Source organism: Streptomyces cinnamoneus, assembly GCF_014650495.1.
Lineage (GTDB): Bacteria > Actinomycetota > Actinomycetes > Streptomycetales > Streptomycetaceae > Streptomyces > Streptomyces cinnamoneus.
Genome location: NZ_BMVB01000002.1, coordinates 55437 through 110883, shown reverse-complemented (window position 1 = coordinate 110883; position 55447 = coordinate 55437). Strand labels below are relative to the sequence as shown.

Below are 55447 nucleotides of genomic sequence, written 5' to 3'. Positions count from 1 at the left end.
CGTAGAAGTCCGCGTCCAGCTCCTGGACGTCCACGGGGAAGTGCGCCACCGCCTGCGCCCCGTCGACCAGCACCCTCGCGCCGTACCGGTGGGCCAGCGCCGTCATCTCCCGCACCGGCGGGACGGTGCCCAGCACGTTCGACGCCTGGCTGACGGCGACGAGTTGGGTGCGGAAGGAGAGCAGATGGGCGAACGCCTCCTGGTCGATGCTCCCGTCGGCCAGCAGCGGGACGGGGACGAGCCGGGCGCGCTTCTCCTTGGCGAGCATCTGCCAGGGCACGATGTTCGAGTGGTGCTCCAGCATCGGGACCAGGATCTCGTCCCCCGGGCCGAGGTTGGCGCGTCCCCAGGTCTGGGCCACGAGGTTGATGGCCTCGGTCGTGCCGCGGGTGAAGACGATGCTGTCGGGGGAGGCGGCGCCCAGCAGCCGGGCGACCGCCGCGCGTCCCCCTTCGTAGGTCTCGGTGGCCTCGCGGGCCATCGTGTGCGCACCGCGGTGGATGTTGGAGTTGGCGGCGCCGTAGTAGGCGGTGAGGGCCTCGATGACCTGGCGCGGCTTCTGGGTCGTGGCGCCGTTGTCGAGCCAGACCAGCGGGTGGCCGTTGACCGTGCGGTGCAGGACCGGGATGTCGCGGCGGGCGGTCTCGGGGTCGAAGCCGCTGCCGTCGCGCGGCGGTGTCGTCGCGGGCCGGGCCGGCTGCGCCGGCGCGTACGCCACGCCCTCGTGCGCCCGGACGTCAGGAATAGTCATGGTAGGTGGACACCTCGACGTTCTGGAGGACGGCGACGGCGTCCTCCACGAGCACGGCGGCGTTGAAGTAGGCCGTCAGCAGGTACGAGGTGATGGCCTTGTGGTCCGTGCCCATGTTGCGCATGGACAGGCCCGGCTCCACCTCGTCGGGCACGCCCGCCGGGCGCAGCCCGATGACGCCCTGCTCGGCCTCGCCCACCCGCATCAGCAGGATCTCGGTGAGCCCGCCGCCCGCCCCGGTGCACCGCACCTTGTCGGAGGGCAGGATCGGCACCCCGCGCCAGGTGATCAGGGGGCTGCCGAACCGGGTGTCCACCACCGGCGGCACGCCCCGGCGCGTGCACTCGCGCCCGAACGCGGCGATGGCCCTGGGGTGCGCGACGAAGAAGCCGGGCTGCTTCCAGACCCGGGAGAGCATCTCGTCGAGGTCGTCCGGCGTGGGCGCGCCCGTGCGCGCCTGGACGCGCTGGCCGGGGGCGACGTTGTGGAAGAGCCCGAACTCCGGGTGGTTGAGCATCAGGGCCTCCTGGCGCTCGCGCAGCGCCTGGATGGTGAGGTCCGCCTGCACCCGGGTCTGGTCCATCGGCGCGTTGTAGAGGTCGGAGACGCGCGTGTGCACGCGCAGCACGGTCTGCGCCAGGCTCATGTGGTACTCGCGCGGCGTGTCCTCGTACTCGACGTACGTCCCGGGCAGGTCCGGTTCGCCGACGTGCCCGCCGGCCAGCTCCACCGGCACCTCGGCGCCCGGGACGGGTCCGTCGCCGGCGGCGTACGCGTCGAGCACGGCGCGCAGGCCCTCGTCGCGGCAGGCCAGGGCGGTCAGCGCCTCGCGCGGGGCGGTCAGGGCGAGACCGGAGGTGAGCGCCTTGACCCGGAACGGCAGGGGCTGACATCGGGCCCAGGAGTCCGCGCAGAAGAACTGCCCGTCCCCGATGACGTCCAGCAGCGCGTCCTCGCCGTACCGCCCGGTCACCCGCTTCTCGGCGCGCCCGACGACGATCACCCAGAGCCTGTCGCAGGCGCCGCCCTCGTCGGCGATGACCTGCCCGGCCTCGAACGGCACCTCGGTGAAGGCCCCTGCGAGCTCGGCGAGCAGGGCTTCGTCGGCCTCGCGCAGGAACGGTAATTCGCGCAGGTCCTCCGGCACGACGCGGTGGGTGCCGTTGTCGCCGTAGCAGCTGATCCGGTCGTCGCCGAGGACGAACGTCCGGCGTCGGTTGACCCGGTAGACGCCGGACTCGACGTCCACCCAGGGCAGCGCGCGCAGCAGGTACCGCGGTGTGATGCCGCGCATCTGCGGGGTGGTCTTGGTCGTGGTGGCCAACTGCCGTGCGGCATCGGGACCGAGGCTGAGCCGGTCGTTCATGGGGTCCTCCTCGAAAGGCCCTGCACGGAGGGCCCGTGCGGGGGAACGAGGACCGATCGTCCGTTCGGTCGGAGGTGGCGGCAAGGTGCCCGCTGCGGCCGTGCGTCCAGAAATGATCCACATGGTGACCGGCGGATTCCGTACGGGAATCAAGCAACGTGCCGCGGGTGCCCCTGACATGTGGGCCTGGTGTGCGGCGCCGGCGGGTCCCGTCGTCGCCGTCCGGGCGGCGGCCGCTTGGTCCGGACCGCGACTCGGCCGGATTCGGTCCCTGCCGTGCCCCGGAAACGCACGGAACCGCCCTTGATCCGGAGATCGAGGGCGGTTCCTTTGAAGCGGTAGCGGTGGGATTTGAACCCACGGTGGAGTTGCCCCCACACACGCTTTCGAGGCGTGCTCCTTAGGCCGCTCGGACACGCTACCGAGAGAGAGCTTAGCGGACGGTGGGCCGTGGTCCGAAATCGGTTCCGGCCCGCAGCGGTGTGACGCTGCTCATGGGGCGCGGAAGAAGCGGGTGAGGAGCCCGGCGCACTCCTCGGCCAGGACGCCGGCGACGACCTCGGGGCGGTGGTTGAGCCGGCGGTCGCGGATGACGTCCCAGAGCGAGCCGGCCGCGCCGGCCTTCTCGTCGACGGCGCCGTAGACGACCCGCTCCAGGCGGGAGAGGACGATCGCGCCCGCGCACATCGTGCACGGCTCCAGCGTGACGACCAGCGTGCAGCCCGACAGGCGCCATTCGCCGACGGCCCGCGCCGCCTCGCGGATGGCGAGGACCTCCGCGTGGCCGGTGGGGTCGCCGGTGGCCTCCCGCTCGTTGCGGCCCCGGCCTATGACGGAGCCGTCCGGGGCCAGCACGACGGCCCCCACCGGCACGTCGCCGGTGCCGGGGGCCTGTACGGCCTCCTCCAAAGCAGCCCGCATGGCGGGGCGCCAGGGATCCCGTACGGGGTCGTTCTCCCCCGCGGCCCGGACGGCGTGGGCGGCACCCCCATGGGCGTGGACGGCTTCGTTCATGGCACCAGTGTGGGCGAACCCGGCCGGGAGCACGTCAGCGGACGGCCTCCAGGACGTCCGTGCAGCCGAGGACGTCGGCGATGGTGCTGAGTGCGTCCCCGTCCAGGGCCTGCAGCTCCTTGCCGCTCACCCCGAGGTCGGCGAGGAGCGCGTCGTCCCCCAGCGGCCCGTGCCGGACCGGTCCGTCGGCATCCCCGTCCGAGTCGTCCCCGTCGTCCTCGGGCTCGCCGTCCTCGGTGCCGTCGAGGTCGAGGCTGTCCAGCTCGCCGTCGTCCTCGTCGCGGCCGGTCAGCTCGTCGACGAGCATCGCCCCGTAGGAGCTGCGGCTCGCGGCGGCGGCGTCCGAGACGTAGACGCGGGGGTCGTCCTCGCCGTCCACCCGGACGATGGCGAACCAGCTGTCCTCCTGCTCGATGAGGGCCAGGACCGTGTCGTCGTCCACCGAGCGGTCACGGGCGAGGTCGGCGAGATCGGTCAGGGTTTCCACGTTGTCGAGTTCTGTGTCGCTCGCTTCCCACCCGTCGTCGGTGCGCGCGAGCAATGCGGCGAAGTACACCGTGACTCTCCCACTGGTCATAGGCGGTGCCGGGTCGGACGGGGACCACCCCGCCCACTCGGAATCGTGGCAGAAACCTGGGCGTTGCGAGAGGTCTTCCGCGCTGCGTCGTGCAGCAGTCCGAAGAGATGTCGCTCACGCGGGGTGCGGACGGCCTTGCCACCGGGCGTGGCGCGGGGGCGCCGCTCACCAACGGAACGTCCGCATCCGCATCTGCTGGCGCATTCGGGCCGCCCGGGCCCTCCGCGGCTGCACACGCTCCCGTAGTTCCTTGGCCTCGTTCAGCTCACGGAGGAACTGCGCCCGCCTGCGCCGGCGCTCCTCGGCGCTCTCCGGCTCCGCTTCCGCCCGGGCGGGCTCACGCGGTTGCTGGGGCCGCTCGGAGCGGCGCGGCTCCTGCCGTCTGCCGGGCTCCGCCCGTCTGCGGCGCTCGTCGGATTCCGTGGTTTTCCAGGTGTCCGCGCCCTCGCGGGGCGTCCGGGCAGCCGTTTTGGGCGCCCGCCTGTCATGGCCGGCCATGGGCAGCACCACCTCGTGCCGAGGTCCTCGCCCGGCGACAGACCGGGCGTACGTGCCCACTTTCCCCCTACGTGGTGGTTTGATGCCAGGGCGGCGACAGACTCTCTGTGAACCCTTGGGGGAGACCGGGCGGGAGCTCGGGGCGTGAAGCTCGGTTAATGTCGATGTCATGCGGATCCACGTCGTCGACCACCCCCTGGTGGCGCACAAGCTCACCACCCTGCGCGACAAGCGCACCGACTCCCCCACCTTCCGGCGCCTGTGCGACGAGCTGGTCACCCTGCTCGCCTACGAGGCCACGCGCGATGTGCGCACCGAGCAGGTGGACATCGAGTCCCCGGTCACGGCGACCACCGGCGTCAAGCTGTCCCACCCCCGCCCCCTGGTGGTGCCGATCCTGCGCGCCGGCCTCGGCATGCTCGACGGCATGGTCCGGCTGCTGCCCACGGCCGAGGTCGGCTTCCTGGGCATGATCCGCAACGAGGAGACCCTCAAGGCGGAGACGTACGCGACGCGCATGCCCGACGACCTCTCGGGCCGCCAGGTGTACGTCCTGGACCCGATGCTCGCCACGGGCGGCACGCTCGTCGCCGCGATCAACGAGCTCATCGCCCGCGGCGCGGACGACGTCACCGCGATCTGCCTGCTGGCGGCGCCCGAGGGCGTCGAGGTCATGCAGCGCGAGCTGGAGGGCGCGCCGGTGACGGTCGTGACCGCCTCCGTGGACGAGCGGCTCAACGAGCACGGCTACATCGTCCCGGGCCTCGGCGACGCGGGCGACCGCATGTACGGCACCGCCGGCTGACCGACCCCTTGCCTCCTCGGGCCCGTACGCCGCTGCGTGCGGGCCCGACGGCTGTCAGCAGGCCGTCGCGGACGCGGACGGCGAGGGCTGCTGCCGGGGCGGGTCCGTGAGCGCGGCCAGGGCCTTGTCGGCCTGCTCCTTCGGCGTCAGCGCCGCGTACGCCGTGCCGAGGACGAGGTCGATGTCCTGACCCTCCCGGTCGTCGGTCTTGGCCTCGGTGCCCGCCAGCTGGGTGCCCAGCACCTTCATGGCCCCGTCGAGGGCCTCGCGCGGGCCCAGCAGCACGCCCGTGCCGTCGACCTTCTTGTCGAAGTCCTCCTCGGCGTTGCCCACCCTGCCGATGCGGAAGCCGCGGCGTTCCAGCTCGTCCGCCGTGATCTTGGCGAGCCCGCCGCGCGGGGTGGCGTTGTAGACGTTGACGGTGATGTCGCCGGGCTTGGGCACGGGCGCGGCACGCCGGGCGGCGCGCGCGTCGCCGGCGCCCTTGCAGTTGCCGTCCTTCTTCTGCGCCGCCGACGGGTGGTGCTCGCCCGTGCCGCCGGTGAACACCTCGACGAGCTGGACCGTCCCCCACCCGGCCAGCCCGAACACGGCAACCGTGGCGACGGCGCCGAGCACGATCCTGCGGCGGTTCGGAGGGCGACGCATGTGCGGGATCCGTTTGCCCGTGATGCGGTACTTACCACCCATGCCGGGAGGGGTGAGCATGCTCATGGGCGCAGCGTAGTGCTGGGGGGAGCCGCTGCCTACTAGATGATCAATGGGTTGCGCAGACCCCAACCCAAAAGGGTCAACAGGGGTCAGTCCAGTTCGAGGACGCGGGCGTGCAGCACCTGGCGCTGCTGGAGCGCGGCGCGCACCGCGCGGTGCAGGCCGTCCTCCAGGTAGAGGTCGCCGCGCCACTTCACGACGTGGGCGAAGAGGTCGCCGTAGAACGTCGAGTCCTCCGCGAGCAGCGTCTCCAGGTCGAGCTGCTGCTTCGTGGTCACCAACTGGTCCAGGCGTACCGGGCGAGGGGCAACGTCCGCCCACTGGCGGGTGCTTTCCCTGCCGTGGTCGGGGTACGGCCGCCCGTTTCCGATGCGCTTGAAGATCACACGGAAAGCCTACCGGGCCCGCGGCTCCGAGCGCAGCCATGGCGCGGTGGTGCGAAGGTGACAATCAGCCGCATACCGGGAGTGAAGCATGGGACCCACGCGCCACAATCCTTCCCCCGTGGACCCGGGACAACTGTCCGCCCAGGGCGTTCCCGTCTTCCTGGCCGACGTCAAGGGCGACGTCTCGGGCATCTGTGCGCCGGGCGTCGGGCTCCACGAACGTTACGCACAGGCTGTGGACAGAGAATCGGCATACGAGAAGCCGACCCGGACCGGGGCGCGGCGGCCCCCGCCCCCGGACAGGAACCGGCGCCCGAACGGCCCTCGGCCGGCCGGGAGAAGCCCGAGCCCTCACTCGTCGAGCAGGTGGTGGGCAGCGGCCTGGTCACGTCACTGGCCCGCTCGGTCGGCACCCGGATCGGCCGCGAGATCGCCCGCTCGCTCTTCGGCACGACGCGCCGGCGCCGCCGCTGAGCGCGCGGGCCCGCCGCTACTCCGCGATCTCGGTGTGCTCCCACCACTCGTAGACGGGCAGCCTGCCCTCCGCCGTGTCCTGATGCCGCGGGGTGGCCTTGAAGTGCTCGTACCCGCTGCGGAACCGGATCTTCAGCTCGACCCCGGGCGGCGTGATCGGGACGACGCGCTCGGGCAGCTCGTCCGGACCGCCCTCCAGGAAGGCTTTGGCTGGTCTGGTCATGGAGCCCAGTCTTCCGGGCCCCGGCGGCCACGGCCCGGCGACGCGCCGCGCGACGGCGTCATGCCTTGCCGGGCTTCGCGCCGGCCTTCTTGGCCTCTTGTTTCATCTTCTGCTTGTACGCGCGGACCTGCTCCAGGGACTCGGGCCCGGTGATGTCGGCCACCGACCGGTGCGAGCCCTCCTCCCCGTACGGGCCGGCCGCCTCGCGCCAGCCCGGGGGCCGCACCCCGAACTGCTTGCCCAGCAGCGCCAGGAAGATCTGCGCCTTCTGCCGGCCGAACCCGGGCAGCGCGTTGAGCCGTTCCAGCAGTTCCCTGCCGTCCGCGGCATCGCTCCACACCGCGCTCGCGTCGCCGTCGTAGTGCTCCACCAGGTACTGGCACAACTGCTGCACCCGCTTGGCCATGGAGCCCGGGTAGCGGTGCACGGCCGGCTTCTCCGAGAACAGCGTCACGAACGCCTCGGGGTCGTACGCCGCGATCTCGTGCGCGTCGAGGTCGTCGCGGCCCAGGCGCGTGGCGACCGTGTACGGGCCGGTGAAGGCCCACTCCATCGGGACCTGCTGGTCCAGCAGCATCCCGGTCAGGGCGGCCAGGGGGCTGCGCGACAGCAGGGCGTCGGCGTCGGGCTGCTGGGCGAGCCGGAGAGAGCGGTCCATGGACCGATGATCTCCCCGGCCGCCCGCCGGCGCACGCGCCCGGCCGCGGGCCGGGCGGGGCGGTCCGGACGGGCCGGGCGGTCAGGGCATGGTGCCGATGACGACCGTGGCGTCCAGTTCGTCGCAGGCGGCCACCCGCGCGGTCAGCCCGTTGCGGGTGAACGCCGCGGCGGTCTCCGGCGCCTGCCGCTCGCTCGTCTCGATCAGCAGGTGGCCGCCGGGCGCCAGCCAGTGGCGGGCCGCATCCGTCACGCGCCGCTGGACGGCGAGCCCGTCGGTGCCACCGTCGAGCGCCACCTGCGGCTCGTGGTCGCGCGCTTCCGGGGGCAGCAGCCCGATGGCGTCGGTGGGCACGTACGGCGCATTGGCGACGAGCACGTCGACGCGGCCCCGCAGGGCGGCGGGCAGCGGTGCGTACAGGTCGCCCTCGTGGACGTGTGTGCCGGGGCCGGTGATGTTGCGGCGGGCGCAGCGCACCGCGGCGGGGTCGATGTCGGCGGCGTGCAGCTCCACGCCCCGCACGGCCGCCGCGAGCGCGGCGCCCACCGCGCCGGAGCCGCAGCACAGGTCGACGACCACCGCACCCCGCCCGGCGGGCACCCGGCGGGCCAGGTCGGTGGCCTGACGGGCCAGGAACTCGGTGCGGCGCCGGGGGACGAAGACGCCGGGGCCGACGGCTATGCGCAGGCCGCAGAACTCGGCCCAGCCGACGACGTGTTCCAGGGGGAGCCCGGCCACCCGCCGCCCGACCATGACGGCGAGTTCGGCCGGGGTGCGGGCCGCGGAGAGGAGCAGGCGCGCCTCGTCCTCGGCGAAGACGCAGCCGGAGGCGCGCAGCCGGGTGACGAGGGCGGAGCGGAGACGGGAAGAAGAGAAGACCGGCACGGAAAGGACCTTTCGGGAAGCCGATGTGGGGCTCCCGCGGCCACCTACGCCGGGTCGGCGTTGCGGACGTAGGAGGGGAGCACCCGACCTGCTGCAGCGGTAATGGGTCCCACCTCCTTGAGTCGTCGAACTGCCGAGGGCGTCACCCTACCCGAAGCCGCCCAGTGTCGATCAAGGCGTACGGGGGCTGCCGGAGGCCAGGTCGTGAGCGGTGCGGGCACGATGCCGGTGATCCGCCGGTGATCCTCGCCCACGGGTGCGACTTCGTCGTCCCGGGCGAGGGGCGCGGCGTCGCGCCAACCGGCGGACGGTGACGCGGACATGAGTGGCCGCACGAGTGGCCGCACGAGTGGCCGACGGCCGCGCGAATGTCACGCAGGCGCTCTGGCGTCACTTCTCCCCCCGGCTTACCTTGAGCGCGGTGGGCACCTCCCGTCCCACTGAACGGCTTGCCATGTCCTCGTGCAGAGTTTCGACAAGAGGTGAGTCTTGTTCCCCAGCCTTTTCCGCCCCGGCGGCTCCGCCTGCGGCAGTCGCGCCCGTAGGGGCGGCCGGTTGCGCCGGGCCCGGCGGCGCGGCGCCCTCGTCGCCGCGTTCCTCGGCGTCCTGGCCGCCCTCGCCGCCGCCGGCACCGCAGGGGCCGCACCCGACGCCGGCCGCCGCCCGCGGCCGCCCCTCGTGCAGCCCATCGACCCGCAGCACTGGCGCAACCCCGACGACATGACCTGGGCCGAGTACCGTCCGGTCCCCGGGACCCACTGGGCCGATCCCGACGTCAAGCCCACGCAGCGCACGTTCAAGGGCGCGCTGGTGCTGCTGGACTACCCCGACGAGGAGTTCTCCGTCAGCAAGCCGCCCGGCTCCGGCCGCTTCGGCAACCCCCTGCCCGCCGCCTCCAACGTCCCGCGCGACCAACTGCCCCGCTTCTACCGCGACTTCCTCAACAAGCCGGGCGCCCTCAACCACGGCCACACGATCAACGAGTACTGGATGGAGGACTCCGGCGGCCGCATGGGCGTCGACCTGACGGCGTTCGGCGTGTACCGCATGCCGTGGAAGTCGTACCAGTACGGCATCGAGCCGGGCATGAACCCCGGCGCCTGCCCGGTCGGCGACAGCTGCGGCAAGGACATCCGCGCCGACGGCAAGCGGGCCTGGGTCGCCGACGTGGGGGCCGGCCAGGCCGGGAAGTTCGACTTCGTCTTCTACCTCACCGCAGGGGTCGACGAGTCGTCCGCCTGGCAGGAGTTCGGGCAGATGAAGTTCACGAGCGCCCAGGACGTGCCGGCCGCCTGGGGCCCGCCGTCCCCCCTTGCGGGCGGCGGCAACGCGGCCCGCACCCGCTACGTGCCGTGGACGTCCTGGCAGGCGGCCGCCCGCATCTGGCCCAACGCGGTGAACGGCTCGTCCACCCAGGCCGAGAGCTCCGGCATGGCGACGTTCGCCCATGAACTCAGCCACATCCTGGGCATAGGCGACAACTACAACAACCCCTACGGCACCCCGGTGAGCCGCGCCTACACCGGCATCTGGGGCATGCTCTCCCGCGGTTCGTTCAACGGGCCCGGCGGCCCGCACACCCGCTGGCAGATCCCCGCCGCGGCCGGCGGCTCCATGGGCGCCCAGCACGTCCTGCGGGACAAGCTCAAGCTCGGCCTCGTCGACGAGAAGAACGTCCTGCGGCTCGACCGCGACGCGCTCAAGGACTCCGGCCTCGTCGTCGCCCGCATCACCGCCCGCTCCGCGCCACCGGGCGAGAAGGGCCTCGCCGGCGTCAACATCACCATGGGCCGCGACCTGTCCCCGGACTGCGACCGCACCACCGACCCCCTGTGCGACGGCGGCGGCTACGAGAACTACACCGTCGAGGTCGTCGACCGCATGGGCATGGACTCCTTCACCCCCGACAACGGCGTCCTGCTCACCAAGACGAAGAACGCGGACCGCGCCCCGTTCGCCTGGGTGGTCGACGCCCACCCCGAGGACATCGGCCTGGTCGACTTCGTCCGCCCCGACGGCACCCCCCAGAAGATCACCATCGGCGACTACCGGCAGCTCAGCGACGCCCTCTTCCACGCCGGCGCCGACTCCGGCAGCTCGTACGAGTACGAGGACAAGGCCAACCGGCTCCACTTCTACGTCCTGAACGTGCGCCGCGACGCCTCCGGGGTCCTCTCCTACGACGTGGGCGTCAAGTCCCTGGACGGCGCGGGCCCGCAGCCCCGCGGGCTCGCCCTCGGCCGCGGCAAGGCCAGGGGCGCACCGGCCACCGGCCGGGCCCTGTGCACCTTCGCCCTGACCAACACCGGCCGCCCCGCCCCCGGCGGTGCCCCCTCCGCCTCCTCCGACGTCTACCGCCTCTCGGCCACGGCCGACACCCCGGGCTGGTCCGCCTGGCTCCCCAACCGCCTCACGACGGCAACGGCCGGCGGCACCGTCTCTGTGGACGTGGCGGTCACCGCCGGACGGGATGCCGCCCGCACCGGCAAGGTCACCCTGACGGCCCGCTCGGAGAGCGACCCGGCCAGGACGGCGAAGGCGACGTGCACGGTGAAGAAGTAGCGCGCACGGCAGCCGGACAACCCGCGCCGGCTGCTCGTGTGGCCGGCCGCCGGCCCCGGCCCGCGGGCCCGGCCGGGGTCAGCGGCGCGCGTCGTCGGGGAGCGGCTCCCAGACGCGGAGGTCGTGCCGGTACATGTACTGCGGGCGGTTCTTGACGGCACTGGTGCGGAACGGCCGGCCCCCGTCGTCGATGGGCAGCGTCCCGTGCCGGTCGCCGCTGCTCCACTCCAGCTCCAGGTACCAGCTGACGTCGTGCCCGTCGGTACGGGCGAGGACGTCCAGCACCTGCGGGTCCGTCGACGACGTCCGGTAGGGGAAGTCGGTGGCCGGGACCGTGATGTCGCCCTGCTGCCCGGCCGTGGGCCGGGCGGTGGGGCGGTCGCGGTCCAGGTCGACGTCGAAGAAGGACGGGGTGAGCCCGCCGCCGCAGCCCTCGCCCATGACGTACGCCGGCCAGTCCAGCGGCGCGGACCGCCCCACCACGCGTACGTGCAGCGCGCGCAGGACGACGGCCTGACTGCCCTTGCCCTGCACGGTCACCTCGATCCGCATCCGCCCGCCGGGCACGGCCCGCACCGCGGTCGCCCAGCTGCGCGCGTCCTGCCCCGGCGGCGGCTCCGGGACTTCGGCGGGCCGGCGGCCCGTCACGTAGAGCTGGTCGCAGCGGTCGGTGAGGACGTAGGGGCGTACGTCGACGCTGAAGGGCAATCCGGAGGGGGCGGCGTCAGGGGTGCCGGCGGGGTGCTCGCCCCCGTCGGGGACGGGCCGGTCGGGCGCGCCGGCTTCCGGGGCAGGAGAGCCGGAGGAGGCGGGGGAGCCGGGAGAGTCGGGAGAGCCGGTGGCGGCGGACGGGGACGTGGACCCGGTCATGTGGTTCGGGAGCAGGGGGTTGCCCGGACGCAGGGAGGGAGGGCGGTGGGCGGTACCGGTGTCCCGTCCGGACGGGGAGGGGTCCGCGCCGGCGTGGGACGGGCGCGGGGCGGTGGCCGCGTACCCCGCGACGACGGCCGTGGGCACGACGACGGCCACGACGGTGGCGGCGATGAGGGCGAGCCGGAACCGGCGGCGGGATGCGGTGCGGGGGCGGGCCGGCACCCCGGCCACGGCGGCCGCGGGCCGGGCACGCGCGACGGTCTCTTCCGCGTCTTCCGCGGCGCCGGCTTCGTTCTCTGCTGCGGCCTCCGTGGCCTCCGTGGCCTCCGTGGCCTCCGTGGCTTCCTCGGCTGCGGGCGCGGCCACGGGCGCGGCGTCCGGCACTGCCGCCGCCACCGCCGCTGCCCCCGCCTCTGCCGGGGAAGCGGTGCCCGGCGCCGCCTTACGGCGTCGCGCGTCGTCGGCGAGGATCCACCGGCGGTGCAGTTCGACGAGCTCGTCCGGCGAGGCTCCGCAGAGCCGGGCGAAGCGCTCGACGGGGGCGTACTCGCCGGGCACGGCGGCGCCGTTGCAGTACCGGTGGAGCGTGGAGGTACTCATGTGCAGCCGCTTGGCCAGAGCGCCGTAGCTCTGCCCCGAGCGGTCCTTCAGCTCGCCGAGCAGCGCGGCGAACGCGTCGATCCCCCCGGCCATGTGACAACCCCCGTCCCGGCACCGCGTTCCAGGGCGCGGCATTCCCCCAGGTCGGACTATATGCAGCCGTTCCAGCGTCCCCAAAGGTCGGGCGTCCCTTGCTGCGGAAACGCGCCACCTCACAGGCTGTGGGCATTGCAGACGACAGGAGTTGCCGTGCGGAGCAGGTTCGGCCTTCGCCTCGAAACCATCGATGTCGTGGCCCTGGGAGTGCTCGCCATGTCCACCGGAACGTTCGTGGCGCTTCTCTGCCACATCTGACGTCCACCCCGGCGTCCAAGCCACCCGTAGCACCAACCCGTAGCACCGAGAGGAGACACCATGCGTATCGCCGGCCTCACCGCCTCCGCGGTCCTCACGGCCGACGCCCTGATGTGGTGACCACCGGGGCCACGGGTGGGTGCGCTCAGGCGGGCCGGTCCTCCCGGACGCCGGGCGGCTCCGAGGGTTCGCACCAGCGCACGGCGAGGGCGGCGATGTCGTCGTTCAGACCTTCCCGGTTGTAGTGGAGGAGGTCGCGGTGCAAGGCGTCCAGCAGCTCGCGGGGCGCCGCCGCGGGCTGCTGCCGCATCCAGGCCGCGAGGGGGAAGAACTCGCCGTTGCGGTTGCGGGCCTCGCTGACGCCGTCCGTGTAGAGGAGCAGCTGGTCGCCGGGGGCGAAGCCGAAGGTGTCGATGCTGTAGCGGTCGCCGATCAGGTCCGCGAGGTTGAGGAGCGGCGAGGGGGAGGTGGGCTCCAGGACGCGGAGCTGCCCGTGGTTGAGGAGCAGCGGCGGGGGGTGCCCGCAGTTGAGGACCTCGATGCGGCCGCCTTCGTGCGGGATCTCGACGAGGAGGGCGGTGGCGAAGGTCTCCATCAAATCCTCGGGGGGAAACGAGGCGCTGTAGCGGGAGCTGCTGGCCTCCAGGCGCCGCGCGATGCTCCCCAGATCGGGCTCGTCGTAGGCCGCTTCCCGGAACGAGTTGACCATCGCTGCGGCCGAACCGACCGCCGGCAGCCCCTTGCCCCGTACGTCACCGATGAGCAGCCGGACCCCGTCCGGCGTCTCGACCACCTCGTAGAAGTCGCCGCCGATGCGCGCCTCCGCCGCGGCCGCGAGGTACAGCGCCTCGATCTCCACGTCCCGGAAGCGGCGCGGCATCCGGCTCAGCACCACCTGCTGCGCCGCGTCGGCGACGAGCCGGACCTGGAAGAGCGTCCGTTCCCGCTGGAGCCGGGCATGGCTGCCGTACGCGGCCGCGACGGTGACCGCGACGATGCCCGCCGCCGTCCACCACGTCCCCAGGCCCGGGAACACGATGCCGAGACCGATCATGAGGAAGAGGCAGACCGTGCCCAGGAGGACCGTGGGGAGCACGGGCCACATGGCGGCGGCCAGGGCGGGCGCCGCGGGCAGGAGGCGGCTGAAGGCCATCTCCTTGGGTGTGGTGTACGCCAGGCTGGCGATGACGACCGTCAGGATCACCGGGGACATCAGCGTGAGCGGCCCCCGGCCGTAGCGACGACGGAGCCGCAGCCGTCCGAGCTTGATCACATCGTATAGCATATCTATATAAAGTGGACATAGCTCCCTGATGGGCCGGAGCCGGCCGCCGCCGTGCGGCGGGAAGGCCACCGGAGCCGCGATCACGGAAACGCCGAAGGGCCCCACCGCGAACGGTGGGGCCCTTCGGTTCGTGCCCGGTGAGGCACTGGCGGAGGATACGAGATTCGAACTCGTGAGGGGTTGCCCCCAACACGCTTTCCAAGCGTGCGCCCTAGGCCTCTAGGCGAATCCTCCGCCGCAAACAATACAAGACTCCGAGGGGTGCTCGCGAACACGTGCGCTCGGGGAGGGCGGGGAGGGGCGAGGGGTGGCCGAGCACCCCCGGCGATCCGCTAGGCTGGGGGGCAAGCCCCTCACGTGGCGCTATCTCACCCAACTCCCCCAGGGCCGGAAGGCAGCAAGGGTAAGTGGGCTCTGGCGGGTGCGTGGGGGGCCCTTGTGTTTCCGGGGCCGCTTCAGGGCCGCTTCCAGGGTCGTTTCCCGGGCCGCTTCCCGGGGCCCCGGGGCCGGGAGATCTGTGAGCGAGACCACTTGTCAGCGGGGCCCGATATCGTCGTAGGTGTGTCGTCCCTCGCGCTCTACCGCCGCTACCGTCCCGAGTCCTTCGCCGAGGTCATCGGGCAGGAGCATGTCACCGACCCGCTGCAGCAGGCGCTGCGGAACAACCGGGTCAACCACGCGTACCTGTTCAGCGGGCCGCGCGGCTGTGGAAAGACGACCAGCGCGCGCATCCTCGCGCGCTGTCTGAACTGCGAGCAGGGCCCCACCCCGACGCCGTGCGGACAGTGCCAGTCCTGCGTCGACCTCGCGCGCAACGGACGCGGGTCCATCGACGTCATCGAGATCGACGCCGCCTCCCACGGTGGCGTGGACGACGCCCGTGAGCTGCGGGAGAAGGCGTTCTTCGGGCCCGCCTCCAGCCGCTACAAGATCTACATCATCGACGAGGCCCACATGGTCACCTCGGCGGGCTTCAACGCCCTGCTGAAGGTGGTCGAGGAGCCGCCGGAGCACCTCAAGTTCATCTTCGCGACGACCGAGCCCGAGAAGGTCATCGGCACCATCCGGTCGCGCACGCACCACTACCCGTTCCGCCTCGTCCCGCCGGGCACCCTGCGTGACTACCTGGGCGAGGTGTGCGAGCGCGAGGCCATCCCCGTCGAGGACGGCGTCCTGCCGCTCGTCGTGCGGGCCGGCGCCGGGTCCGTCCGTGACTCCATGTCCGTCATGGACCAGCTCCTCGCCGGCGCCACCGAAGCCGGTGTGACATACGCCATGGCGACCTCCCTCCTCGGCTACACCGAGGGCTCGCTGCTCGACGCCGTCGTCGACGCCTTCGCCGCGGGCGACGGCGCGGCCGCCTTCGAGGTCGTCGACCGCGTCATCGAGGGCGGCAACGACCCGCGCCGGTTCGTCGCCGACCTGCTGGAGCGGCTGCGCGACCTGGTGATCCTGGCCGCCGTCCCCGACGCCGCCGAGAAGGGCCTCATCGACGCCCCCGTCGACGTCGTCGAGCGCATGCAGGCCCAGGCGTCCGTCTTCGGCGCCGGCGAGCTCAGCCGCGCCGCCGACCTCGTCAACGAGGGCCTCACCGAGATGCGCGGCGCCACCTCCCCGCGCCTGCAGCTGGAGCTCATCTGCGCCCGCGTCCTGCTGCCCGCCGCCTTCGACGACGAACGTTCCGTACGGGCCCGCCTCGACCGGCTGGAGCGCGGCGGCGCCGTCATGGCCGCCGCCCCGGCCGCCGCCCCGGCCGTGGGGTACGTCCCTGGGCCCGACGCCCACGCCCAGGCCCCCGCGACCGTTCCGGCCGGCGCCGGGCTCTCCGGGCCCGCGGCCGCCCGTGCGGCCGTGACGGGCGCGCCCGAGGCCGCCCCGGCTCCTGCCACCCCGGCCGCGCCGCCTGCGCCGCCGCCCGCTGCCGGGCCCCAGGCGGCTCCCGGTGGCCCCCGGCCCGGGGCCTGGCCCGCCGCGGCCGCCCCCGCCGCTGCTCCCGCAGCCCCGGCTGCTTCCGCGCCTGCCGTTCCTGCCGCGCCGCAGGCCGGGGCCTGGCCGACCGCCGCCCAGCCCGCGGCCCCCGCCCCGGCCTCCGCGGCCGGAGCCTGGCCCTCCGCGGCCGCCGCCCCGGCTGCCCCCGCCCCGGCCGCCGCCGGAGGCGCGTACGCCCCGCCCCAGGCCCAGGCCCAGCCCATGGCCCAGGGCGACGTCGGGCAGGCCCGCCAGATGTGGCCCAACATCCTGGAGGCGGTCAAGAACCGCCGCCGTTTCACGTGGATCCTCCTGAGCCAGAACGCCCAGGTCGCCGGCTTCGACGGCACCACCCTGCAGGTCGGCTTCTCCAACGCCGGAGCCCGCGACAGCTTCACCAACAGCGGCAGTGAGGACGTGCTGCGGCAGGCCCTCGGCGACCTCGGCGTGCCGTGGAAGACCGAAATGGTGGTCGACCCCTCCGGGGGCGGCGGTCAGCCCGCCGGAGGCTTCGGCGGCAGTGCTGGTGGCGGTTTCGGTGGCGGTGCCGGTGGTGGTTTCGGTGGCGGTGCCCCCGCCCCCTCCGTCGCGTACAGCCCGCCCCCGCCGCACGCCCCCGCCGCGGTCTCCCAGCCGGCGCCGCAGGCCGCCCCGGCGCCGGGCCCCTCGTCGCGCCCCGCACCGTCCGCCCCCTCGGCCGGGCCCGCGCAGCAGTACCGCGAGCCCGAGCCGCCGCCGGTCGCACCCGAGGACGACGTGCCCGCCGAGGACGACCCCGACCTCGACGACACCGCCCTCACCGGCCACGACCTGATCGTCCGCGAGCTGGGCGCAACGGTCATCGAAGAGATCGCCAACGAATAGCCGGGTGCCGCTGCCGATCGGCCGCTGATCTGCCCCTGATCTGCCCCTGATCAGCGGCAGCGTGGCTGCGGAGGGTGGTCGCCCGGTGCCCGGACGGTGAGCGTCCGGGAAGGCGCCCCCTACGCTTCCGGGCGCTCCCGGTCTCGTTCCTGCGGCGTAGGGCGCGCGGCCCGGGGAGCACGTAGGCTCGGGCTACCGAAGCAATTAGTTGTCGACAGCCAGGAGCGAACCAGTGATCCCCGGTGGCCAGCCCAACATGCAGCAGCTGCTTCAGCAGGCCCAGAAGATGCAGCAGGACCTCGCCGCGGCCCAGGAAGAGCTGGCGCGCACCCTCGTCGAGGGCACGGCGGGCGGCGGCCTCGTGAAGGCCACCGTCAACGGTGCCTGTGAGCTCCAGGGCCTGGTCATCGACCCCAAGGCCGTGGACCCGGAGGACACCGAGACCCTCGCCGATCTCGTCCTCGCCGCCGTGCGCGACGCCAACGCGACCGCCCAGCAGCTGCAGCAGCAGAAGCTCGGCCCCCTCGCCCAGGGCCTCGGCGGCGGCATCCCCGGCCTGCCGTTCTGACCCGCGGCTGAGCCCCCGACCATCGCAGAAGGAGAACCCGATCCGTGTATGAAGGCGTAGTCCAGGACCTCATCGACGAACTGGGCAGGCTGCCCGGCGTCGGTCCCAAGAGCGCCCAGCGGATCGCGTTCCACATCCTCCAGGCGGAGCCGGCCGACGTCCGCCGGCTCGCCCACGCGCTGACCGAGGTCAAGGCGAAGGTCCGGTTCTGCGCGGTCTGCGGCAACGTGGCGCAGGAGGAGCGGTGCCGGGTCTGTCAGGACCCGCGCCGCGACCTCGCCGTCATCTGCGTCGTGGAAGAGCCCAAGGACGTCGTCGCCATCGAGCGGACGCGCGAGTTCCGCGGCCGCTACCACGTGCTCGGCGGGGCCATCAGCCCCATCGAGGGCGTGGGACCGGACGACCTGCGCATCCGTGAGCTGCTCGCCCGGCTCGCGGACGGCACGGTCACCGAGCTGATCCTGGCCACCGACCCCAACCTTGAGGGAGAAGCCACCGCCACGTACCTCGCCCGCATGGTGAAGCCGATGGGGATGAAGGTCACACGGCTGGCCAGTGGCCTGCCCGTCGGCGGCGACCTTGAATATGCCGACGAGGTCACGCTCGGGCGTGCCTTCGAAGGGAGACGACTTCTCGATGTCTGACGCAACGCTGCACGACGCGAAGCGCGACCCGGACGACTTCGTCGTCTCCGTCGCGGATTCGATCGAGAGCTTCATCGTGGCCGTCGCCGAGGTGTCCCGCGGCGACGAACCCGACAGTGCCGTGCCCTTCCTGCTGCTGGAGGTCTCCCAGCTGCTCCTCACGGGCGGCCGGCTGGGCGCGCACGAGGACTTCCTCCCGGACGAGCCGTACGAGCCGGACGTCGGCCCCGAGCCGGACGTCGACGAGCTGCGCGAGCGGTTCGCGGCCATGCTCGACCCGGTGGACGTCTACTCCGAGGTCTTCGACCCCTACGTGCCGCGCAGCGCGCCTGTCGCGTCCCGGATCTCCGACGACCTCGCCGACATCATCACCGACCTGCGGCACGGCATGGCGCACTACCGCGACGGCCGCGTCAGCGAGGCCCTGTGGTGGTGGCAGTTCTCCTACCTCTCCAACTGGGGCCCCACCGCCTCCGCCTGCCTGCGCGCCCTGCAGTCGCTGGTCGCGCACGTCCGGCTCGACCAGCCGCTGGCCGAGCTCGACGGGCTCGACACGGACGCGGTGGTCGACGAGCAGCTGGCCGAGGAGGCCGGGCGGGTCATGGCGGCGGAGATCGGCGGCCCGCTGGGGATCAGGTCCCTGGGGAGCTGATCCCCCGGCCGCGGGCCGATTCCGTTTCGCTGTCGTCGAGCTCGGGGTCGGCTTCGGCCCCCGTCTCCTCAGCGGCTTCGGCATCGGCCCGGGACCGTGCCGCTTCGGCTTCGGCCTCGCGGCGCTTCTGTGCCAGCTCGGCCGCCTTCTTCTCCGAATACAGCCGCATGTCTGCCTCGGCCTTGCGGTCGTACATCATCGCTGCCTCCCAGAGCCGCGCCTCCCTTCCACTGTCGGTGTCCGGCGCCGAACGCGCGACGGCGTGCGGACGCTCGCGCCCGGCTCGCGGGGTGATTTGTGCTCTTACCGCAAACACGATGCGTGATCGTGTCTAACCTGCGTGTGAGACGCGGCCGGCGGGGAATGGCCGGAGGGGAGAAACATGTCGGGCGACAGGCAAGCGCAGACCAGGTCGGCGACCATGCGGATGTTCGGCAGCCAGTTGATGGGCTGGCGCAAGCGGGCGGGGGTGAGCCGGGAGCAACTGGCCCAGGAGGCCGGGTACTCGGTGGAGTTGGTGAAGTCGGTGGAGCAGGGGCGGCGGAAGCCGCAGCTCCAACTCGTCGATGCCGCTGAGTTGTTGTGCAACGCGGGTGGGCTGTTGCGGGATGCGGCTGAGCATATTGTGCAGAGCAAATTCCCGGACTGGTTCGAGGAGTACGCGCGATACGAGGCGGAGTGCGCGTCGCTGGGGATCTACCAGAACCATGTGATTCCGGGTCTTCTCCAGACTGAGGAGTACGCACAGGCGGTGTTCCGGAGCAATCGGCCAGTCCTCGATGACGACGAGATCGAGGAGGGCGTAGCGGCTCGTACGGAGCGCCAGCAATTGCTGCACCGGACTCCGCGTGCGGTGATCAATGCCGTGGTCGAGCAGGTCACGCTGGAGCGGTGGATCGGTGGCAGGGAAGTCATGCGGGGCCAGTTGCGTCATCTGCTCGAACTCGCCGGCTGCGGAATGTGGACATTCAGATCATGCCGACGCGTCGCGAGACGCATGCAGGCCTGTCTGGCCCGTTGTATGTGCTGGAGACCCAGGATCACCAGCGACTGGTCTACTTCGAGGGCCAGAAGGCCAGCGTGCTGCTCGCGGACCCGAAGTGCGTCTCGGAGCTGAACATGCGCTATGCCATCCTGCGGTCGCAGGCCCTCACCCCGGAAGACACGGTGAGTCTGCTGGAGAAGACGCTAGGGGAGCTATGAACCGCGAGTGTGCGATAGGTAGTTACGAGGCGCTGGAATGGTTCAAGTCCAGCTACAGCGGCGATGGCGGTGAGGCCTGCGTTGAAGTCGCCTTTGCCTGGCGGAAGTCCAGCTACAGCGATGAGGGCGGCGAGGCCTGCGTCGAAGTCGCCACCGGCCCCCACGCCGTCCTCGTCCGGGACTCGAAGCTCGACCCCCGAGCTCCGAGACTCGATGTAACCCCCGTCGCCTGGGCGGCATTTCTGCGGTACGCCCCGAGCTCCGAGACCCGAGCCCTGCTTTCAAGGAATGGTCGGTAGGAGCTATCTCCCACCCACCCACCACCAAGTCGCCTTTACCACAAGCGGGATGACTTTGGGTGATCGGGTTGCGACGCGGCGTGCCGACGCCCTAGCGTGCGAGCAACAAACAACCCCGGCCGGTGCTGACAACACCAACCGGGGTCTGACCTCCGAGATCGAATGAGAGTCGATCCGTGGCTGTTGCCCACCTTAGTGCTGCCCTGCCCGCCCCCGCACACCCCATGGCCAATCCCGGCTTCGGCAAGCGCAACGCGCCCGACCAGGAGCCGCCCACCGGCGACGACTTCGCACATCTGCCCAGGCGTGAGGCGGCCATCGCCGCGTTCATCGACCGGCTGCCCGAAGGGGCGGCGATGGACGCGAAGACGCTGGCCAAAGTCCTGCCGGACTATGGCCAACTGGCGTGCCGGACGGCGCTGGGGCGCCTGAAGGATGCCGGGCACGTGTTCTATCGCCAGGTGGCTGCCACCACAGAGCGCGGCGTGCGCTGGGTGACGCGGACGTTCTTCTCCCGGACCGCCCGCTCGGGGGAGTGGTGGAAGCGGTTCGAGCGCGGCGAGGTGCCCACGGAGGGCGCCCCCGAGCCGGAAACCGAGCCGGAAGCCGAGTCCGTACCCGGTCCGGTCCGTGAGGCCCCCGCACCGCGGCGCTCCCGCGCGTACGGGGCCCTGGTCGCCCTCCGCCACGCCGACCCCCGGCTGACGCTCTCGGCCGCCGAGTGCGCCCATCTCGAACCCCTCGCAGCGGAATGGCTGAGCCGTCACATCACCACGGAACAACTGGTGGCGGCGGTCACGGCCGGGCTGCCGCCGCAGATCCACAGCCCGGCCGGCTTCGTACGCAAACGACTGGAGACCAAAATGCCGCCTCTGCCCCCGAGGCCCGTACCGGCCTACAACGACCGCTCCGCGCCGCCCTCGTATGTGAGTACGAGCATGCAGGCGTGCATCTGCTGCAGCAATGTGGATATCGCCACTGCCATGGGGGACGGAGAGTGCGCGAAGTGTGCGCAGGTCCCCCCGGACATCCCGGAGACCTTTCTGTCCGAGGACCCCTGGGGCGACGGGCAGGACGACTGGTCGGCCCTGCCGCCCGAGGAGGTCACGCGGCGCGTCGACGTCCTCCGCGCTGCGGCCGGTATCGCCCGTAAGGCGCGTACATGACCGCGCCGCCCTTGGCGAGGGCACCATGGAGTGGAGGAGGCGACGCCATGACCCCGAGGATGACCGCCCAGCCACTGCTGTCCATCGAAGAGTTCGAGGAGCTTGCCCACAGGGCGCCGGAGACCGTCCGGCTTGAGTTCATCAACGGAAAGGTAGAGGTCAAGCCGGTGCCGGACGGTAACCACGGCGAGATCGCCATGTGGCTGCTGGAGCAGTGCATGCAGCAGCGACCGGATCTTCGTCTCTACCTTGAGCAGGGGCTGAAGGTAGAGACGTACCGCAGGGGCCGGGCCCGCCCGGACGGCTCCCTCACACCCCGGAAGCACTTCGCGGGCCAGGGAGAGTGGGCCGATCCCAAGGGTGTGCTGATGACGGTCGAGATCACCTCGCGCGATTCCGACACCGATCGTCGGGACCGGTGGGAGAAGCGCGACGGGTACGCGGCTGTGGGCATCCCCGTGTATCTCCTCGTCGACCGCGAGCGGTGCGTGATCACCGTGCACACGGAGCCGAAGAAGGGCGAGTACCGCAGCATCATCATTCGGTCCTTCGGCGAGCGCATCGAGCTCCCCGACCCCGTCGGCATCGTCCTGGAGACCGAGGAGCTGAAGGAATTCGCCGACTGACGGCCTACGACCGGAAATCTCACCATGTGACACCGGCGCGGCCCGTTCCGGCCGCTCGTTAGACTCGGACCCGACCGCATTACGCATATGTATAGCTGCGAGGAGCGCACGTGGGCCTTGTCGTGCAGAAGTACGGAGGCTCCTCCGTTGCCGATGCCGAAGGCATCAAGCGGGTCGCCAAGCGAGTCGTGGAAGCCAAGAAGAACGGCCACCAGGTGGTCGTCGTGGTTTCCGCGATGGGCGACACGACGGACGAGTTGATCGATCTCGCCGGGCAGGTTTCCCCGATCCCTGCCGGACGTGAGTTCGACATGCTGCTGACCGCCGGAGAGCGGATCTCCATGGCGCTGCTGGCGATGGCGATCAAAAACCTCGGTCACGAGGCGCAGTCGTTCACCGGCAGCCAGGCTGGAGTCATCACCGACTCGGTCCACAACAAAGCGCGCATCATCGACGTCACGCCGGGCCGCATCCAGCAGTCCGTGGACGCGGGCAACATCGCGATCGTGGCGGGCTTCCAGGGTGTGTCCCAGGACAAGAAGGACATCACGACCCTGGGCCGGGGCGGCAGCGACACCACCGCCGTCGCGCTGGCGGCCGCGCTGGACGCCGAGGTGTGCGAGATCTACACGGACGTCGACGGTGTCTTCACCGCCGACCCGCGGGTCGTGAAGAAGGCCCGCAAGATCGAGTGGATCTCGTTCGAGGACATGCTGGAGCTGGCCGCGTCCGGTTCCAAGGTGCTGCTGCACCGTTGCGTCGAGTACGCACGCCGTTACAACATCCCGATCCACGTCCGCTCGTCCTTCTCCGGGCTGCGCGGCACCTGGGTCAGCAACGAACCGCAAGGGGACCAGCCGATGGAGCAGGCGATCATCTCGGGTGTCGCGCACGACACCTCCGAGGCGAAGGTCACGGTCGTCGGGGTACCGGACAAGCCGGGCGAGGCGGCGACGATCTTCCGTGCGATCTCCGACGCCGAGATCAACATCGACATGATCGTCCAGAACGTCTCGGCCGCTTCCACGGGCCTGACGGACATCTCCTTCACCCTGCCGAAGACCGAGGGCCGCAAGGCCATCGAGGCGCTGGAGAAGACGAAGTCCCGCGTGGGCTTCGACTCGCTGCGGTACGACGACCAGATCGCCAAGATCTCGCTGGTCGGCGCCGGGATGAAGACGAACCCGGGCGTCACGGCGACGTTCTTCGAGGCGCTGTCCAACGCCGGCGTGAACATCGAGCTGATCTCGACCTCCGAGATCCGCATCTCGGTCGTCACGCGCGCGGACGACGTCAACGAGGCCGTGCGGGCCGTGCACACGGCCTTCGGCCTGGACACCGACAGCGACGAGGCCGTCGTCTACGGAGGCACCGGCCGATGACGTCCGTGGGCCCGGGCGGGGCGGGCGTCGTGCGTACGACTGCGGACGGCGCCCGCTCCACCCGGCCCACGCTGGCCGTCGTCGGTGCCACCGGCGCGGTCGGTTCGGTGATGCTGGAGATCCTCTCCCGGCACGCCGACATATGGGGCGAGATCCGGCTCGTCGCCTCCGCGCGCTCGGCAGGACGGAAGCTGACCGTCCGGGGCGAGGAGGTCGAGGTCGTCGCGCTGAGCGAGGAGGCGTTCGAGGGCGTCGCCGTCGCGATGTTCGACGTGCCGGACGACGTCGCCGCGCGCTGGGCGCCGATCGCGGTGGCCAAGGGCGCGGTGGTCGTGGACAACTCGGCGGCGTTCCGGATGGACCCGGACGTTCCGCTGGTGGTGCCCGAGGTGAACGCGCACGCGGCCCGGGTGCGGCCGCGCGGCATCATCGCCAACCCGAACTGCACGACGCTGTCGATGATCGTCGCGGTGGGCGCGCTGCACGCCGCGTTCGGGCTGACCGAGCTCGTCGTCGCCTCGTACCAGGCGGTGTCGGGCGCCGGCCGGGCGGGCGTGGACGCACTGCGCGCGCAGATGGAGGCCGTGGCCGGCACGGAGCTGGGCACGCGGCCCGGGGACGTGCGGCGGGCGGTCGGCGACGCGGGCCCGTTCCCGGCGCCGGTGGCGCTGAACGTGGTGCCGTGGGCCGGGTCGCTGATGGCCGACGGCTGGTCCTCGGAGGAGCTCAAGGTGCGCGCCGAGTCGCGCAAGATCCTGGGGCTGCCGGAACTGCGGGTGAGCGCGACGTGCGTGCGCGTACCGGTGATCACGACGCACTCGCTGAGCGTGCACGCGCGGTTCGAGAACGAGGTGACCGTCGAGCGGGCGCACGAGATCCTGGCCAACGCTCCGGGGGTCGTGCTGTGCGACAGCCCTGCCGACGGGGAGTTCCCGACGCCGGCGGACGCGGTGGGCACCGACCCGACGTGGGTGGGCCGGGTGCGGCGCTCGCTGGACGACCCGACGGCGCTGGAGCTGTTCGTCTGCGGTGACAACCTGCGCAAGGGCGCCGCTCTGAACACCGCACAGATCGCGGAAGTCGTGGCGACGGAGCTGACTGCTCAGTAATACTTGGGACGCCCGGGGGGACGGCGGGGAGGAGCCCGGTAGGAATACGGGCGGCCGGGTGAAGGTTGTGTGATCAACTCGTTGGTCCAGACCGCTTGAATCCGAGCTCGGGCTGGGCGGACGATCGACTAGAAATGGACGGACGATCGGTCTGTCCGACCGTGCGCTCCCCGTCCCGCCGCAACCGCAGCCGGGGTGGGGAGCGTCTTTGTTGCCGTCTCTCATGACGGCTTCAAAACCGGGGCATTCGGGGCATCAAGGAAGAGCTGGTACGCATGAGGGCAAAGGGCGCATCGCTTGACGAAGCGTCATCAATCGCTACCGCGGTGCCTTGCGCGTACAACCCTGACGGGGGGAAGCGTGTCCAACAGGCGTGGCAGAGGTCATCAGCATCGCAACCGTCCCGCGGCGCATGGGCGCCCCGGGGCGCCCGCGTACCGCAGCACCGGGCGGTATGCCGGTGATCGCTCCCTGGCCGGCCGCCCGCCCGGCGCAGCTGCCCCCGCAGACGTCCGCCGTGGGGGGCGTGCCGACGGCCGCCGCCCCGTCCCCGACAGCGCAGTTGTCCGCCGCCGGGATGCCCACGGCGGCGCCCGCGCCGTGGGGGGACGCTGACGAGGCGATGGCAGCGGGCACCACAGTCGACCACCTCACCGAGACCTACCGGGCCCACTACCGGTCGCTGCTCGGTCTCGCCGCCCTGCTCCTGGACGACACCGCCTCCTGCGAGGACGTGGTGCAGGAGGCGTTCATCCGTGTGCACTCCGCGCGCAACCGCGTCCGCGAGCCGGAGAAGACGCTCGCCTACCTGCGGCAGACCGTCGTCAACCTGTCCCGCTCCGCGCTGCGCCGCCGCATCCTCGGGCTGAAGCTGCTGTCCAAGCCGATGCCCGACATGGCGAGCGCCGAGGAAGGGGCGTACGAACAGCTGGAGCGCGACCAATTGATCAAAGCCATGCGTGGACTGCAGCGCCGCCAGCGCGAGGTCCTCGTCCTGCGCTACTTCGCCGACATGACCGAGGCCCAGGTCGCCGAGACCCTGGGCCTCTCGCTCGGCTCGGTCAAGGCGTACGGCTCGCGCGGCATCGCGGCGCTCCGGATCGCCATGGAGGCGCCGGTATGAGCCACCAGCACCGTGACGGTGGGGGCGAGCTGGACGAGCAGGCGCTGCGGCGGCTGTTGCACGGCGCGGTCGACGACATCGAGCCCTCCGCCGACGCGCTGGAGCACCTGCAGCGTGCGGTGCCGGTGCGGCGTACCCGCCGCAGGCAGGCGGCGGTGGGCGTCGCCGCCGCAGTGATCTTCGGAGTGGCGGCCATGCCGGCGCTGATCCACGTCGCGACGACGGTGGGCACCGCCGACGACCGTCCGGCCAATGCGGCCAGCAGCCGCCAGCGCACCCACGAGCTGTCCGAGGGCCGGCGCGGCACCGGCGGCGCGGACGGCAGGGCGGGGGAGACCACCGCCGGGCCGGACGAGCGCAAGGGCGAGGACGGGCAGAAGGGCGAGGAGGGCCGCAACGACGGCAGCGCCGCCGGCCCCGCAGGCTCCACGGGCGGCGCGCCCCCGGCGGCCGGCCCGACGCTCGCCGCGTCCTCCCCCACCTGTGACCGCAACCAGCTCGGCAAGGGCGTCGGCAGCGTCGGTGCCGCCGACAAGGACGGCCGCGTCTACGGCGCCTTCCGCGTCGTCAACGTCTCGCACTCCGTCTGCTCCGTCGCCGGGGCGGGGGTGGTGGCGGCCCACGCCCAGGGCAGCGCCGAGAGCTCGCGGGTCTCCGTCGTGGACCACACCGTCGGCGACGCGGCGTCCGGACTGCCGGACCCGTCCACCGAGCCCACCCAGGTGATCCTGCAGCCGGGCCAGGCGTACGAGGTCAAGTTCGCGTGGGTCCCCTCGGCCGACGGGGGCCGCAGCGGCTGCAGCCGGCCCGGCCCCACCCCGGCCCCGCAGCCCAGCCCGTCCGCCGCTCCGGGCGCTTCGGCCGCCGCCGAGGAGCAGCCGCCGGCCGCACAGGACGCCGCGCCGGCCCGCCCCCCGGCGAGCGTCGTTCTCAGCCACACCCCCGAGGCCGGTGAGCCGAAGGCCGCCGACACGACCATCCCGGACGCCTGCGCCGGCACGATCTACCGCACCGGCGCCCTGGCGGCACCCCCGGCGGCGTAGGGCCTGCGGCCCGGGCGCACCCGCCGGACGGCGGTGACGACGCTGCCCGTACCGTGGTGGTGTGTATCGGTTCCTGCTGACTCCCCGCTGGTGGGGAATCAACGTCTTCGTGGCGCTGGCCATCCCCTTTTGCCTGTTCATGGGCAGCTGGCAGCTCAGCCGCTTCGAAACGCGCGTGGACACGCACCGCGACCGGCAGACCCAGGCCGACGAGGCCCGGGCGGCCGACGCCGTGCCCCTGAGCCGGCTGCTGCCGGTGAGCACCGAGACCTCCGGCCGCCGGGCGAGTGCGACCGGGCGCTACGACACCGAGCACCAGCTGCTCGTCCCCGACCGCGACCTGGACTCCCGCAAGGGCTTCTACGTCCTCACGATGCTGCGCACCGAGGGCGGCAAGGCCCTGCCGGTCGTACGGGGCTGGCTGCCCGGCGACGCGGGCTCCGGGGACGACACCGCGAAGGTCCCGGCCCCGCCGGCCGGCGAGGTCACCGTGACGGGAGCGCTCCAGGCGTCGGAGAGCCCGTCGTCCAAGGGCGTACGGACCTCCGGCGGCCTGCCGCAGGGCCGGCTCGGCGTGATCAGCGCCGCCTCGCTGGTCAACCTCGTGCCGTACGAGGTGTACGACGCGTGGATCACCGTGTCCGAGGCGGCCGCCCCGCTGACCGCCGTGCCTCCGGCCGCCGCTCCGAACAGCGGCCTGGACCTCAAGGCGTTCCAGAACCTCGGCTACACCGGCGAGTGGTTCGTCTTCGCGGGCTTCGTGGTCTTCATGTGGTTCCGGCTGTACCGCCGTGAGGTGGAGGCGGCGCAGGACGTGGCCCTGGGCATCACCTCCGGCCCCTCGGACGAGGACCGGGGCGGGCCGGCGGGACCGGGCGGTCCCGCCGGCCCGGACGGGCCTAGCGGTGCGGGCGGCTCAGATGGCGCTCGACGAAATCGATCTCAAGCCGAAGCTGTTTGATCCGCTCCTCCATCACCAGCGAGCCGTGCCCCGCGTCGTAGCGGTACACCTCGTGCGGATGGCCGCGCCCGGCCAGGCGCTCCACGTAGTTCTCGACCTGGCGTATCGGGCAGCGCGGGTCGTTCATCCCGGCGGAGATGTGGACCGGGGCCCGCACCTGGTCGACGTACGTCAGCGGTGACGACGCCGCGAAACGCTCCGGCACCTCCTCCGGCGTGCCGCCGAGCAGGGTCCGGTCCAGCGCCTTCAGCGCCTCCATCTCGTCGTGGTAGGCCGTGACGTAGTCCGCGACCGGCACCGCGGCCAGCCCCAGCGCCCACGCCTCGGGCTGTGTGCCCAGGCCGAGCAGCGTCAGGTAGCCGCCCCACGAGCCGCCGGCCAGCACGAGCCGCTCCGGGTCGGCGAGCCCCGAGGCCACGACGTGCTCGCGCACCGCCGCGATGTCCTCCAGCTCGATGAGCCCGACGCGGTGCTTGAGCGCGTCGGTCCAGGCGCGCCCGTATCCCGTGGAGCCGCGGTAGTTGACGCGGACGACCGCGAAGCCGTGGTCCACCCAGGCCGCCGGCTCGGCGGCGAAGGCGTCGCTGTCGTGCCAGGTCGGGCCGCCGTGGATGTCGAAGACCGTCGGGAAGGGACCCTCACCCGCAGGCTTCTGCACCAGTGCGTGGATCCTGCCGCCGGGCCCGTCGACCCAGAGGTCGGAGACGGGAACGGAGTCGGGGGCCCGCTCGATGCCGTGGGGGACGGCGGGGGCCGTCAGGACGACGTGCCCGGCCGTCGAGCGCACGACGGGCGGCTTGGCGGCGGAGGACCACAGGAACTCGACCGTCCCGTCCGGCCGGGGCAGCGCCCCCGAGACCGTGCCGGGCGGCGTCTCCAGGCGGCTCAGCCCGCCGTCGGCCAGCTCGTACCGCCACAGCTCGCTGCGCGCGTGGTGGCTGTGGTCGATCAGCAGCGCGGTGCCGTCGGGGAACCAGGCCGCGTCGAGGTCGCCCGGCAGGTCGACGGCCAGCGCCGTCTCCTCCCCGGTGACCGCGTCCCAGAGCATCGGCTCCCAGCGGCCGCGCCGCTGGTGCCCGACGAGCAGCCGGGAGTCCCCCTCGACGGGCGCGAACCCCATCACGGCCAGGCCCAGCTCCTCGGTGCCGCCCCGGGTGTCGTCCAGCTCGCCGACGACCGAGCCGTCCGTCCGTACGACCCGGATCGCGTAGTGCATGGCGTCGCCGTGCTCGGTGTGCTCGATCGCGATCAGCGAGCAGTCGTGGGAGAGGCCGCCCACGCCGGCCGACTGCTGATGCCGGTAGACCTCGGCGATCTCACCGCCGGGGCGCACGACGTGCACCGACGAGCCGCCCTCGTCCGTGGACCGCCCGATGACCGCCGTGCCGTCCCGGCCCAGCGCCAGCCCGTCCGGATACGAGGGCTCCAGCCCCGGCGCCGCCGGCTCGTCCGCCCCACCGTGGAACGGCTGCCGCACCCACACGCCGAACTCGTCGCCGTCGGTGTCGGAGAACCACCAGATCCACTCCCCGTCCGGCGACAGCACCCCGCCCGTCGTCCCGTTGGGCCGGTCCGTGACCTGCCGCTGCCCGCCCGTGGCCCGGTCCCAGGCGTACAGCTCGTAGGTCCCCGTCGCGTTGGACGTGAACAACGCCCGGTCCGGGGCCCCCTTGGCCCACCGCGGCAACCCGACCCGAGGCGCCCGGAACCGCTGCTCCCACTCCGGCACACAGCCCACCCCGACCGCCTCCCCCTGCAGGAACCCGTTGCTCTCAGCCATGCCCCCATTCTGCGCTGCGGCACTGACATCGCGGTGGGCGGCACCAGAGCTCAGGGTGCAGCAGACTTGGGCTGCTGATCATCGCCGCCGCCACGGCGGTCACTGATCGGCGGCGACCGACGATCAGGAGGGGGACGAGATGGACCCGAAGGGCATCCGTAAGGCGATCGAGGAGTTCTGGTTCACGCGCGGAAACCAGAAGGGCAAGCTGGCGGACGGCGGGGCCGCAGGGGGAGAGGCCCGCGCCAATGGCCACATGAAGACCCTTGAGAACCTGGTGAAGCAGGCATTCCTCGACTGCGGCATCCCCGAGCACTGCATCCACACCGGGCGGCCCTACCTGCCCGGGTACTACCGGGTGCGGAAGCAGTGGGACCTTGTCGTGATCTACAAGGGCGCTCTCGTCGCGGCCTTCGAGTTCAAGTCCCAGGTCGGCAGCGTGGGGAAGAACTTCGGCAACCGCTTCGAGGAGGCGCTGGGCAGCGCGACCGATCTGGACGCCGCTCAGAAGAAGAACGGCTCCTTCGGCGACGTCCCGCCGTGGCTGGGCTACGTCTTCGTCCTCCAGGAGACGGACGAGACCGAGACGGAAGGGCGCGCCACGAGCGCCCTGTTCCCGACGGACTCCGCCTTCGAAGGGCTCTCCTACAACCAGCGCTACCAGGAGATGCTGCGCCGCTTCATCGGCGAAGGCGTCTACCACGGCGGCTGGTTCGTCACCACGCAGCGGAACGACGACGGGAGCGTCACCTACGGCGAGCCCCTGGCGACGGCCACGGGGCGGACGCTTCAGGTGGCGATCGAAGGACGGGTGAAGCTGGTGAAGGCCATGCTGGGCGACTAGTCCGGCAACGCGGTGAGTCCGTACACGCGCAAGGCGGCGTCGGTGGCGGCCTTCACGTCACGGCGCTCGAAGGCCTGCGCCAGGGCTTCCCTGTCGCTTTCGCCGATCGATCCCGGATCCGGGACGCGGATCTTGCGGAGGTACTGCGCCTGAAAGCGAAGGGTGCCCCCGCGCATCTTGACCGCGTACGCGTCCACGAACGCCTCCGCGACCTTGGACAGCAGCAGGCCGCCGAGCACGCGCATGTCCCAGGTGTCGGAGACGAGGAAGTACAGGTTGTGGTGGGGGTACAGGCCGCCTTCGTCGAGCACGGGGTGGATCCGGAGCTTCATGTCCGGGAACAGCAGCTTCTGCCTGCGCGTGAGCCGGTGGTCGACCTTGTCGATGGTCTTGTACCAGCGCTGGGGCTGCTTGACCGCGACGTAGCGCCTTCGCAGGACCTCGCTGTGCTTCTCGAAGTGGCGGGCGAGCCGGGGGTAGGCGGTGAGGTCGACCAGATCGCCGTCGGCCGTCCAGGGGTTGACGAGATACGTGCCGGTCCAGTCCAGCTTGCCGCTGGTGGTGTCACGGACCATGGCCATGGGGAGGAGACGGTCGTCCTCCACCAGGCCCTTGTCCTGGGTGAGGAAGACCTTGTCGGCGCCGGTGGCGATGCCGATCCCGACGCGCGTCCCCGTCCCGGCATCCTCCAGCGGCCGGAAGCGCTCCGTCAGCTCTTCCAGAACTGCCAGTCGCGCGGGCGAAGCGGCCGGCCAGGAGTCCTCTTCGGGGAACCAGTGGGGCATGCGAGCGGCCTGGTATGCGGCTGTCGCGACCGACGCCGGGCCGTCGGCCGCGTACCAAGCGGCGAAGTCGCGGGCCTGCTCGGCACCGAACGAGCGAGTGGTGTCCGCGGCGACGGCCACACCCTGCCGCCGGTTCGAGATCACCGTGATCGCCGGATAGGCCGAGACCTGCTCGTCGAACGCGTCGACCTCGTGCATCACGAGGGCGAGATCCATGCTGAAGTCGCTCGTCACCATGCGGCGCAGTCGGCGGCCGTACTGATTCCGCATCCAGCGGTCCGCGCAGATGAAGCCCAGCTTCCCGCCGGGGGTGAGGCTCCTCAGAGCGACTTCGTAGAAGCCGACGTAGATGTCCGCCCGGCCGCCCATGGTGGCGCAGCTGTCACGGTATGCGGCCATCCGGGCGTCAGGAACGTCTTCGAGGCGGATATAGGGAGGATTGCCGACCACGTAGTCGGCGCGGTGCTCCTCGTCCGCTTGGAGGAGGTAATCACCCTGCCTCACCCATGCGGCGGCCACGCGCTTGACGTCCTTCTGCTTCCATCCCTCGTCCTGCAGCGTCTGCCGGACCAGCCCCCGGCTCAGCTCCACGTTGTGATCCAGGAGGTCGAAGGCCCGCACGGCGTCGATCGCGTCCGTGACGGGACGGCCGTGCAACCGGCACGACGCGCTGATCCGGGAGGCAACCACACCGAGAAACGCTCCGCCGCCGCAAGCCGGCTCCGTAAGCCTCAGATCGCAGAGGTCCTTGTCCGGGGTGTAGCCGAGGAGATCAAGGATGAGCTCCACCACCCAGGCCCGGGTGAACACCTCGCCGTGCTCCACTGCCTCCTGCAGAGACGCGGGAAGAGGGAGGTCGTCGGTGCCGAACAGCGCGATAGTTGCCACCTCAGGACAGTACCGCCCCGGTCTCCGCGCCCTTCTCGTTCATCCACAGCGCGTAATCGGATCATCACAGGGATCGAGGAACGCTGCACGGCCACCGCTGGTTGGCCGGACTGCACAGGGTCGCGGCCGTCGCCATTTTGGATATTAGGTGGATATTGCACATAATGTACCGAATGTGGGGGCGCATCCTGCTCGGTATTGCACACGGTGCTGTTCGCCGCCCGGCCCGGCACCGCCCGGTGCGGGTGTGCCGGCGACGAAAGCATCACGGTGACAGCTACCTCGCCCCACCTCCCCACGGCTGTCATATCCGGCGAGTCCGCCGGCCTTGCCCGCTCCCGCTGGATACGTGCGGCTGGGTGGGTGCCGCCGGTCATCGGGCTCGGTCTCGGAGCGTGGGGGAACACCAGCCCCTCAGCGTGGACCGACGAAATCGTCACCATTGACGTGGTGTGGCGGTCCTGGCCGCAGATGATGGAGGCCCACACGCCGCGCGTCTGGCACATCACCTGCAACCACCTCTCCTCCGGCGCCCGCGAGGCCGCCACCCGCACTGCCGCATCCCAGGAAGAGGCCCTCATCCGCGCCGGCTTCTCCCCGGCCTTCCATCACAGCGCCCGCGGCGTGGACATCGCCCTGGAACAACGACCCACCGCCGGACAGCCCTCCAGCAAGCCCGCTCGCTGACCCCGGACGCACGCCTACGGCCCAGCAGGCAACCAGCGGCTCGCCGGCTGTCCCCGACCGAACTCGCCAACGACAACTGGCCGTCGGCCCAATTTCTCCCATGCCAAACAAGCGGCGCGGTACGACCAGAGCGCTGGAAGCGCGGCAGGCGATGTGTCCTGCATCACCGGTGCGTGCGCTCGATGTGCTGCTGAAGGCCTGTCGGTAGCGAGTCCTCCGGGATTCCGCCTTCCAAGATCCACTCCAAGGTCACTCCAGGTGGGACTGCCGAACGCCCCGGAAACGCCTCAGGGCCCTGATCCTCGAAAGGATCAGGGCCCTGAGCTGGTGCAACCAAGTCGGGGTGGCGGGATTTGAACCCACGACCTCTTCGTCCCGAACGAAGCGCGCTGCCAAGCTGCGCTACACCCCGCTGCAACGAGCTCTACTTTAGCGGAATCGGGCCCGGAGGCGAAATCCGGTTCTCGGGGAGGTGCAGGTGGGGGCCGCGTGGGGGTCAGTCGCGGGGGACGAGGGTGAGGAGGGTGGCCTCCGGGGGGCAGGCGAAGCGGACCGGGGTGTAGCGGTTGGTGCCGCAGCCCGCGGAGACGTGGAGGTAGGACCGGTGGCCGCCGGCCTGGTGGGTGGAGAGGCCCTTCACGCGCTGGGTGTCGATGTCGCAGTTCGTGACGAGCGCGCCGTAGAACGGGATGCACAGCTGGCCGCCGTGCGTGTGCCCGGCCAGGATCAGGGGGTACTGGTCGGCCGTGAAGGCGTCCAGCACCCGCAGGTACGGGGCGTGGACGACCGCCATCGAGAAGTCGGCGCCCTGCTGCGGGCCGCCCGTCACGTGCTCGTACCGGTCGCGCTTGATGTGCGGGTCGTCCAGGCCCGTGAGGGCGATCTCCATGCCGTCGATCTTGAGCGAGCCGCGGGTGTTCGTCAGGTTGACCCAGCCCGCCGCGTCGAAGCCGTCGCGCAGCTCCTCCCACGGGTTGTGGATCACGCCGACGGCCGGGGCGTTGCCGTTCAGGCCGTGCCGCCCGGTGGCCTTCTCGATCAGGTAGCGGGCGGGGTTGCGCAGCTTGGGGCCGTAGTAGTCGTTCGAGCCGAAGACGTAGGCGCCGGGGAAGCGCATCAGCGGGCCGAGCGCGTCGAGCGTCTCGGGCACGCCCTCCGGGTCGGAGAGGTTGTCGCCGGTGTTGATCACGAAGTCCGGGCGGAGCCCGGCCAGCGACTGCAGCCAGCGCTGCTTCTTGCGCTGGCCGCCGACCATGTGGATGTCGGAGACCTGGAGCACCCGCAGCGGCCGCATGCCCCGCGGCAGCACGGGCACGGTGACCCGCCGCAGCCGGAAGGAACGGACTTCGAAGCCGGCGGCGTAGGCGAGGCCCGCCGCGCCGACCGCTGTGATTCCCAGGGGTACTCCGTATCGCGCACGCATGGTGCCCATCGTCGCAGACCCGGGTGGGTGCGGCGTCACGGGCCGGGGGCGGCAAGGGAGTTACGGCCGCAGGCGCGCGGCCGGGTGGCTGCGGGCCGTTAAATCCCCGGCGTGCGCGGGGGCGGGATGCGAAGATTGCGGCATGACCACGCTGAAGTCCAGGCTCCACGACGACCTCACGACCGCCATCAAGGCGCGCGACGAGCTGCGCTCCTCCACGCTCCGCCTCACCCTTTCCGCCATCGCCTACGAGGAGACCGCGGGCAAGGCCGCCCGCGAGCTCTCGGACGACGAGGTGCTGAAGGTGATCACCCGCGAGGCGAAGAAGCGCCGGGAGGCCGCCGACGCGTTCGACAAGGGCGGCCGGGCCGAGTCCGCCGAGCGTGAGCGGGCCGAGGGCGAGATCCTCGCCGACTACCTGCCCCAGCAGCTGTCGGACGACGAGCTCGCGGCGATCGTCGCGGACGCGGTGGCCGAGGCGAAGGCGGGCGGTGCCGAGGGGCCGCGTGCCATGGGCGCCGTCATGAAGATCGTGAACCCGAAGGTGGCCGGCCGCGCCGAGGGCGGCCGCGTCGCCGCCGAGGTCAAGCGCCTGCTCGTCGGCTGACGCGCGAGGCGACGCTCCTGCCGTACCGGCAGGAGCAACGGAAGAGGGGCGCGCGGACCGTGTCGGTCCGCGCGCCCCTCTCCGCTCTCTACGCGTTGTTGCCGGTTCTTCCCGCGTGCCCCGCGGCGGCTACTGCCCGTCCTCGCGGACCACGCCCTCCGCTCCGCCGATGAGGCCCGGCGGGATGATGCCGCCCGGCGTCCCCGGGTCGGGCACGGCGGCGTCGGGCTTGTTGCCGGGCTTGGTGTTGCCCGGCTTGGCGTTGCCGCCCGGCTTGTTCGTACCGGGCTTGTTCGTGCCCGGCTTGCGCGGGTTGCGGCCGGGCTTGTCCCCCTTGTTGCCCGAGCCCTTATCGGCGCCGGCGACGGGGGAGCCGTCGAAGGACGGCGCCTCGTGGCCTTCGAGCGCGCCCGACATGGCGTCACGCCAGATGGGGCCGGGGGTGTCGGCGCCGTAGACCTTGTCGTGGTAGACGCCGCCGATGGTGATGCCCTCCATCTCGACCTTGTCGCCGGGGCCGCCGACCCAGACCGCGCCGGCCAGGTTCGGGGTGTAGCCGACGAACCAGGCGGCGCGCCGCTCGTCCGTCGTACCCGTCTTGCCCGCGCTGTCGCGCCCGCTGAGCCCGGCCTCCTTGCCCGTACCGTCTTCGACGACGCCCTGCAGCAGGGCGTTGACGGTGTCGGCCGTCTGCTCGGACATCGCCCGCGAGCACTTCGTCTTCGGCACCCGCAGCGCCTTGCCGTCGGGGCCGGTCGCCGACTCGACGATCACCGGGGTGCAGTAGGTGCCGCGGTTGGCGAACGTCGCGTAGGCGGAGGCCATGGTGAGCGGGGACATGCCGTCCGAGCCGCCGAGCGTGAGCGACGGAAGCTGCTTCATCTTGCTGCCGGAGGCCGGGTCCATGCCCATCTTCTCCGCCATCTTGACCACCGGGCAGAGACCGATGTCCTCGACGAGCTGCACGAAGTAGGTGTTGACCGACTTCGCGGTCGCCTCCCGCATCCCGTACGGGCCGACCTCGCTGCGGTTCTCGTTCTGGACGGTGTTGCCGACGCTGTTCTTCCACGGCTTGCCGCAGGTCTCCACCTCCTCCGGGTACGGCATCCGGAAGGGCGAGGAGTAGCTCTTGTACGGCGATACGCCCTGCTCCAGGGCGGCCGCCGCCACGATCGGCTTGAAGGTCGAACCGACCTGGAAGCCGTAGTTCGAGCCGCCCATCCCCTTGTCGGCGGAGAGGTTGATCTGCGTCTGGTACTGGCCGAAGCCGTACGGGCGCGACTGGCCCATGCCGAGGATCTTGCCGCTGCCCGGCTGGACGATCGAGATGGCGGTGGCCACCTTGTCGTCCTGGTAGACGTGGTCGCTGATCGACTTCTGGACGGACTTCTGCGTCTGCGGGTCGAGGGTGGTGCGGATCGTCATGCCGCCCTCGTTCCAGCGCTTGGCCCGGGCTTCCTTCGTCTTGCCGAAGACCGGGTCGTTGAGGAAGGTCTCGCGGACGTAGTCGCAGAAGAAGCCGGCGCCGTTGACGGCCGTGATGCAGCCGCTCTTGGGCCTGCTGACGTTCAGCTTGAGCGGCTTGGCCTGTTCGGCGGCCGCCTCGGCCGGGGTGATGTGCTTCAGCTCGGCCATGCGCTGCAGCACGGTGTTGCGCCGCTTGGTGGCCTCCTTGGGCGCGTTGACCGGGTCGTAGCGGCTGGGCGACTGGACCAGGCCGGCCATCATCGCGGACTCGCCGAGGGTGAGGTCCTTGGCGTGCTTGCTGAAGTAGCGCTGGGAGGCGGCCTCGATGCCGTACGCCTGCTGCCCGAAGAAAGTGATGTTCAGATAGTTGTTGAGAATCCGGTCCTTGCCGAGCTCCTTCTCGACCTGGATGGCGTACTTCAGCTCCTTGACCTTGCGGCCCAGGGTCTGCTGAGTGGCCACCGCGACCTTGCCGGGGTCGTCACCCGCCTCCTCGACGAAGACGTTCTTGACGTACTGCTGGGTGAGGGTGGAGGCGCCTTCCGAGACGCCGCCGGACTGGGCGTTCTTGTTGACCGCGCGGAGCACGCCCTTGAGGTCGATTGCGCCGTGCTCGTAATAGCGCGAGTCCTCGATGTCGACGATCGCCTGACGCATGTACGGGGAGATGTCCTTCAGCGGCACCACCGTGCGGTCGCGGGAGTAGACCTTCGCGATCTCGCCGCCCTCGGAGTCGAGGATGGTGGTGCGCTGGCTGAGCGGTGGTGTCTTGAGGTTGGCGGGGACCTCGTCGAAGCCTTCGACGGTGCCCTTGGCCACCAGGCCGAACGCGCCGATGCCCGGTAGGGCCAGACCCGCCAGGACGACTCCGGAGAGCACGCTGACGCCGAGGAACTTCGCGGCCTGCCGGGTCACGGTGGGACCCTCGCCCGAGCCTTTCATAGCCATGGAGCGAAGCCTACGTTCTCATTCGGCGGACAGACGCAGGTGTGTTCGCCTACGCTGTTTCACGCCAGTCACTGCGGTGCGGTTCTGCATCACTTCTGACTTCACTCTTGTGAGTGATGAGACGTGTCCGTATTGCCGTCTCTGTCACCAGCTGCCCGGAGCGACGCGGGCGAAACGCCCTGATGGGGTGGGGAAAGTCCGTAATGTCGCCAGCTCACTCCGTTGGGTGATCTGCCGCGTACGCATAGTCCGTTCGGGCCATTCAAGATTGGGCCCGAAGGGGGTGTTGCCCCCTGCCTGCCTTCCGTAACGTCCTCAACTGGCAACGGTGAATATGCCGCTGCCGCCGTGGGGGAGCCTCGATTCGGGAGAGGACGGCGCCAGCATGGGCTGGGTAACCGACTGGAGTGCGCAGGCCGCCTGCCGCACTACCGATCCGGATGAACTATTCGTTCAGGGCGCAGCGCAGAACAGGGCGAAGGCGGTCTGCACAGGCTGCCCGGTGCGTACCGAGTGTCTGGCCGATGCGCTGGACAACCGCGTGGAGTTCGGCGTGTGGGGCGGGATGACCGAGCGCGAGCGGCGGGCCCTGCTGCGCCGCAGGCCGACGGTCACCTCATGGCGCAGGCTCCTGGAGACGGCGCGTACGGAATACGAGCGCGGCGCCGGGATCCTGCCGCTGGGCGAGCCGGAGTACGACGAGTACGCCGCGGTCGGCTAGAGCGCACCGCCGGCCGGCACCTTCGGCTCCCCGCCGGGACCGTCTCCGGGCCGTCCCCGTACGTTGCCGCATGCCGTCACGAGCCACAGCGTGCCGTCGCACGCGCCGCTGCACGCCGCCGAGGACGCGACTGTGACCTACGGCGCCTCGTAGCGCTCGTACTGCCCGTCCTGCTGCCTGCCGCGCTCCTGCTGCTCCTGCTGCTTGTGCTGCCGTGGTACCTCCGCCTGCGGCCGGTCCGGGTCCGTCCGGGCGGCGAGCCGCTCGCCGATGGCCCGCAGCCCCGCCAGGTCGTGCACATCGCCGGGCAGCGCGGCCACTTCCGCCACCGGCACCTCGGGGTGCAGAGCAGTGAAGCGGTCGCGCGTGCGCTGCTCGCGCGCGAGCACCTGCATGCGCTCGGCGTGCAGTCGCAGCAGCCCGGCGGCGAGCCGTTCCGGGGATCGTTCCGCCGGGACGCCCGGGGCGTTCGCTCCTGGGGACGCGGGCTGGGGGAAGCCGCTCTCGGGAGAGGACGTGTCCGTGGGAGTGAGGGTGCCAGGGTCGTCAGCGGTACGTGAGCCAGCCTGCCCGCTGTCACGATCCACAATGCCGTCGCCGTCAAGATTTTCTGCGTATTCGGACGATCCGCCCGTGAGCGCCTCGGCGGCGGCCAGTGCCCGTTCCGCCGAGAGCCGCGCCGCCTCGCTGCCGTGCACCCGGTTCAGTACGAGCCCGGCCAGCGGCATCCGCTCCGCCGCCAGTCGTTCCACGAAGTACGCGGCCTCCCGCAGGGCGTCCCGCTCGGGCGCCGCGACGACCAGGAAGGCCGTCCCCGGCGCCTGCAGCAGCCGGTAGGTCGCGTCGGCACGGGTACGGAAGCCGCCGAACATGGTGTCCATCGCGGCGACGAACGTCTGTACGTCGCGCAGGAGCTGCCCGCCCATCAGTTTGTTGAGGGGGCCGCTCATCACGGACATGCCGACGCCCAGGAACTTCATCCCGGCCCGCCCGCCGAGCTTCGCCGGCGCCATCAGCACCTTGATGAACTTTCCGTCGAGGAACGAGCCCAGGCGGTTCGGCGCGTCCAGGAAGTCCAGCGCCGAACGGCTCGGCGGGGTGTCCACGACGATGAGGTCCCAGTCGTCGCGGGCGCGGAGCTGGCCGAGCTTCTCCATGGCCATGTACTCCTGCGTGCCGGCGAAACCGGCCGACAAGGACTGGTAGAAGGGGTTCTCCAGGATGGCCCGGGCGCGCTCCTTGTCGGCGTGCGCCTCGACTATCTCGTCGAAGGTCCGCTTCATGTCGAGCATCATCGCGTGCAGTTCACCGCCCGCGGAGACGTCGATGCCCGGGACCCGGCGCGGCACGTTGTCGAGCTCGTCGATCCCCATCGACTGCGCCAGCCGGCGTGCGGGGTCGATGGTCAGGACGACGACCTTCCGGCCGCGTTCGGCGGCCCGCAGGCCCAGGGCGGCCGCGGTCGTGGTCTTCCCGACGCCGCCCGAGCCGCAGCACACCACGATGCGGGTGCGCGGATCGTCCAGGACCGGGTCCATCTCCAGTCGTGCTGCCGAATCCAGGCTCACCCTGCCACTCCTTGCTTCCGCAGTTCGCGCGCCATGCGGTAGAGGCCCGCCAGGTCGACGCCGTCGCCGAGCAGCTGAAGTTCGTAGGTGGGCAGGCTGAGCCGCGCCACGTCGGCGCGGCCGCGCTGCTCCAGCGCGAGCCGCTCGGTGTGCTCGCGCGCCTGCTGCAGCAGGGGCTCGACGAGCGGCTCCGCGAAGCCCGTGCGCCCCCTGCTGCCGGAGCCGGTGCGCTCCAGGGCGTGCGAGAGGGCCCGCGCGACCTCCTCGCGCCGCCCGTTCGCCGCCGCTTCCACGGCCGCGTCGTCGAGGATCGCGGGCCGCACCATGTTGATGACGACCCCGCCCACCGGCAGCCCCGCCGCGCGCAGCTCCGCGATGCCGTCGGAGGTCTCCTGGACGGGCATCTCCTCCAGCAGCGTGACGAAGTGCACCGCCGTCTCGGGGGACTTGAGCACCCGCATGACGGCCTGCGCCTGGTTGTGGATGGGTCCGATGCGGGCCAGCCCGGCCACCTCGTCGTTGACGTTGAGGAAGCGCGTGACCCGGCCCGTGGGGGGTGCGTCCATGACGACGTGGTCGTAGACGAAGCGGCCCGTACGGTCCTTCCTGCGCACCGCCTCGCACGCCTTGCCGGTCAGCAGGACGTCCCGCAGACCCGGCGCGATGGTCGTCGCGAAGTCGATCGCGCCGATCTTTCTCAGCGCCCGCCCGGCGCCGCCGAGCTTGTAGAACATCTGGAGGTAGTCGAGGAGTGCCTGCTCGGCGTCGATGGCGAGCGCGAACACCTCGCCACCTCCCGGCGCCACGGCGATCTTCCGCTCCTCGTAGGGCAACGCCTCCGTCTCGAAGAGCTGCGCGATGCCCTGCCGGCCTTCGACCTCGACCAGCAGAGTGCGCTTTCCCTCTGCGGCGAGGGCAAGCGCGAGGGCCGCGGCGACCGTGGTCTTGCCAGTACCGCCCTTGCCGCTGACGACATGGAGCCTGCTCATGCAGCGGAGCCTAACCAGTCGCCGCGCGGGCTACGCACGAGGCTGTCGGTATGAGGCATTACAGTCGGGCCATGACCAAGTGGGAATACGCGACCGTGCCGCTTCTCGTGCACGCGACCAAGCAGATTCTGGACACCTGGGGCGAGGACGGCTGGGAGCTCGTCCAGGTCGTGCCGGGTCCCAACAACCCCGAGCAGCTGGTGGCCTACCTCAAGCGGGAGAAGGCGTGAGTGCGGTCGAGGCCAAGCTCGCCGAGCTGGGGCTGACCCTGCCGGAGGTCGTTCCTCCGCTTGCCGCCTACCAGCCGGCCGTGCGCACCGGCGCGTACGTCTACACCGCCGGCCAGCTGCCGATGGTCAAGGGCGCGGTTCCGGCCACCGGCAAGGTCGGTGCCGAGGTCAGCCCCGAGCAGGCCAAGGAGCTGGCGGGCATCTGTGCCCTCAACGCCCTGGCCGCGGTGAAGTCCGTCATCGGCGACCTCGACAAGATCGTGCGGGTCGTGAAGGTCGTCGGCTTCGTGGCCTCCGCGCCGGACTTCACCGGTCACCCGGGCGTGCTGAACGGCGCGAGCGAGCTGCTGGGCGAGGTCCTGGGCGAGAAGGGCGTGCACGCCCGCTCGGCCGTGGGCGTGGCCGTGCTGCCGCTGGACGCACCGGTCGAGGTCGAGGTCCTGGTCGAGGTCCGGGACTGACCACTGCGGGTCGGGAGCCGGGACCTGTGACGGGGCCGGCTCCGGCTCCGGTCCGTGACGGGGCCGGGTAGCGGCTCCGGTGGTTCCGGCTCGTGACGGGGCCGGGGCTCCTGGCCGGGACCCACGCGCGCAGCCGCAGGCTGCGTCCTCTCGAACATCCGCGCGCGAGCGCATAGCATCCGGCCATGTCGACTTCGAACGGCCAGTGGTACCCGGCGGAGTGGCCGGACCGGATCAGAGCGCTCTCCCGCGGCGAGCTCCGGCCAGTGGCGCCCCGCCGCGCCGCGACCGTTCTGCTGCTGCGCGCCGGCGGCGACGGACTCGCCGTTCACATGCTGCGCAGACGCGCCTCCATGGCTTTCGCCGGGGGCGCGTACGCGTATCCGGGTGGTTCGGTCGATCCGCGCGACGAGCGCGACGTGCCCTGGGCGGGTCCCTCGCGCGCGGACTGGGCGGCTCGTCTGGGCACCGACGCCGCCACCGCGCAGGCCATCGTCTGCGCGGCCGTCCGCGAGACCTTCGAAGAAGCGGGCGTCCTGCTGGCCGGCCGGACGCCGGACACGGTCGTCGCGGACACCACCGGGGACGAGTGGGAGGCCGACCGGGCCGCGCTCGTCAGCCGCGCGCTGTCCTTCGCGGACTTCCTCGAACGGCGCGGCCTGCTGCTGCGCAGCGACCTCCTGGGCCCGTGGGCACGCTGGATCACGCCCGAGTTCGAGCCGCGTCGCTACGACACCTGGTTCTTCGTCGCCGCCCTGCCCGAAGGGCAGCGCACCCGCAACGCCTCCACCGAGGCCGACCGTACGGTCTGGACCGCTCCGGCCGAGGCGGCCGCCGGCTACGACCGGGGCGATCTGCTGATGATGCCGCCGACCATCTCCACACTGCGTTCGCTGCTGCCGTACGCGACGCCGGCCGACACTCTGGCGGCCTCGGGTGAGCGGGATCTCACGCCCGTACTGGCTCAGGCGCGGCTCGTCGGGGAAGAGATCGTGCTGAGCTGGCCGGGGCACGAGGAGTTCACCAAACGCATCGACCAGCAGTCGGGCGGGCAGCCGGGCGAGCAGCCCGGCCAGCACTCCGGCCCACAAGCCGGCGGGCAGTCCGGCCAACAGACCGACCGGCACATCGTCTCCGGACGTTCCGGAACCTCAGGACCCGAGGGAGCCGACGCATGACGTACCCCACCGACCTCCCCGGACGGCCGCGCCCGGGTGCTGCCGGCGGCCCGGCGACCGCCCGGGCGACGTGCGTGCTCGCACCCAACCCGTCCGCCATGACGCTGGAGGGCACCAACACCTGGATCCTGGCCGAGCCCGACTCCGACCTGGCCGTCGTGGTCGATCCGGGACCGCTGGACGAGAGCCACCTGCGCGAGGTCATCGCCACAGCGGAAGCGGCGGGCAAGCGCGTCGCCCTGACCCTCCTCACGCATGGCCATGCCGACCACAGCGGTGGCGCCGCGCGCTTCGCCGAGCTGACGGGTACGCACGTGCGCGCGCTGGACCCGGCGCTGCGGCTGGGCGGCGAAGGACTCGGCGTGGGGGACGTGATCACCACCGGCGGTCTGGAGCTCCACGTGATCTCCACGCCCGGGCACACCGCCGACTCCCTCTGCTTCCACCTTCCGGCGGACGGTGCGGTGCTCAGCGGCGACACCGTGCTGGGCCGCGGCACCACGATCGTCGCGCACCCCGACGGCCGGCTCGGCGACTACCTCGACTCCCTGCGCCGGCTGCGCGCGCTCACGGTCGAGGAGGACGTGGAGGTGGTGCTGCCCGGGCACGGGCCGGTGCTGGACGACGCCCGGGGCGCCGTCGAGTTCTACCTCGCCCACCGCGCCAAGCGCCTCGCCCAGGTCGAGACGGCGGTCGAGAACGGCCACCGGACGGCGGGCGAGGTCGTGGCGGCCGTCTACGCGGACGTCGACCGCGCCCTGTGGCCGGCGGCCGAGCTGTCGGTGCGGGCGCAGCTGGACTACCTGGAGGAGCACGGCCTGATCTGAACCGTCGCCGGCCTCGGCTCGGGGCGGGCATGCGAGAGCCCCGCCGCGCGTGGTGCGCGGCGGGGCTCCGGACGCATGCGGTCCTGCCGGTTCAGCGGGAGCGCTTGGCGAGCCGCTCGACGTCCAGCAGGATCACGGCGCGGGCCTCCAGGCGGAGCCAGCCGCGGCCCGCGAAGTCCGCGAGGGCCTTGTTGACGGTCTCGCGGGAGGCGCCGACCAGCTGGGCGAGCTCCTCCTGCGTGAGGTCGTGCACGACGTGGATGCCCTCTTCGGACTGGACGCCGAAGCGGCGGGACAGGTCCAGCAGGGCCTTGGCGACACGGCCGGGGACGTCGGAGAAGACGAGGTCCGACATCGAGTCGTTGGTGCGGCGCAGCCGGCGTGCGACGGCGCGCAGCAGGGCGGTGGCCACCTCCGGGCGGGCGTTGAGCCAGGGCTGGAGGTCGCCGTGGCCGAGGCCGAGCAGCTTGACCTCGGTGAGCGCGGTGGCGGTGGCCGTGCGCGGTCCGGGGTCGAACAGCGACAGCTCGCCGATGAGCTCACCGGGGCCGAGGACCGCCAGCATGTTCTCGCGGCCGTCGGGGGAGGTGCGGTGGAGCTTCACCTTGCCCTCGGTCACCACGTAGAGGCGGTCGCCCGGGTCGCCTTCGTGGAACAGGGCGTCGCCCCTCGCGAGCGTCACCTCGCCCATGGAGGCGCGCAGCTCAGCGGCCTGCTCGTCATCGAGCGCCGCGAAAAGCGGGGCGCGCCGCAGAACGTCGTCCACGAGTTCTCTCCTTGTCGACATGCACAGGGGACCGTGGTCTCCATGATGCCCGTCGGTAAAACTGTGTGATCAAACACAAGTGTGGCGCATCGTCGCCCGGAGCCCTACGGCAGGGGTCCGATTGGGCTGTGGTTTTCCTGCGGCCGGGGCGGATGTCAGTGCTGGGCTTTAGTCTGGCCGGGTGTCCAATACGCCGGTGAGAGCACAGGGCAAGGGGGCCGGGAGGGTGACCCCGGCTCGTAATTCCGCTGTGGGCGAACGCCCCGCCGCGAAGAAGACAAAAGCCGTCAAGACGAAGAAAACGCCGGAGGGTGCAGCCGTCGGTGCGGCGGAGCCTCGGGCGGCGGAGTCACGGACCGCGCTGGTGCGCCGCGCGCGCCGGATCAACCGCGAGCTCGCCGAGGTCTATCACTACGCCCACCCCGAGCTGGACTTCGAGAATCCCTTCCAGCTCCTGGTCGCCACGGTCCTCTCCGCGCAGACCACCGACCTGAGGGTCAACCAGACCACCCCCGCCCTCTTCGCCGCCTATCCCACCCCCGAGGACATGGCGGCGGCCGACCCCGAGACGCTGGAGCAGCTGATCCGGCCGACGGGTTTCTTCCGGGCCAAGACCAAGTCCCTCATAGGTCTCTCCGCCGCCCTGCGCGACCGCTTCGGCGGCGAGGTGCCCGGGCGCCTGCAGGATCTGGTCACGCTTCCCGGCGTCGGCCGCAAGACGGCCAATGTCGTCCTGGGCAACGCCTTCGGCGTCCCGGGGATCACGGTCGACACCCACTTCGGCCGCCTCGTGCGGCGCTGGAAGTGGACGGACGCGCAGGACGCGGAGAAGGTCGAGGCCGACGTCTGTGCTCTCTTCCCCAAGAGCGAGTGGACGATGCTCTCGCATCGCGTGATCTTCCACGGGCGCCGGGTCTGCCACGCGCGCAGGCCGGCCTGCGGCGCGTGCCCGATCGCTCCGCTCTGCCCGTCCTTCGGCGAGGGCGAGACGGACCCGGAGAAGGCGAAGAAGCTGCTCAAGTACGAGATGGGCGGCCGGCCGGGCCAGCGGCTCAAGCCGCCGCCGGACTACCCGGGCGAGCCCGCGCCCCCGCTGGGAGCCGAGTGACCGATCGCCCGCCCGAAGGCCGCCCGCCCGAAGACCGTCTGCCCGAAGAGCAGCCGTCCGAAGAGCAGCCGTCCGAAGACCGCCGCAGCGATGCCGAAGACGACCGGGGGAAGCGTATGACCAGCACGTACGGCAAGGAGATCACGGTCAGCACGGAGGGGCTCCCCGAGTGGCTGGAGCCGGTGGTCCGCGCCGCAGGGACGGTCGAGCCGCACCAGCTCAGCCGCTTCCTCCCGCCGGAGACCGGGGGCCGTCAGTCCGCCGTGCTCATCCTCTTCGGCGAGGGCGAGCAGGGCCCCGAGCTCCTGCTGCTCGAACGGGCCGGCACCCTGCGCTCGCACGCGGGCCAGCTGTCCTTCCCCGGTGGCGCCCTCGATCCGGAAGACGGCGACCCGGAGGGCGACGGGCCGGTGCGGGCCGCGCTGCGCGAGGCCGAGGAGGAGACCGGGCTCGACGCCTCCGGCGTCCAGGTCTTCGGCGTGCTGCCCCGGCTCTACATCCCCGTCAGCGGGTTCGTCGTGACGCCCGTGCTCGGCTGGTGGCGCAAGCCCAGCCCCGTCGCGCCCGTCTCGTTGCAGGAGACGGCCCGGGTCTTCACCGTCCCCGTCGCCGAGCTGACCGCTCCCGCCAACCGCGCCATGGCCATACACCCCAGCGGCCACCGGGGCCCGGCCTTTCGCGTCGGACCGGCGCTGGTGTGGGGGTTCACCGCCGGAGTGATCGACCGGATCCTGCACTACGCCGGCTGGGAGCGGCCGTGGGACCGCGAGCGGGAGGTCCCGCTGGACGGGCGACCCTGACGGGCATGAGACGGTGGCCCCCGCTGGCCACGACAACTGCAATGCGAGGCATCTTTCGGTGAACGTGCTGGACATCGTGCTGCTGATCGCCGCTGTGTGGTTCGCGGTCGTCGGCTACCGCCAGGGCTTCGTCGTCGGCGTGCTGTCGGTGATCGGCTTTCTCGGCGGCGGCCTGGCCGCGGTCTACGCGCTGCCCGTGATCTGGGACAGCGCCACCGACGATGCCGAGCCGGGCACCGTCGCGGCCATCGCGGCCGTGGCGATCATCATCCTGTGCGCCTCCGTGGGGCAGGCCGCCACCACCCACCTCGGCAACAAGCTGCGCCGCCACATCACGTGGTCCCCGGCGCGTGCGCTGGACGCCACGGGCGGTGCGCTCGTCAACGTCGTCGCCATGCTGCTGGTCGCCTGGCTGATCGGCTCCGCCCTCGCCGGTACGACCCTGCCGACGCTGGGCAAGGAGGTCCGCAGCTCCAAGGTGCTGCTGGGCGTTGCCCGGGTCGTCCCCTCCCAGGCCAACACCTGGTTCGCCGACTTCAGCACCGTCCTCGCGCAGAACGGCTTCCCGCAGGTCTTCGCGCCGTTCTCCAACGAGCCGATCACCTCCGTTCCCGCTCCCGACCCCGAGCTCGCGGGCAGCCCGGTCGCCGTGGCCGCCCAGCGCAGCATCGTCAAGGTCGTCGGCAACGCGCCCAGCTGCGGCAAGGTCCTGGAGGGCACCGGCTTCGTGTTCGCCCCCCACCGCGTGATGACCAACGCGCACGTCGTCGGCGGCGTGGACGAGCCCACCGTGCAGATCGGCGGCCAGGGCCGCCTCCACGACGCGAAGGTGGTGCTCTACGACTGGAAGCGCGACATCGCCGTCCTCGACGTGCCGTCGCTGGACGCGCCCGTGCTGCGGTTCGCCGGGGACGACGCGGAGAGCGGCAAGAGCGCCATCGTCGCGGGCTTCCCGGAGAACGGTTCGTACGACGTGCGGGCCGCGCGCGTCCGCAGCCGCGTCCAGGCCAACGGCCCGGACATCTACCACCGCGGCAACGTCCGCCGCGACGTCTACTCCCTCTACGCCACCGTGCGCCAGGGCAATTCGGGCGGTCCCCTGCTCACGCCGGACGGCAAGGTCTACGGAGTGGTCTTCGCCAAGTCGCTCGACGACGCGGACACCGGCTACGCCCTCACCGCGGACGAGGTCCGCGAGGACGCCACGTACGGGCGCACGGCGACGGACCGGGCCAATACCCAGGGGTGCGCCCTCTGACGGGCCCCAGCGGGCACAGTGGGCCGCGCAGGGGCCTTCTCGGGGTCGTACGGACGTGCGAGCCGCGGCGGGTCAGCGGCTGCGGGGGTGCCGCAGCCGCGCCGACACCCAGCGGGCGCGGCGTCGGATGATCCGTGGAATGCCGATGCGGGGGTCGGGTCCGGCCTCCGGCCGGTGCCGTCCCCGAGCGGGTGCCTCCGTCACCGCCAGCGCGGTATCGGCCTCGGCGCCACGCTCCGAGGTCACGTCGGTCACGTCGCGGTAGTCGTGCGTCCAGCCCATACCTGAAGCTCTGCCCGGGCCCAAAGGTCGGTAATCGCCCCTGGGTCCGGCAATTGGCCTATGCGCGGGGCAATTGGCTGTTCGGTGAACGGACGTTCCCCTCCGCTGAGCGGACGCGCCACGGGCACGGCCCCCGCGCCGAGGGCCCGGCCCGCCTGCGCCGCTACCGGCCCCTCGTCCGTCCTCAGTGGCCGTCATCGGCCCTCAGCGGTCCGGTTCGGGGTCGTTCAGCCAGCCGATGAGCTCCGCCGAGAACGCGGCCGGGTCCTCCTCGTGCGGGAAGTGTCCGAGCCCGTCGAAGAGGCGCCAGCGGTAAGGGGCCTCCACGTACTCGCCGGAACCCGCGGCACTGCGCGTGCGCATCACCGGATCGAGGGAACCGTGCAGGTGGAGCGTGGGCACCCGCACCGGCCGCTTCATGCGGCGGTTGAACTGAATGCCGTCCGGGCGCGCCAGCGAACGCACCATCCAGCGGTAGGGCTCGATCGAGCAGTGCGCCGTGGAGGGGATCGACATGGCCGTCCGGTAGGCGTCGACCGCCTCGTCGTCCGGCAGCCGGGGCCCCGACCAGTCGCGGATCAGCCGGCCGACCAGCGCCGCGTCGTCGGCGACCAGCCGCCGTTCGGGCAGCCACGGCCGCTGGAAGCCCCAGATGTGCGCGCTCGCGGCGCTCTGCTTGGGGTCGGCGAGCATCGCCGAGCGCCAGCGGCGCGGGTGCGGCATCGAGGACACCGCGAGCCGGCGCACCAGCTTGGGCCGCATCACGGCCGCCGTCCAGGCCAGGTAGCCGCCGAGGTCGTGGCCGACCAGTGCGGCGTCCGGCTCGCCGAGGGAACGGACGACGCCGGTGATGTCGAGGGCGAGGTTCGCCGGGTCGTACCCCCGGGGCGTGCGGTCGCTGCCGCCCACCCCGCGCAGGTCCATCGCCACCGCCCGGAAACCCGCGTCCGCGAGCGCGGGCAGCTGGTGCCGCCACGTCCACCAGAACTGCGGGAAGCCGTGCAACAGCAGCACCAGCGGTCCCTCACCCATCTCGGCGATGTGGAACCGCGCCCCGTTCGCCGCGACCTCCCGGTGCGTCCACGGGCCGTCCGGCCGGACGACCGCGGCGGGCGTGGAGGCCCCCGGCCCCGGCGAGGCGCCCGCCGCCCCCGGTGTCACGGGCCGGCCGGGCTCGGGGGACGCGGGCGCTGCGGGGGTCTCGGGCACCGTCATACGGACGAGCGTGTCACAGATGCGTCCGTCCGGCCCGTGACGGTCACCGGCCGGGGGTGCGGCTTGACGGTGCCGATCACGGCCGCCGTCTCCTTCGCCGACGCGATGGACTTCTCGGGCTTCTTGATCTTCTTGAACTTGGCGACCGCCAGCAGCAGGAGCACCGCCGCGATCAGCAGGAACGCGCCACCGGTGATGAGGAACGACCAGGCGAGGCCGAGACCGAGGTTGTGGATGCCGTACGCAGCGGCGAAGCTCAGTACCGGCAGGGAGAACAGCGCCAGGACGCCTGCGGCGGCGACGGCGCCGCCGCCGATGCCCAGCCGCCGCGCGTCCTGCCGCAGTTCGGCCTTGGCCAGTGCGATCTCGTCGTGCACCAGCGCGGACAGCTCCGTGGTGGCCGTCGCCACCAGCTGGCCGAGGCTGCGGTTCGCGCCGTCGTCGGCTGCGCTCATCGACTGCTCCCTCATCGTCATCAGCTCAGGTGTAAAGACTCTCAGATCATGCCGGACCGTTGCTCTGGGCGGTGCGCTCCGAGGCGACTTGCGCCAATTTGCGGTGTGCGGCGGCCTTCGCTTCGTACCGGGCGGCCATGCGCAGGTGGTACTCGGGGTCGTCCTGCTCGTAGACGTCGGGGATGCCGTCCTCGTCGTCGTCGCGGTCCTCCTCCGCACAGAGCTTCTTGTACTTGTTGTCGCGCAGCTTGAGGAGGGAGCTCGCGAGGACCGCCGCGATCAGGGAGCCGACGAGCACGGCGGCCTTGATCTCGCCGACGAGCACCGCGTCGTCGGAGAAGGCCAGCTCGCCGATGAGCAGGGAGACCGTGAAGCCGATGCCGGCCAGTGAGGCGACGGCCAGGACGTCGGGCCACTTGAGGTCGGGGTTGAGCTCCGCCCGGGTGAAGCGGGCGGCCGCCCAGGTGCCGCCGAAGACGCCGACCGCCTTGCCCAGGACCAGGCCGAGCACGACGCCGAGCGTCTCGGGCCGGGTGAAGACCTCCGACAGCGCCCCGCCGGTGACGGCGACTCCGGCCGAGAACAGCGCGAACAGCGGAACCGCCAGCCCCGCCGACAGCGGGCGCACGAGGTGCTCGATGTGCTCGCCGGGCGACTGCTGCTCGTCGTCGCGACGGGTGCAGCGCAGCATCAGGCCCATGGCCACGCCCGCGATGGTGGCGTGGACGCCGCTGTTGTACATCAGCGCCCAGTTGACGAGGGCGAGCGGCACGTAGACGTACCAGCCGCGCACGCCCTTGCGGAGCAGCAGCCAGAAGACGGCCAGGCCCAGCACGGCGAAGCCGAGCGCGGCGAAGTTCAGCTTCGACGTGAAGAAGATCGCGATGATCAGGATCGCGAAGAGGTCGTCGACGACGGCCAGGGTGAGCAGGAACGCCCGCAGCGCCGAGGGCAGGGCCGTGCCGATGACGGCCAGGACGGCCAGGGCGAAGGCGATGTCGGTGGCGGTGGGCACGGCCCAGCCGGCGAGTGAGCCGTTGCCGCTGCCGGCGACGGTGAAGTAGACGAGTGCGGGGGCGGCCATGCCGCAGATCGCGGCGACGACCGGGAGGGCTGCGGCCTTGGGGTCGCGCAGCTCGCCCGCGACGAGCTCGCGCTTGAGCTCGATGCCGGCGACGAAGAAGAAGACGGCGAGCAGGCCGTCGGCCGCCCAGTGCTGCAGGGAGAGGTTCAGGCCGAGGCTGGACGGGCCCACGTGGAAGGTGCGGACGGTCTCGTAGCTCTCGCGCACGGGGGTGTTCGCCCACAGCAGCGCGGCGACGGCCGCGACGAGCAGGATCACGCCACCGACGGTCTCGGTGCGCAACGCGTCCGCGAGGTAGTTCCGTTCGGGAAGCGGGAGCCTGCCGAGGAAGACGGAACGGCGGTTCTTGGGCGCGGCCACGGTGGTGGACCTCCTGGGCTCGGCTGACTGTCCGCACGACGTCTGCGTGTGCAGACACGTGTCCTGTGTGCCGACCAGACTTCCCGGCGCGCCCTTGATTCTTGTCGCGATCTTTACGCGACAAGTACTTACTTTAGCCGGAACGGGTGAAGGGCACCTGGTGGGAGACCAGGTGCCCTTCGTCCACGACGGTCGCGGGGGGCGCCGATGGGGCGCTGACGGGCGCGGTGGGCGCCCCCTTGCTCAGCTCGTGCTTGCTTCGCTCAGTCCTCGCTGGGGGCGGCGGGGAGCTTCGCCTGGATGAGGTCCATGACCGAGGAGTCGGTGAGCGTCGTGACGTCCCCGAGGGTGCGGTTCTCGGCCACGTCGCGCAGCAGGCGGCGCATGATCTTGCCGGAGCGGGTCTTGGGCAGCTCGGCGACCGGCAGGACGCGCTTGGGCTTGGCGATCGGGCCGAGCTGCCGGGCGACATGGGCCCGCAGTTCCTCGGTGAGGCCCTCGGCATCGGCGTCCACGCCGCTGCGCAGGATGACGAACGCGCAGATCGCCTGGGTCGTCTGCGGGTCGGTCGCGCCGACGACCGCGGCCTCGGCCACCTTGGGGTGCGAGACGAGCGCGGACTCGACCTCGGTGGTCGAGATGTTGTGGCCGGAGACGAGCATGACGTCGTCGACGCGTCCGAGCAGCCAGATGTCGCCGTCGTCGTCCTTCTTGGCGCCGTCACCGGCGAAGTAGGTGTTCTCGAACCGGGACCAGTAGGTGTCGATGTAGCGCTGGTCGTCGCCCCAGATCGTGCGGAGCATCGACGGCCACGGCTCGGTCAGGACGAGGTAGCCGCCGGAGCCGTTGGGCACCTCGTGGCCGTCGTCGTCGACGACGGTGGCGGCGATGCCCGGGAGCGGTACCTGCGCGGAGCCCGGCTTGGTCTCGGTCACCCCGGGCAGCGGGCTGATCATCATGGCGCCGGTCTCGGTCTGCCACCAGGTGTCGACGACCGGAGTGGTCTCTGCGCCGATGTGCTTGCGGTACCAGACCCAGGCTTCGGGGTTGATGGGCTCGCCGACCGAGCCCAGGATCCGCAGGCTGGACAGGTCGTACTTGGCGGGGATGTCGTCGCCCCACTTCATGCAGGCGCGGATTGCGGTGGGGGCGGTGTAGAGGATCGTCACGCCGTACTTCTGGACGATCTCCCACCAGCGGCCCTGGTGGGGGCTGTCCGGGGTGCCCTCGTAGAGGACTTCGGTGGCGCCGTTGCTCAGCGGGCCGTAGACGATGTACGAGTGGCCGGTGACCCAGCCGACGTCGGCCGTGCACCAGAAGACGTCCGTCTCGGGCTTGAGGTCGAAGACGGCGTGATGGGTGTACGAAGCCTGGGTGAGGTAGCCGCCGGTGGTGTGCAGGATGCCCTTCGGCTTACCCGTGGTGCCCGAGGTGTAGAGGATGAACAGCGGGTGCTCGGCGTCGAACGCCTCGGGGGTGTGCTGGTCCGACTGGCGCTCGACCAGGTCGTGCCACCACACGTCGCGGCCCTCGGTCCAGGCGACGTCCTCCTGGCCGGTGCGGCGGACGACGAGGACGCTGCGGACGTTCTCGGTGCCGGGGCGGGTGAGGGCCTCGTCGACGGCGGGCTTGAGGGCGGAGGGCTTGCCGCGCCGGTAGCCGCCGTCGGCGGTGATCACGACGCGGGCGTCGGCGTCGTTGATGCGCGTGGCGAGGGCGTCCGCGGAGAAGCCGCCGAAGACGAGTGAGTGCGGGGCGCCGATGCGGGCGCAGGCCAGCATTGAGACGACCGCTTCGGGGATCATCGGCAGGTAGATGGCGACCCGGTCGCCCGCCTGGACGCCCAGCTCGGTCAGGGCGTTGGCGGCCTTGGAGACCTCGCGCTGCAGCTCGGCGTAGGTGATCGAGCGGGTGTCGCCCGGCTCGCCCTCGAAGTGCAGGGCGACCCGGTCGCCCAGGCCGTTCTCCACGTGGCGGTCGACGCAGTTGTAGGCCACGTTGAGCTTGCCGTCGGCGAACCACTTGGCGAACGGCGGGTTCGACCAGTCCAGGGTCTCGGTCGGCTCGGTCTCCCAGCTCAGGCGGCGGGCCTGCGCGGCCCAGAAGCCCAGCCGGTCAGCCTTCGCCTGCTCGTACGCATCTGCGGTGACGTTGGCCCCCGCGGCCAGGTCGGCAGGCGGTGCGAAGCGGCGCTCCTCCTTCAGAAGGTTGGCCAGGCTTTCGTTGCTCACGACATCTCCCTTTCCCAGGGGCCTCGTTGCGTCCCGGCCATAGCTCATCAGCCCGGGGCACACCCTGACAAGGGGTGTGGGTAAAAACTGGTTTAGACCTGTGGGGAAAGCGGTTGGCCGAGGTCAGAGGGGGTGGTGCGGTCACGGCGACGCGCCGGGGACCTGGCGGAGGCGACTGATGCGGGCGTCCGCCCGGACAGGACCGAGGCCCCCGGTCAGACGGCGTCGAGGACCCCCGGGCGGACGGCGGAGAAGGTGCGCGAGCGCCGGTCGAGGACGTATGCCTGTGCCTCGGCGACGTGGAAGTACATCCCCTGGAGGTGGAGCGAGCCCTCGGCCACTCTCCGGGCGACGCAGGCGTGGGCCATCAGGTGGTCGAGCTGCTGCAGCACATTGACGAGCGCCAGCCGCTCGACGTCGTCCGCGACGGGCCGCTCGGCCAGCGCCACTTCGCCGCGGCCCAGCCGGCCGATCCGCTGCATGCGCGCCAGACTGGGCCGGCCGTGCCGCAGCCACCGGGTGAGCGGGGTCTGGCCGTCGCTCGCCAGCCCGTGCCCGGCCGGGGAGGCGGCGAGATCCAGCAGGGCCTGCATCGCGCCGCACCCGGAATGCCCGCACACGGTGATGCTGGAGACCTTCAGCACCTCCACCGCGTATTCGACGGCGGCCCCCACCGAATCGCAGCCGCTGCCGTGGTCCGGCGGCGGCATCAGATTGCCGACGTTGCGCACGGTGAACAGATCACCCGGCCCGCTGGAGGTGATCATGCTGGTGACCAGGCGGGAATCGGCGCAGGTCAGGAAGAGCTGGCCGGGCCTTTGGCCCTCGCGGGCGAGCCGCGCCAGCTCGTCGCGGACGAGCGGGGCGGTGTTGCGCTGGAACGCGCTGACCCCGCCGAGCAACTGCCGCCCACCGTCGGCGTCGGTTCGGGCATCGTCGGTGACGGGCCGGGTGCAGTGGTGATTGCGCCAGGGCGTCCAGGGGCGGCACGCATGGGTGGTGACGGGCTCGGCGAGCGGCCGGCCGTAGCGGCCCCGCAGGGTGACCCAGCCGCCGCGCGCCCGGTGCGCGGCGGACCAGGAGTGCAGTGCGTCGTATGCGGCGTGGTCCATGAACGAGCCGCCCAGCTCGACCACGGCGTTCGCCTCGTCCGGCACCTGGGCGAGGGCCCGGCTGAGGCGGGGCACGGCCAGGAACGTCAGCTGCCCGTTGACCTGCACGCGGTGACAGACCTGCTCCTCGGTGACCGTGATGCGGGTGTGGGTGAGGCGCCGCAGGGAGAGGAGCGCGGCGACCGCCACGCCCACCGCGACCCCCTGCAGCACACCGAGCAGCACCACGGACCCCAGCGTGGCGGCGTACATCGGGAACTCCCGGTGCCGCTGGACGTGCTTGATGTGAGCGAAGCTCACCATCCGCACGCCGACCACCATGACCAGTGCCGCCAGGGCGGCCAGCGGGATCACCTCCAGCACGGCCGTGAGCAGCCCCGCGCACACCAGCACCCATACGCCGTGCAGCACGGTGGACGTGCGGGACCTGGCCCCTGCCGCGATGTTGGCCGAGCCGCGGATCGCGCCGCCCGCGATGGGCAGCCCGCCCAGCAGCCCGGAGACCACGTTCGCTGCGCCCTGCCCGGCCAGCTCGCGGTTCAGCCCGGTGGGGGCGGCCGGCGGCTCGTCGGTCCGCTGGGCGCGCAGCCGCTCCATGGCGACGGCGGAAAGCAGTGACTCCATGCTGGCGACGAGCGTGACCGTCAGGACCGCAGCGAAGATCCCGAGCACCGGCCCGTCGGGCAGCGCGGGCAGGGCCGGCAACTCCCAGGCGGGCAACGAGACGCGGGGCAGCGTCATGCCCAGGCTCGCGGCGGTGGCGAGGGTCACGGCCGCGAGGGGCGCCGGGAGCAGCCGGGCCCACTGCCCCGCCCGCCCGGGCAGCCGGGGCCAGCCGATCAGCACGCCGACCGTTACGGCGCCGATCAGCAGCGCGGCAGGGTGCGGATGCAGGAACTCCGAAGGCAGGGCGCCCAGATTCTCCAGCGCGGAGAGGCTCGGGCTGTCCCCCAGGACGACGTGCAGCTGCCCCAGCGCGATCGTGACGCCGATGCCGGCGAGCATTCCGTGCACGATCGCCGGACTGATCGCCAGCGCCGCCCGCGCCACACGGGCGGCGCCCAGGGCGAGTTGGGCCAGGCCCGCGAGCGCAGTGATCGCGCAGGTGGCCCGCCAGCCGTAGCGCTGCACGAGCTCGGCGGTCACCACCACCAGACCGGTGGCGGCTCCGCTGACCTGGAGCGGGGCTCCACCCAGCAGGCCGGCGACGATGCCGCCGACCGCCGCCGCGACCAGGCCCGCCTGCAGCGGCGCACCGGTGGCGAGTGCGACCCCCAGGGAGAGGGGGATGGCGATCAGGAAGACGACGAAGGATGCGGAGAGGTCCCGCCGCCAGCCCCGTCGCACGCGCCCGCCCGGCTGGGGCGGGGCGTCCTCTCCGGGCGCCATGGGCAGTGGTTCTGTCAGGGGCGGCTGAGTGTGCATGGGCGTTCCCGTCTTCGTGACTGCGACGGCGGGGGCAACAGCGAGGGAAGGCACGGCAGGGGAAGGGGCAGGGTGGAGAGCGGCGGTGAATCTCAACTCTCGGTAAACGAATCGTAATGGAGAGTAAAGGGCTGGCGAAGAGCTGGCCGAGGGCTTCCTTCGATCGAGTGAATATGTATTTTCATGCGCTTGTCGTGATTTGCCCGGTGTCATGCACCGGCGTCGTCCCGTGTGCGCCCTGACAGCACGAACGGCGGCGCGTCCAGACGCGCCGCCGCAGGCTGGCTGTGCTTCCCGGGTGTCAGGCGGGTTGCGGTG

52 protein-coding genes, 3 tRNA genes, 1 other RNA gene and 2 pseudogenes (2 of these 58 only partly in view) are annotated in these 55447 nt (G+C 71.7%); 28 read left to right on the top strand and 30 right to left on the bottom strand.

Annotated features, from left to right (window positions below):
• The 6 genes from IE182_RS03055 to IE182_RS03030 form a co-directional block, all read right to left on the bottom strand.
• On the bottom strand, positions 1-751 hold the 5' portion of the coding sequence (locus tag IE182_RS03055) for a cysteine desulfurase (protein WP_190108052.1). The gene continues 557 nt to the left of window position 1, outside the view; the window shows 751 of its 1308 coding nt (coding positions 1-751); its start codon is at positions 749-751; its stop codon lies off the left edge, out of view.
• A complete protein-coding gene (locus IE182_RS03050; RefSeq protein ID WP_190108051.1) occupies positions 738-2117 on the bottom strand; it encodes a family 2B encapsulin nanocompartment shell protein in 1380 nt (459 codons plus the stop codon). Before IE182_RS03050 ends, IE182_RS03055 begins: the two co-directional genes overlap by 14 nt.
• 336 nt (positions 2118-2453) lie before the next feature.
• Positions 2454-2540: transfer RNA gene (locus IE182_RS03045), tRNA-Ser, on the bottom strand.
• Between the two features lie 69 nt (positions 2541-2609).
• Positions 2610-3038: a tRNA adenosine(34) deaminase TadA gene (gene tadA / locus IE182_RS03040; RefSeq protein ID WP_190108363.1), complete on the bottom strand. Its 429-nt coding sequence runs from the start codon at positions 3036-3038 to the stop codon at positions 2610-2612.
• 127 nt (positions 3039-3165) lie between these two features.
• Positions 3166-3687 (bottom strand): tRNA adenosine deaminase-associated protein, encoded by a 522-nt coding sequence (locus IE182_RS03035; RefSeq protein ID WP_190108362.1) that lies wholly within the window; start codon positions 3685-3687, stop codon positions 3166-3168.
• Between the two features lie 186 nt (positions 3688-3873).
• Positions 3874-4206, bottom strand: coding sequence for a hypothetical protein (locus tag IE182_RS03030; protein WP_190108050.1), 333 nt, complete (start codon positions 4204-4206; stop codon positions 3874-3876).
• Between the two features lie 169 nt (positions 4207-4375).
• Between IE182_RS03030 and upp the strand changes: the two genes are divergently transcribed.
• Positions 4376-5011, top strand: a complete 636-nt coding sequence (gene upp / locus IE182_RS03025; protein ID WP_190108049.1) for a uracil phosphoribosyltransferase — start codon at positions 4376-4378, stop codon at positions 5009-5011.
• Positions 5012-5065: 54 nt separating this feature from the next.
• On the opposite strand, the gene IE182_RS03020 is transcribed toward upp, so the two are convergent.
• Both IE182_RS03020 and IE182_RS03015 read right to left on the bottom strand, forming a co-directional pair.
• Positions 5066-5725 carry a LytR C-terminal domain-containing protein gene (locus tag IE182_RS03020; RefSeq protein ID WP_190108048.1) on the bottom strand — a complete coding sequence of 220 codons (660 nt, stop codon included), beginning with the start codon at positions 5723-5725 and terminating at the stop codon, positions 5066-5068.
• Positions 5726-5811: 86 nt separating this feature from the next.
• A complete protein-coding gene (locus IE182_RS03015; protein ID WP_004929488.1) occupies positions 5812-6108 on the bottom strand; it encodes a type II toxin-antitoxin system VapB family antitoxin in 297 nt (98 codons plus the stop codon).
• A gap of 130 nt (positions 6109-6238) precedes the next feature.
• On the opposite strand from IE182_RS03015, the pseudogene IE182_RS31770 reads away from it, so the two are divergent.
• A pseudogene (locus IE182_RS31770) lies at positions 6239-6582 on the top strand (helicase HerA-like domain-containing protein); the annotation flags it as partial.
• 16 nt (positions 6583-6598) lie between these two features.
• On the opposite strand, the gene IE182_RS03005 reads toward IE182_RS31770, so the two are convergent.
• The 3 genes from IE182_RS03005 to IE182_RS02995 all read right to left on the bottom strand — a co-directional run bounded on the left by IE182_RS03005 (position 6599) and on the right by IE182_RS02995 (position 8348).
• On the bottom strand, positions 6599-6805 hold the full coding sequence (locus tag IE182_RS03005; RefSeq protein ID WP_190108047.1) for a DUF5988 family protein: 207 nt from the start codon (positions 6803-6805) through the stop codon (positions 6599-6601).
• A 58-nt stretch (positions 6806-6863) separates the two neighbouring features.
• Positions 6864-7463, bottom strand: coding sequence for an HhH-GPD-type base excision DNA repair protein (locus IE182_RS03000; RefSeq protein WP_190108046.1), 600 nt, complete (start codon positions 7461-7463; stop codon positions 6864-6866).
• Between the two features lie 81 nt (positions 7464-7544).
• The gene (locus tag IE182_RS02995; protein WP_190108045.1) at positions 7545-8348 is read right to left on the bottom strand and encodes a putative protein N(5)-glutamine methyltransferase; all 804 of its coding nucleotides are present in this window, start codon (positions 8346-8348) and stop codon (positions 7545-7547) included.
• 489 nt (positions 8349-8837) lie between these two features.
• Between IE182_RS02995 and IE182_RS02990 the strand changes: the two genes are divergently transcribed.
• Positions 8838-10910: a M6 family metalloprotease domain-containing protein gene (locus tag IE182_RS02990; protein ID WP_229844535.1), complete on the top strand. Its 2073-nt coding sequence runs from the start codon at positions 8838-8840 to the stop codon at positions 10908-10910.
• A 78-nt stretch (positions 10911-10988) separates the two neighbouring features.
• On the opposite strand, the gene IE182_RS02985 is transcribed toward IE182_RS02990, so the two are convergent.
• The 3 genes from IE182_RS02985 to IE182_RS02975 all read right to left on the bottom strand — a co-directional run bounded on the left by IE182_RS02985 (position 10989) and on the right by IE182_RS02975 (position 14256).
• Positions 10989-12476, bottom strand: a complete 1488-nt coding sequence (locus IE182_RS02985; RefSeq protein ID WP_190108044.1) for a helix-turn-helix domain-containing protein — start codon at positions 12474-12476, stop codon at positions 10989-10991.
• Positions 12477-12882: 406 nt separating this feature from the next.
• The gene (locus tag IE182_RS02980) at positions 12883-13950 is read right to left on the bottom strand and encodes a PP2C family protein-serine/threonine phosphatase (protein WP_229844564.1); all 1068 of its coding nucleotides are present in this window, start codon (positions 13948-13950) and stop codon (positions 12883-12885) included.
• Positions 13951-14168: 218 nt separating this feature from the next.
• Positions 14169-14256, bottom strand: a tRNA-Ser gene (locus IE182_RS02975).
• Between the two features lie 111 nt (positions 14257-14367).
• Here IE182_RS02975 and ffs point away from each other — a divergent pair.
• From ffs to IE182_RS02950, 5 genes are all read left to right on the top strand, one after another.
• Positions 14368-14462: signal recognition particle sRNA small type (gene ffs / locus IE182_RS02970), an RNA gene on the top strand.
• 121 nt (positions 14463-14583) lie between these two features.
• Positions 14584-16854, top strand: coding sequence for a DNA polymerase III subunit gamma and tau (locus tag IE182_RS02965; protein ID WP_190108042.1), 2271 nt, complete (start codon positions 14584-14586; stop codon positions 16852-16854).
• A gap of 232 nt (positions 16855-17086) precedes the next feature.
• A complete protein-coding gene (locus IE182_RS02960; RefSeq protein WP_190108041.1) occupies positions 17087-17422 on the top strand; it encodes a YbaB/EbfC family nucleoid-associated protein in 336 nt (111 codons plus the stop codon).
• 44 nt (positions 17423-17466) lie between these two features.
• On the top strand, positions 17467-18066 hold the full coding sequence (gene recR / locus IE182_RS02955) for a recombination mediator RecR (RefSeq protein WP_190063850.1): 600 nt from the start codon (positions 17467-17469) through the stop codon (positions 18064-18066).
• Positions 18059-18718: a DUF5063 domain-containing protein gene (locus tag IE182_RS02950; protein WP_190108040.1), complete on the top strand. Its 660-nt coding sequence runs from the start codon at positions 18059-18061 to the stop codon at positions 18716-18718. Before recR ends, IE182_RS02950 begins: the two co-directional genes overlap by 8 nt.
• On the opposite strand, the gene IE182_RS02945 is transcribed toward IE182_RS02950, so the two are convergent.
• A complete protein-coding gene (locus IE182_RS02945; protein WP_190108039.1) occupies positions 18699-18917 on the bottom strand; it encodes a hypothetical protein in 219 nt (72 codons plus the stop codon). The genes IE182_RS02950 and IE182_RS02945 overlap by 20 nt on opposite strands.
• 183 nt (positions 18918-19100) lie before the next feature.
• On the opposite strand from IE182_RS02945, the pseudogene IE182_RS32680 reads away from it, so the two are divergent.
• From IE182_RS32680 to IE182_RS02900, 9 genes and pseudogenes are all read left to right on the top strand, one after another.
• Positions 19101-19921 (top strand): annotated as a pseudogene (locus IE182_RS32680) (helix-turn-helix domain-containing protein).
• Entirely contained in the window at positions 19918-20220 is a 303-nt protein-coding gene (locus tag IE182_RS02935) for a DUF397 domain-containing protein (RefSeq protein WP_190108037.1), read from the top strand. The pseudogene IE182_RS32680 and the gene IE182_RS02935 overlap by 4 nt, the downstream one beginning before the upstream one ends.
• 176 nt (positions 20221-20396) lie before the next feature.
• Positions 20397-21386, top strand: coding sequence for a hypothetical protein (locus tag IE182_RS02930; protein ID WP_190108036.1), 990 nt, complete (start codon positions 20397-20399; stop codon positions 21384-21386).
• A gap of 47 nt (positions 21387-21433) precedes the next feature.
• Positions 21434-22012, top strand: coding sequence for a Uma2 family endonuclease (locus IE182_RS02925; RefSeq protein WP_190108035.1), 579 nt, complete (start codon positions 21434-21436; stop codon positions 22010-22012).
• Between the two features lie 110 nt (positions 22013-22122).
• The gene (locus IE182_RS02920; RefSeq protein WP_190108034.1) at positions 22123-23394 is read left to right on the top strand and encodes an aspartate kinase; all 1272 of its coding nucleotides are present in this window, start codon (positions 22123-22125) and stop codon (positions 23392-23394) included.
• The gene (locus IE182_RS02915) at positions 23391-24503 is read left to right on the top strand and encodes an aspartate-semialdehyde dehydrogenase (protein ID WP_190108033.1); all 1113 of its coding nucleotides are present in this window, start codon (positions 23391-23393) and stop codon (positions 24501-24503) included. Before IE182_RS02920 ends, IE182_RS02915 begins: the two co-directional genes overlap by 4 nt.
• 412 nt (positions 24504-24915) lie before the next feature.
• Positions 24916-25626: a SigE family RNA polymerase sigma factor gene (locus tag IE182_RS02910; protein ID WP_190108360.1), complete on the top strand. Its 711-nt coding sequence runs from the start codon at positions 24916-24918 to the stop codon at positions 25624-25626.
• On the top strand, positions 25623-26669 hold the full coding sequence (locus IE182_RS02905) for a hypothetical protein (protein ID WP_190108032.1): 1047 nt from the start codon (positions 25623-25625) through the stop codon (positions 26667-26669). Before IE182_RS02910 ends, IE182_RS02905 begins: the two co-directional genes overlap by 4 nt.
• Before the next feature lie 61 nt (positions 26670-26730).
• Positions 26731-27630, top strand: a complete 900-nt coding sequence (locus IE182_RS02900; RefSeq protein ID WP_190108031.1) for an SURF1 family protein — start codon at positions 26731-26733, stop codon at positions 27628-27630.
• Here the strand turns inward: IE182_RS02900 and IE182_RS02895 are convergent.
• Entirely contained in the window at positions 27569-29410 is a 1842-nt protein-coding gene (locus IE182_RS02895) for a S9 family peptidase (protein WP_190108030.1), read from the bottom strand. The genes IE182_RS02900 and IE182_RS02895 overlap by 62 nt on opposite strands.
• Positions 29411-29549: 139 nt before the next feature.
• Here IE182_RS02895 and IE182_RS02890 point away from each other — a divergent pair, with 139 nt between their 5' ends.
• On the top strand, positions 29550-30254 hold the full coding sequence (locus IE182_RS02890; RefSeq protein ID WP_190108029.1) for a PaeR7I family type II restriction endonuclease: 705 nt from the start codon (positions 29550-29552) through the stop codon (positions 30252-30254).
• On the opposite strand, the gene IE182_RS02885 is transcribed toward IE182_RS02890, so the two are convergent.
• Entirely contained in the window at positions 30251-31927 is a 1677-nt protein-coding gene (locus tag IE182_RS02885) for an Eco57I restriction-modification methylase domain-containing protein (protein WP_190108028.1), read from the bottom strand. The two genes, IE182_RS02890 and IE182_RS02885, sit on opposite strands and share 4 nt — an antisense overlap.
• A 450-nt stretch (positions 31928-32377) precedes the next feature.
• On the opposite strand from IE182_RS02885, the gene IE182_RS02880 reads away from it, so the two are divergent.
• Positions 32378-32614 carry a hypothetical protein gene (locus tag IE182_RS02880; protein WP_190108027.1) on the top strand — a complete coding sequence of 79 codons (237 nt, stop codon included), beginning with the start codon at positions 32378-32380 and terminating at the stop codon, positions 32612-32614.
• Between the two features lie 338 nt (positions 32615-32952).
• On the opposite strand, the gene IE182_RS02875 is transcribed toward IE182_RS02880, so the two are convergent.
• Positions 32953-33026: transfer RNA gene (locus IE182_RS02875), tRNA-Pro, on the bottom strand.
• An 84-nt stretch (positions 33027-33110) separates the two neighbouring features.
• Positions 33111-34037, bottom strand: a complete 927-nt coding sequence (locus IE182_RS02870; protein ID WP_190108026.1) for a metallophosphoesterase — start codon at positions 34035-34037, stop codon at positions 33111-33113.
• Positions 34038-34179: 142 nt separating this feature from the next.
• On the opposite strand from IE182_RS02870, the gene IE182_RS02865 reads away from it, so the two are divergent.
• Entirely contained in the window at positions 34180-34644 is a 465-nt protein-coding gene (locus IE182_RS02865) for a GatB/YqeY domain-containing protein (protein ID WP_190108025.1), read from the top strand.
• Between the two features lie 129 nt (positions 34645-34773).
• Here the strand turns inward: IE182_RS02865 and IE182_RS02860 are convergent, their stop codons facing one another.
• Complete coding sequence (locus tag IE182_RS02860) at positions 34774-37059, bottom strand: transglycosylase domain-containing protein (RefSeq protein ID WP_190108024.1); 2286 nt, start codon at positions 37057-37059, stop codon at positions 34774-34776.
• A 385-nt stretch (positions 37060-37444) separates the two neighbouring features.
• On the opposite strand from IE182_RS02860, the gene IE182_RS02855 reads away from it, so the two are divergent.
• A complete protein-coding gene (locus tag IE182_RS02855; RefSeq protein ID WP_189455966.1) occupies positions 37445-37780 on the top strand; it encodes a WhiB family transcriptional regulator in 336 nt (111 codons plus the stop codon).
• A 137-nt stretch (positions 37781-37917) separates the two neighbouring features.
• Here the strand turns inward: IE182_RS02855 and bagB are convergent, their stop codons facing one another.
• Together bagB and bagA are read right to left on the bottom strand one after the other, a co-directional pair.
• Entirely contained in the window at positions 37918-39318 is a 1401-nt protein-coding gene (gene bagB, locus IE182_RS02850; protein ID WP_190108359.1) for an ATPase BagB, read from the bottom strand.
• A gap of 26 nt (positions 39319-39344) precedes the next feature.
• Complete coding sequence (gene bagA / locus IE182_RS02845; protein WP_190108023.1) at positions 39345-40337, bottom strand: ATPase BagA; 993 nt, start codon at positions 40335-40337, stop codon at positions 39345-39347.
• Between the two features lie 71 nt (positions 40338-40408).
• Here bagA and sp36 point away from each other — a divergent pair, with 71 nt between their 5' ends.
• From sp36 to IE182_RS02825, 4 genes are all read left to right on the top strand, one after another.
• Complete coding sequence (gene sp36 / locus IE182_RS02840; RefSeq protein WP_003967454.1) at positions 40409-40567, top strand: Sp36 family protein; 159 nt, start codon at positions 40409-40411, stop codon at positions 40565-40567.
• Positions 40564-41028: a RidA family protein gene (locus tag IE182_RS02835; RefSeq protein ID WP_190108022.1), complete on the top strand. Its 465-nt coding sequence runs from the start codon at positions 40564-40566 to the stop codon at positions 41026-41028. Before sp36 ends, IE182_RS02835 begins: the two co-directional genes overlap by 4 nt.
• Positions 41029-41213: 185 nt before the next feature.
• Entirely contained in the window at positions 41214-42206 is a 993-nt protein-coding gene (locus tag IE182_RS02830) for an NUDIX hydrolase (protein WP_229844533.1), read from the top strand.
• A complete protein-coding gene (locus IE182_RS02825; protein ID WP_190108021.1) occupies positions 42203-43033 on the top strand; it encodes an MBL fold metallo-hydrolase in 831 nt (276 codons plus the stop codon). The genes IE182_RS02830 and IE182_RS02825 overlap by 4 nt, the downstream gene beginning before the upstream one ends.
• A 91-nt stretch (positions 43034-43124) precedes the next feature.
• Here the strand turns inward: IE182_RS02825 and IE182_RS02820 are convergent, their stop codons facing one another.
• Entirely contained in the window at positions 43125-43799 is a 675-nt protein-coding gene (locus IE182_RS02820; RefSeq protein WP_004939715.1) for a Crp/Fnr family transcriptional regulator, read from the bottom strand.
• Positions 43800-44049: 250 nt separating this feature from the next.
• Between IE182_RS02820 and nth the strand changes: the two genes are divergently transcribed.
• The 3 genes from nth to IE182_RS02805 all read left to right on the top strand — a co-directional run bounded on the left by nth (position 44050) and on the right by IE182_RS02805 (position 46965).
• Entirely contained in the window at positions 44050-44907 is an 858-nt protein-coding gene (gene nth, locus IE182_RS02815) for an endonuclease III (RefSeq protein WP_373303494.1), read from the top strand.
• A 116-nt stretch (positions 44908-45023) separates the two neighbouring features.
• Entirely contained in the window at positions 45024-45707 is a 684-nt protein-coding gene (locus IE182_RS02810) for an NUDIX hydrolase (RefSeq protein WP_190108019.1), read from the top strand.
• Positions 45708-45765: 58 nt separating this feature from the next.
• Positions 45766-46965, top strand: a complete 1200-nt coding sequence (locus IE182_RS02805; RefSeq protein ID WP_190108018.1) for a MarP family serine protease — start codon at positions 45766-45768, stop codon at positions 46963-46965.
• A gap of 72 nt (positions 46966-47037) precedes the next feature.
• Here the strand turns inward: IE182_RS02805 and IE182_RS02800 are convergent, their stop codons facing one another.
• From IE182_RS02800 to IE182_RS02770, 7 genes are all read right to left on the bottom strand, one after another.
• Positions 47038-47247, bottom strand: coding sequence for a hypothetical protein (locus IE182_RS02800; protein ID WP_190108017.1), 210 nt, complete (start codon positions 47245-47247; stop codon positions 47038-47040).
• A gap of 204 nt (positions 47248-47451) precedes the next feature.
• Complete coding sequence (locus IE182_RS02795) at positions 47452-48462, bottom strand: alpha/beta fold hydrolase (protein ID WP_229844532.1); 1011 nt, start codon at positions 48460-48462, stop codon at positions 47452-47454.
• Positions 48459-48917 carry a phage holin family protein gene (locus IE182_RS02790; protein ID WP_190108016.1) on the bottom strand — a complete coding sequence of 153 codons (459 nt, stop codon included), beginning with the start codon at positions 48915-48917 and terminating at the stop codon, positions 48459-48461. Before IE182_RS02790 ends, IE182_RS02795 begins: the two co-directional genes overlap by 4 nt.
• Positions 48918-48963: 46 nt before the next feature.
• Complete coding sequence (nhaA, locus tag IE182_RS02785; RefSeq protein ID WP_190108015.1) at positions 48964-50361, bottom strand: Na+/H+ antiporter NhaA; 1398 nt, start codon at positions 50359-50361, stop codon at positions 48964-48966.
• Between the two features lie 263 nt (positions 50362-50624).
• The gene (gene acs / locus IE182_RS02780) at positions 50625-52592 is read right to left on the bottom strand and encodes an acetate--CoA ligase (protein WP_190108014.1); all 1968 of its coding nucleotides are present in this window, start codon (positions 52590-52592) and stop codon (positions 50625-50627) included.
• 215 nt (positions 52593-52807) lie between these two features.
• Positions 52808-55093 (bottom strand): SulP family inorganic anion transporter, encoded by a 2286-nt coding sequence (locus IE182_RS02775; RefSeq protein ID WP_229844531.1) that lies wholly within the window; start codon positions 55091-55093, stop codon positions 52808-52810.
• Positions 55094-55430: 337 nt separating this feature from the next.
• A protein-coding gene (locus IE182_RS02770; RefSeq protein ID WP_190108012.1) for an ATP-binding protein crosses the window boundary here: on the bottom strand, positions 55431-55447 show its final stretch. Its footprint extends 976 nt past the window's final position; 17 of the gene's 993 nt are visible here — the last part of the coding sequence; its start codon lies off the right edge, out of view — the gene reads right to left on this strand; its stop codon occupies positions 55431-55433.

What these genes read in the sequence shown, in the direction of transcription:
- bagB (WP_190108359.1), bottom strand. Translation starts at nt 39,318, where the DNA reads ATGGACCCGGTCCTGGACGATCCGCGCACCCGCATCGTGGTGTGCTGC.
- IE182_RS02830 (WP_229844533.1), top strand. Translation starts at nt 41,214, where the DNA reads ATGTCGACTTCGAACGGCCAGTGGTACCCGGCGGAGTGGCCGGACCGG.
- IE182_RS02945 (WP_190108039.1), bottom strand. Translation starts at nt 18,917, where the DNA reads ATGATGTACGACCGCAAGGCCGAGGCAGACATGCGGCTGTATTCGGAG.
- IE182_RS02910 (WP_190108360.1), top strand. Translation starts at nt 24,916, where the DNA reads ATGGGCGCCCCGGGGCGCCCGCGTACCGCAGCACCGGGCGGTATGCCG.
- upp (WP_190108049.1), top strand. Translation starts at nt 4,376, where the DNA reads ATGCGGATCCACGTCGTCGACCACCCCCTGGTGGCGCACAAGCTCACC.
- IE182_RS02935 (WP_190108037.1), top strand. Translation starts at nt 19,918, where the DNA reads ATGAACCGCGAGTGTGCGATAGGTAGTTACGAGGCGCTGGAATGGTTC.
- IE182_RS03005 (WP_190108047.1), bottom strand. Translation starts at nt 6,805, where the DNA reads ATGACCAGACCAGCCAAAGCCTTCCTGGAGGGCGGTCCGGACGAGCTG.
- IE182_RS02855 (WP_189455966.1), top strand. Translation starts at nt 37,445, where the DNA reads ATGGGCTGGGTAACCGACTGGAGTGCGCAGGCCGCCTGCCGCACTACC.
- IE182_RS02915 (WP_190108033.1), top strand. Translation starts at nt 23,391, where the DNA reads ATGACGTCCGTGGGCCCGGGCGGGGCGGGCGTCGTGCGTACGACTGCG.
- IE182_RS03050 (WP_190108051.1), bottom strand. Translation starts at nt 2,117, where the DNA reads ATGAACGACCGGCTCAGCCTCGGTCCCGATGCCGCACGGCAGTTGGCC.
- IE182_RS02890 (WP_190108029.1), top strand. Translation starts at nt 29,550, where the DNA reads ATGGACCCGAAGGGCATCCGTAAGGCGATCGAGGAGTTCTGGTTCACG.
- IE182_RS02775 (WP_229844531.1), bottom strand. Translation starts at nt 55,093, where the DNA reads ATGGCGCCCGGAGAGGACGCCCCGCCCCAGCCGGGCGGGCGCGTGCGA.
- IE182_RS03030 (WP_190108050.1), bottom strand. Translation starts at nt 4,206, where the DNA reads ATGGCCGGCCATGACAGGCGGGCGCCCAAAACGGCTGCCCGGACGCCC.
- IE182_RS03000 (WP_190108046.1), bottom strand. Translation starts at nt 7,463, where the DNA reads ATGGACCGCTCTCTCCGGCTCGCCCAGCAGCCCGACGCCGACGCCCTG.
- IE182_RS02950 (WP_190108040.1), top strand. Translation starts at nt 18,059, where the DNA reads ATGTCTGACGCAACGCTGCACGACGCGAAGCGCGACCCGGACGACTTC.
- IE182_RS02980 (WP_229844564.1), bottom strand. Translation starts at nt 13,950, where the DNA reads ATGTCCCCGGTGATCCTGACGGTCGTCATCGCCAGCCTGGCGTACACC.
- sp36 (WP_003967454.1), top strand. Translation starts at nt 40,409, where the DNA reads ATGACCAAGTGGGAATACGCGACCGTGCCGCTTCTCGTGCACGCGACC.
- bagA (WP_190108023.1), bottom strand. Translation starts at nt 40,337, where the DNA reads ATGAGCAGGCTCCATGTCGTCAGCGGCAAGGGCGGTACTGGCAAGACC.
- IE182_RS02795 (WP_229844532.1), bottom strand. Translation starts at nt 48,462, where the DNA reads ATGACGGTGCCCGAGACCCCCGCAGCGCCCGCGTCCCCCGAGCCCGGC.
- IE182_RS02790 (WP_190108016.1), bottom strand. Translation starts at nt 48,917, where the DNA reads ATGAGCGCAGCCGACGACGGCGCGAACCGCAGCCTCGGCCAGCTGGTG.
- IE182_RS02870 (WP_190108026.1), bottom strand. Translation starts at nt 34,037, where the DNA reads ATGCGTGCGCGATACGGAGTACCCCTGGGAATCACAGCGGTCGGCGCG.
- IE182_RS02860 (WP_190108024.1), bottom strand. Translation starts at nt 37,059, where the DNA reads ATGGCTATGAAAGGCTCGGGCGAGGGTCCCACCGTGACCCGGCAGGCC.
- IE182_RS02865 (WP_190108025.1), top strand. Translation starts at nt 34,180, where the DNA reads ATGACCACGCTGAAGTCCAGGCTCCACGACGACCTCACGACCGCCATC.
- IE182_RS02985 (WP_190108044.1), bottom strand. Translation starts at nt 12,476, where the DNA reads ATGGCCGGGGGGATCGACGCGTTCGCCGCGCTGCTCGGCGAGCTGAAG.
- IE182_RS02925 (WP_190108035.1), top strand. Translation starts at nt 21,434, where the DNA reads ATGACCCCGAGGATGACCGCCCAGCCACTGCTGTCCATCGAAGAGTTC.
- IE182_RS02905 (WP_190108032.1), top strand. Translation starts at nt 25,623, where the DNA reads ATGAGCCACCAGCACCGTGACGGTGGGGGCGAGCTGGACGAGCAGGCG.
- tadA (WP_190108363.1), bottom strand. Translation starts at nt 3,038, where the DNA reads ATGCGGGCTGCTTTGGAGGAGGCCGTACAGGCCCCCGGCACCGGCGAC.
- IE182_RS02800 (WP_190108017.1), bottom strand. Translation starts at nt 47,247, where the DNA reads ATGGGCTGGACGCACGACTACCGCGACGTGACCGACGTGACCTCGGAG.
- IE182_RS03020 (WP_190108048.1), bottom strand. Translation starts at nt 5,725, where the DNA reads ATGAGCATGCTCACCCCTCCCGGCATGGGTGGTAAGTACCGCATCACG.
- IE182_RS02825 (WP_190108021.1), top strand. Translation starts at nt 42,203, where the DNA reads ATGACGTACCCCACCGACCTCCCCGGACGGCCGCGCCCGGGTGCTGCC.
- IE182_RS02810 (WP_190108019.1), top strand. Translation starts at nt 45,024, where the DNA reads ATGACCAGCACGTACGGCAAGGAGATCACGGTCAGCACGGAGGGGCTC.
- IE182_RS02895 (WP_190108030.1), bottom strand. Translation starts at nt 29,410, where the DNA reads ATGGCTGAGAGCAACGGGTTCCTGCAGGGGGAGGCGGTCGGGGTGGGC.